This is a genomic window from Halopolyspora algeriensis, from assembly GCF_003337235.1.
Taxonomy (GTDB): domain Bacteria; phylum Actinomycetota; class Actinomycetes; order Mycobacteriales; family Pseudonocardiaceae; genus Haloactinomyces; species Haloactinomyces algeriensis.
Genome location: NZ_QPJC01000011.1, coordinates 115,344 through 171,347 on the forward strand (window position 1 = coordinate 115,344; position 56,004 = coordinate 171,347).

A 56,004-nucleotide genomic window follows, 5' to 3' on the forward strand; every position below is an offset into this window, starting at 1 on the left:
CCGGTCACCCGTCCGGACGCATCGTAGACCGCCACCTGCTCCTCGTCTCCGCCCACCACGAGAGTGTCCCACCCGCTGCCCGTCTTCCCCGTGCCGTGTGCCCACGCCACGCACGACCGCGGCCGGAACCCGTAGGCTGAGCGGTATGCGGCGGATCATGGGAACCGAGGTGGAGTACGGAATCGTCGTACCGGGGGATTCGGCGGCGAACCCGGTGCTGACCTCCACCCACATCGTGCTCGCCTACGCGGCGGCTGCGGACATCCCCCGGGCGCGGCGCGCCCGGTGGGACTACGAGGTCGAATCACCTCTGCGCGACGCCCGTGGTTTCGACCTGGGAGCCACGTCCAACCAGACCAACGGTTCGGAGGGTGACGACCTGGGGGCGGCCAACGTCATACTGACCAACGGAGCACGGCTCTACGTCGACCACGCCCATCCCGAGTACTCGGCGCCCGAGGTGACGAACCCGCGGGATGTCGTGATCTGGGACAAGGCCGGTGAGCGGATCATGGAGGAGGCCGCCATGCGGGCGGCCAGTGTGCCCGGAACGGCTCCGATGCAGCTCTACAAGAACAATGTCGACGGCAAGGGGGCCAGCTACGGCAGCCACGAGAACTACCTCTGCTCGCGGGACACCCCGTTCACGGCGGTCATTTCCGGGCTGACGCCGTTCTTCGCCTCTCGCCAGGTCGTCTGCGGATCCGGCCGGGTGGGCATCGGTCAGGCGGGCGAGAAAGCGGGCTTCCAGCTGTCCCAGCGTTCCGACTACATCGAGGTCGAGGTCGGCCTGGAAACCACCCTCAAGCGCGGCATCATCAACACCCGGGACGAACCGCACGCCGATGCCGACAAGTATCGCAGGCTGCACGTCATCCTCGGTGACGCCAATCTGGCCGAGACCTCCACGTACCTGAAGGCGGGAACCGCCGGCCTGGTGCTGGACATGATCGAGGCCGGCCGGCGTTTCGACGACCTGAAACTCGCCGATCCGGTGCAGGCGGTGCACGAGCTCAGCCACGATCCGACCCTGCGCCAGACGGTGGAACTCGCCGACGGTCGCCGATTCACCGGACTCGACCTGCAGCGTGCTTACCACGAGCGAGCCGCACGCCACGTCGAGCAGCACGGTGGTGATGAGACCACCCGCGATGTGCTCGACACCTGGGGTGAGGTGCTCGATCTGCTCGGCGGTGATCCGATGGACTGCGCGGATCGGCTGGACTGGCCGGCCAAGCTGCAGTTGCTGGAGAGCTATCGCAGCAGGGACAACCTGGGGTGGGCCTCACCGCGGCTGCACATGATCGACCTGCAGTACTCCGATGTCCGGATGGGCAAGGGGCTGTACAACCGTCTGGTCACGCGGGGCTCGATGCGGCGACTGGTCAGCGAGGAGGAGGTGCGTGCGGCGGTGACGGAGCCGCCGGAGGACACCCGTGCCTACTTCCGGGGCCGGTGCCTGGAGCGCTACCCGTCCGCCGTGGCCGCCGCTTCCTGGGACTCGGTCATCTTCGACCTCGGCCGGGATTCGCTGGTGCGGATCCCGACGCTGGAACCGCTGCGGGGAACCCGGGCCCACGTGGGCGAGCTGCTGGAGGCGGCGACCAGCGCCGAGGAGCTGGTCGACTCGCTCACCAACGGATGAGTGAGGAGTGCGGCATGCCGGACGTTCCAATGTCTGAAAAGATCACGACAGACGCCCACTTGGATGTGGGCGGATGTAGGGTTCGCTAGGTAGTGTTCACGGCAGGATGCCCTGCGTTCCGGTGCACCGGTTGCGGTGGGACGTGGAAGGTATCCGCGAGGACAACCACCGGGAGGGCGAGATGTCCCAGGATAAGGCTCAGCGGCACGACAACGGCGATGGCGGCGACGACGAAGCCACGGGTGCGGAAGCCGCTGGTCAGGAGCGTCGCGAGAAACTCGGTGAGGACGTGGACACCATCCTGGACGAGATCGACGACGTTCTGGAGGAGAACGCCGAGGACTTCGTCCGTGCCTATGTCCAGAAGGGCGGTCAGTGATCGATATGCGCGCGCCGGTCGGTCCGTGCCTGTGGGCCGACCGGCGCACGTGTGCCCGGTTGCCACGTGTCCGGCAGCACAACCTCGTCACCCGGCACGAGTGCCCGTGACGTTGCTGCACCAGTTACTTCGAGCAGGAGACGATGTCGCTGATGGAACCCAGCTCGCCTCGGAACTTTCCGGGACAGGCCCTGCCTCCCGCGTACCTCACGCCGGGATCCTCGTCGTTCACGGATTTCCTCCGCAGTGCGGCACCCGAGCTGATGCCCGGGTATTCCGAGCACTCCGAGGGTCGGGTCGAAGCCCCGCACGGCACGACCATCGTCGCCCTGACGTTCCGCGGCGGGGTGCTGCTGGCCGGCGATCGACGAGCCACGATGGGCAACCTGATCGCGCAGCGGGACATGGAAAAGGTCTATGTCACCGATGACTATTCCGCGGTGGGCATCGCCGGTACCGCGGGAATCGCGCTGGAGATGGTGCGCCTGTACTCCATCGAGCTCGAACACTACGAAAAGCTCGAAGGTGTGCGGCTGTCGCTCGACGGCAAGGCGAACAAGCTCGCCACGATGCTGCGCGGGAACCTGCAGGGGGCGATCGCGGGACTGGCGGTGCTGCCGTTGTTCGCCGGATACGACACCGAGGCCGACGACCCCGAGCGGGCGGGCCGGATCGTCACCTACGACATCACCGGCGGGCGGTACAACGAGACCGGCGGGTACCACGCGGTCGGCTCCGGATCGGTGTTCGCGAAGTCGGCGCTGAAGAAGCGGCACGACCCCGACGCCGACCTCGATTCCGCGATCCGCAACGCCGTGGAGGCGCTCTACGACGCCGCCGACGACGACACGGCCACCGGTGGCCCCGATCTGTCCCGCCGGATCTATCCGTCGGTGGTCACGATCACCGGGCCCGAAGGCGCGGTTCGGTTGTCGGAGGAACAGGCGGCCTCGGTGGCCGAGGACGTCGTCAACCGGCGCCGGGAAATCCCGGGCGGCTGATTCACCCGGCCTCAACATCTTTCGTTTCGAACCCGACCCATCCACCCGTCAGGCCAGCGCCGAACGATTCGAGCCAGGAGTCCACAGCCGTGACGATGCCGTTCTACACCTCGCCCGAGCAGTTGATGCGAGAGCGCTCCGAGCTCGCCCGGAAGGGCATCGCCCGGGGACGCAGCGTGGTGGTGCTCAAGTACGCCGGGGGCGTGCTGTTCGTGGCCGAGAACCCCTCGACCACCCTGCACAAAATCTCCGAGATCTACGACCGGATCGGCTTCGCCGCGGTGGGTCGCTACAGCGAGTTCGAGAACCTGCGGATGGCGGGCATCCGCATGGCCGACGTGAAGGGTTATTCCTACGACCGCCGGGATGTCACCGGCCGGGCGCTGGCCAATGCCTACGCGCAGACACTCGGTGCGATCTTCACCGAGCAGGTCAAGCCGTTCGAGGTGGAGATCTGCGTCGGTGAAGTGGGATCGACGGCCGAGTTCGACCAGCTCTACCGCCTGACCTATGACGGCTCGATCGTGGACGAGCCGCAGTACGTGGTGATGGGTGGCCAGGCCGAGACGATCACCACGGCGCTGAAGCAGTCCTTCACCGAGGGGCTCGAACTGCGGGACGCCATCGCCACTGCCATCCGCGCGCTGTCCTCGGACGGGGAGAGCTCCCGCGAGCTGGGTGTCGGCCAGCTCGAGGTGGCGGTTCTGGAACGGTCCAGGCCCCATCGCACCTTCCGCCGGATCTCCGGCGCGGCGCTGCGGGAGTTGCTGCCCGGTTCCGGAGAGTCGGGCTCGGGCGAGCAATCGGCGTCGGCTCCGGGCGGGGACGAGTCCGGTGCAGGCGGCGATGTTGCACAGGGTGACCGGTGACGCGGTCGCGAACTGATTTTTTTCCGCGGTGATCCGGCGGGAAAACGGTCCCGCCGGCTGCGCTTCAACCGCAGCAAAAGCGCTATGAGCTGCAAAAACAGGTCCGTTTCTCGGTGTGGGCTCCGGATTTGACCACTGTCGGCGAGCATCTCGGGGCTTGCCGGGGGCCGTCGGCCCTCGAACGGCGGACCGCCGAGGTCGGCCAAGACGCCTAGTGTGGAGACATGCAACGGAGGATCTTCGGCATCGAAACCGAGTTCGGGGTCACCTGCACCTTCCACGGGCAGCGCAGGCTCTCTCCGGACGAGGTGGCCCGATACCTGTTCCGGCGGGTCGTGTCCTGGGGGCGTTCGTCGAACGTGTTCCTGCGCAACGGGGCCCGGCTCTATCTCGACGTGGGCTCACACCCCGAATACGCCACCGCAGAGTGCGATGATCTCACCCAACTCGTCACCCATGACAAGGCAGGTGAGCGGATCCTGGAGGATCTGCTCATCGATGCCGAACGCCGGTTGGCCGACGAGGGGATCGGCGGCGACATCTTTCTGTTCAAAAACAACACCGACTCGGCGGGGAACTCCTACGGCTGCCACGAGAACTACCTGGTCGGGCGTTCGGGGGAGTTCTCCCGCATCGCCGACGTGCTGCTGCCGTTCCTGGTGACTCGTCAGCTCATCTGTGGTGCCGGCAAGGTGCTGCAGACCCCGCGTGGAGCGGTGTACTGCCTGTCCCAGCGCGCCGAGCACATCTGGGAAGGGGTCTCCAGCGCCACGACCCGGTCCCGTCCGATCATCAACACCCGTGACGAGCCCCATGCCGATGCCGAGCGGTATCGCAGGTTGCACGTGATCGTCGGGGACTCGAACATGTCCGAGGTCACCACCCTGCTCAAGGTCGGCACCGCGAACCTGGTGCTGGAGATGGTCGAGCAGGGTGTGCAGTTCCGGGACTTCAGCCTCGACAACCCGATCCGGGCGATCCGCGAGATCAGCCACGACATGACCGGCCGCCGCCCCGTGCGCTTGGCGGGGGGACGGGAGGCCTCGGCGCTGGAGATTCAGCGCGAGTACTACGAGCGGGCGGTCGCGCACGTGGCCAAGCGTGGTTCCGATCCGATGACCGATCGGATCATGGATCTGTGGGGGCGGGCGCTGGATGCGGTGGAGACACAGGACTATTCGCTGATCGACCGGGAAGTGGACTGGGCGATCAAGTACCGCCTGCTGGAGCGCTACCGCAACAAGCACGGGTTGGAGCTGTCCAGCCCCCGCATCGCGCAGCTGGATCTCAGCTATCACGATCTGCGGCGCGGCCGTGGGCTTTTCGACATGCTGCAGCGCAAGGATCTGGTGGACCGCGCCACCGAGGACGGCGAGATCGAGGCGGCCAAGGACACCCCGCCGCAGAGCACCCGGGCGAAGCTGCGCGGCGACTTCATCGCCGCCGCACAGGAGGCGGGCCGGGACTTCACGGTCGACTGGGTCCATCTCAAGCTCAACGACCAGGCTCAGCGCACGGTGCTGTGCAAGGACCCGTTCCGCGCCGTCGACGAGCGTGTCGAACGCCTGATCGGTTCGTTGTAGACAACGATCGAGCAGGTGCTGCTTTCGGTGGATGATGCGATGATTATTCTAACACATATGTGTTAGTATGGTGATGTGTTCGGAGAGATCAAGGAAAGTGCCTGGTCGATTGAGCACCTGGCCCGGCACGGAGTCTCTCTGGACGAGGTTCGTGAGGCTGTCCTGGAACGGCCGGTCTACCAGCACAGTGGCCGCAACAATACGGTCAATGTCTACGGCCGTACGTTCGCGGGCCGTTACCTGTTCGTCGTGCTTGCCGATCAGGGAAACGGTCTGGCTTTCGTGGTCACCGCACGCACGATGCAAGCCAAGGAGCGTCGACTGTTCCACCGAAAGGCCCGGTAATCATGAACAACAAGGATCAGGATGAGCAGCTGCCCATGCCCGAGGAGCAGCTCGAAGCGCTTGCCGAGTACTACGACACGCACTCCGGCGCGGACGAGCCCCACGCCGAAGAGGGCGAGTGGGTCGAACCGCCCACCATGGTAACGGTCTCGATCCGGGTCACCGAGCGCACCCGTGATGCTCTTGATCGTCAGGCTGCTGAGCACGGCATGCGTCGGACCGCCTACATCCGTCAAGCATTGGAAGACCTCACTTCTTCGAAGCGGGACCACGATGAGTCCCTGGAAAAGCGAGTCGAACGGCTGGAAGCTGCTCTGTACCGGAACAGAGCTGCATGAGTGGGATCGCGATTTCACGGTCGACTGGGTCCCTCTCAAGCTCAACGATCAGGCTCAGCGCACGGTGCTGTGCAAGGACCCGTTCCGCGCCGTCGACGAGCGTGTCGAACGCCTGATCGGTTCGTTGTAGCAAGGAGGATGCCCGTCCGGACGTCACGAGACGTTCAGGTGCCGCAACCGTTCCGGCCACCGCGCACACCGCCTGCGGCGACGGGTCTGTGCTGTTCGAGAGGGGCCTTTTCCATGCTGCCCCCTCGGCTTGTTCGTGCGGGCTGATGTGGGTGATCGGTTCCCGCGGCTCAGGGGGTCGCGCGGCGGAGCATGAGCAGGCTGGCCGCGGCCAGCACGAGCGTCAGCAGAGCGGGCCAGCCGGCCAGCAGGCTCAGTGACGACTGGTCGACGAACCATGCGCCGACCTCTCCCCACCAGCGCCGCCACGACACCAGCACGGCCAGGCCGCCGAGGACGACCAGGGCAGTGATGGCCAATATGTACATGCCGGTCACGCCCCAGCGCTTGAAGATCACGCCGAAGAACATCCCGAGGAAGGAGACCAGCAGTATCGGTACCGCGTAGGCGAGCAGCTGCAGCAGGACATTGCTCTGCTGGAGGAATTCGACGCCGAAGAACGGCAGCGAGACTCCCCAGCCGCCGGTGGCGCTCTCGACGAGTTCGAGCATGGTCAGCGCGGCGCCGTAGCACAGGGACTGGGCCAGGGCCATCAGGCAGGTGGCGAGGTAGAAGGTTCTCCGCGTCACGCTCAACCCGAGGATCATCGGGAAGTAGTGCGTCATCGTGATGATGTAGGCGACGAGCATGACGGCGTAGAACGTCGTCAGCCCACCCGTGAACGCGTCCTCCCCCGAAGTGTCGAGGAGCGCGAACACCATCAGGTTGACGAGGAAAGCGCCGCCGAGGACGAGCCACGGCATTCCCAGGGTGCTGGGCCACGCGGCGAGCTGGACCCGTGCGGTGGAGAGGACGCGGTTCATCGGGAGGACTCCTTCGAGGAGGTGTTGCGGGTGGTGGTGTGCACGACGAGCTGCTGCAGCGACACCGGCTCGAGTTCCACGCCGTGGCTGTGGGCGCGCGTGCGCTCGGTGGAGTCGCCCGTGCTGCGCACGGTCACCCGGGCGAAGCCGCCCATCTGCTCGCGGTGCAGCTCGTCGCGCCCGGCGGTGAACTCGTCGACCGCCGCCGTCGGGCCGGTCACCGTGACCGCCTGCTCCCGCAGCGTCTCGGCGTCCTGGTCCAGCAGCATTCGACCGCCGTCGATGAGCAGCACGTGCTCGATGAGATCGCTGACCTCGTCGATGAGGTGGGTGGACAGCACCACCGTGCGCGGGTTCTCGGCGTAGTCGGCCAGCAGCCGGTCGTAGAACAGCTGCCGGGCCACCGCGTCCAGCCCGAGATACGGCTCGTCGAACAGGGTCAGCGGGGCGCGGGAGGCGAGGCCGAGGACGATGCCGACCGCCGAGAACATGCCTCGCGAGAGCCTGTTCATGCGCCGGTTCAGGGGCAGCCGGAAGTCCTCCATCAGGGAGTCGGCGAAGTCCTGATCCCAGTTCGGGTACAGCGTCCGTGCGGCGCGCAGGACGTGTCGCACCTTGAAGTTGTCGGGATAGCGCTGGTTCTCCTTGATGAAGCTGACCTGCGACAGCACCGCCTCGTTCTCGTAGGGGCGGGCCCCGAAGATCTCGGTCCGGCCGGAACCGGCGAGGTCCTGACCGGTCAGCAGCCGCATCAGGGTGCTCTTGCCCGCGCCGTTGCGGCCGAGCAGGCCGGTGATCGTGTTTTCCCGGACGGCGAAGCTGACGCCGTCCAGTGCGGTGACGTCGCCGTAGCGCTTCGTCACATTCGAGAGAGCGACGACGGAGTTCACGGCTGGTCCTCCCAGTGTTCGATCATGTCCTTGATTTCCTCGGCGCTCAGGCCGAGTTTGCGAGCCTCGATGACCAGCGGATACACGTACTCGTGGGCGAAGCGTTCCCGGCGTCGTGCGCGGATCTTGGCTTGTGCGCCCGCGGAGACGAACATTCCGATACCTCGTCTCTTGTAGAGGATTCCGTCGGCCGCCAGCTGGTTGATGCCCTTGGCCGCGGTCGCGGGATTGATGCGGTGGAACGCGGCCAGCTCGTTGGTCGACGGCGCCCGGGTTTCCTCGGCCAGCGAGCCGTCGATGATCGAGCTTTCGATCTGGTCCGTGATCTGGCGAAAGATCGGCCGCCCCTCGTCCATCACGGCGTCCCGTATCCCTGCGACTCGTCGGAAACCGGCAACCGGTCTTCGGCACCCGAGTTCATTGGTTCATTAGTCATGTAGGTAACCATGTAACCAAATGACCCGCGTGTCAAGAAGATTGGCCAAAAAGTCGGCAGCCGGCGTCCTGTGGCATCGTCGGACCTTCGGGCTGTCAACAGTGCTTTGTATTCGTAATTACTTCAGTAATCAGCGAAACAATATCGGCAATGGCCATTCTCGAAGGGTGAACTGGCGACTCGCGCCGGATCCGGCAGGATCGGGCACGGACCGGCGATCGGGAAGGGGACGGCGTGGAGTATTCGGAATATCGCAAGCACGACGGTGTGGCTCTGGCGGAGCGGATCCGCAGCGGAGAGGTATCGGCGGGTGAGGTGCTGGAGGCGGCCATCGCGCGGGCGGAGGTGGTCAACGACCGGATCAACGCCCTGACGCGCACCTGCTACGACGAGGCCCGCAAGCAGGCAGCCGAGGAGCTGTCCGGGCCGCTGGCAGGGGTGCCGTTCCTGCTCAAGGACCTGCACCAGGAGTACGCGGGGGCGTTTTCCACCGCAGGCTCACAGGCGCTGCAAGGAGTCCCCGCTCCGGAAACAGCCGAGGTGGTCCGCCGCTGGACGGAGGCGGGTCTGGTCGTTTTCGGCCGGACGAACACCCCGGAGTTCGGTGCCAAACCGATCACCGAGCCGCTCGTGTCCGGAGCGGCCCGCAACCCGTGGAACCTCGCCCACACTCCCGGTGGATCCTCCGGTGGCGCGGCAGCGGCGGTGGCCTCGGGGATCGTTCCGGTGGCCGGAGCCAGCGACGGTGGTGGCTCGATCCGGATCCCGGCGGCCTGCTGCGGCCTGTTCGGACTCAAACCCGGTCGAGGGCTCGTCCCGGCCGGACCCGAGCGAGCCGAGAACTTCCACGGAGCTTCCCTCGATGGGGTCATCTCCCGCAGCGTGCGCGACAGCGCGGCAGCCCTGGATGTGCTGATCGGACCCGACCCGGAAGGGCCGTACCAGGCGGGTGTTCCGGAACGCGAGTTCACGCAGGAGCTGAGCCGCGAACCGGGCACGCTGCGCATCGGTTTCAGCGCCGAGTCGGCGCTCGGTGATCCGCATCCGCACGCGGTCGCCGCGCTCACCGATGCGGCCGAACTCCTGGAGTCACTGGGGCACGAGGTCGAAGAGGTGTCCTCACCCGTGGATCTCGCCGCTTTGGCGGTCGACTTCCTCGAGGCGTGGTCGGTGAAGCTGGCTTCGGCGATGAACGAAGCCATCCGGCGTACGGGGGCTTCCGAGAGCTCCTTCGAGCTCGACACGCGGCTGCTCGCGGCGGTCGGGCGTACCTTCAGCGGCCCGGAGTACTCCGCGGTGCTGGATCGTTGGCACGGCCACACCAGGCGGCTGGCCGAATTCCACCGGCAGTACGACCTGCTGCTGACCCCGAGTCTGGCAGGTCCACCGGTGCGGATCGGAGAGCTGGAGACTCCGGGACTGTTGCAGGAAGCGGGCAAGCTCGCACTGAGGCTGCGACTGGCTCCCGTCCTTCGCGCGACCGGTGTGGTGGACCGTGTCGCGCGGGACAACCTGCGTCATGTTCCGTACACGCAGTTGGCGAACATCACCGGCCGTCCGGCGATGTCGGTGCCGCTGTACTGGGACCCGGAGGGGCTGCCGCTGGGCGTGCAGTTCGTGGCGCCGCTCGGCGGGGAGGGCATGCTGTTCCGGCTCGCCGCGCAACTCGAGCAGGCGCGGGCCTGGGCCGATCACGAGCCGCCGCTGTGAGGTGTGCGGGTGTGGTCTGCTGTGGCGCTGCCACCCGACCGGTTTTGCGTGCGGGGAGCACCGTGCCCGATGGCACGGCCGGCAAGGTCTCGGTCGCCCGGCCCCCGAGCGGGGTCGCGGGAGATGGCGCTAAGGTTTCGCAGTGGCCACTGTGCGCGCCGAACGCTTGGTGAACCTCGTGCTGTGCCTGCTGTCGACCCGCCAGTATCTTCCGGCGGAGCGGCTCCGGGAGATCATCCCCGGTTACGCTGATGCGCCCAGCGACGAGGCGTTCTACCGGACCTTCGAGCGGGACAAGGCCGAGCTGCGCGATCTGGGGATTCCGCTGGAGACCGGGCGCAACTCGGTCTTCGATCCCGCTGACGGCTACCGCATCGCCCGGCGGGATTACGAACTCGGCGACATCGCCCTGGAGTCCGACGAGGCGGCCGCGGTCGCGCTGGCAGCCAGGCTGTGGGAATCCCCCGAATTCACCGCTGCCGCGCGGGGAGCATTGCGCAAGCTCCGTGCGGCAGGGGTGAATGTGGACGAGCACGCCCCGGCGGCGATCGAGCCGAAGGTGCGCACGAGCGAAGCGGCGTTCGCGCCGCTGCTGGCGGCCGTGCAGGCGGGTCGGGCGGTGGTTTTCGACTACCGGCGTCCCGGCAGCACCGAGGCGCACCGGCGCACGGTGGAACCGTGGGGCGTGGTCGCGTGGCGAGGCCGCTGGTACGTGGTGGGTCACGATCGTGATCGTGGCGCGAGGCGCTGCTTCCGCCTGTCCCGCATCAGCGGGAAACCCGAGGCGATCGGCGCGGTGGGGCAGGTGCACCGGCCGGACAACGTCGATCTGCTGCAGGTCGTGTCCGGGCAGCAGCACGGGGCCCCTCCGAGTACCGTCGCTCGTGTCTGGGCCGCGCGCGGCCGGGCACACGGGTTGCGGCGGACGGCGACGGTGCTGGGGGATCGCGTGCAGGGCGGTGTGGACGGCGAGGTGCTGGAGCTCGATCTGCACTATCCGGATTCGGCGGCCGGGTGGATCGCCGGCTACGGACCCGATGTCGTCGTCCTGGAGCCCGATACCTTGCGCAAGGCGGTGTACGAGACACATCTCGGAGTTGTCCGGTCGGCGGGTGCCGACAGTGGGGGCGAGGTATGACCGGTGCGGCCGAACGCCTGCCGCGGCTGCTGGCTCTGATTCCCTACCTGGTGAGCCGGCCGGGAATCGCCGTTGCGCAGGCGGCGGAGGATTTCGGGGTCGCCGAGCGGCAGTTGCGGCGAGACCTGGAGCTGCTGTGGATGTGCGGGCTTCCCGGCTACGGCCCGGGCGACCTCATCGATCTCTCCTTCGGCAGCGACACCGTCACGGTCACCTATGACGCCGGAATGCGGCGCCCGCTGCGGCTGACCACATCCGAGGCGACGTCGCTGCTGGTGGCGCTGCGTGCGCTGGCGGACTCGCCCGGAATCACCGATACCGCTGCGGTGCGCCGAGCCCTGGCCAAGGTGGAGGACGCCGTCGGGCAAACCCGCTCGACCGGAGTGGTCGTCGGTCTGGCCGGGCGGGAGCACGCGGTGCGTCCCGGTGTGCACGACGCGGTTCGGGAAGCGACCACGCACCGCAAGGCGGTGCGGATGCGCTACTACACGGCCTCGCGGGACGAGGTCACCGACCGGACGGTGGATCCGATGCGGCTCGTGCTGCTCGAGGGCCACAGCTACCTGGAGGCGTGGTGCCGCCGCGCCGAGGGGGTCCGGTTGTTCCGGCTGGACCGCATCGATGCGATCGAGGTGGTGGACGAACCCGCGGCGCCACCGCCGGATGTCGAGCCCACCGATTTCTCCGCGGGCCTGTTCCGGCCGATGCCCGACCAGCCCAGCGCCGAGCTCGAGCTGGAACCGGACGCGCACTGGGTCGCCGAGTACTACCCGGTCGACGAGTTCACCGAACTGCCGCAGGGCAGGGTGCGGGTGAGGATGCGGTACTCCGACCGCTCCTGGATGGTGCGGCTCGTGCTCGGGCTGGGCGGGCAGGCGCGGGTGTGCCGGCCGCCGGAGTTGGCCGACGAGGTGCGTCGGCGCGCGCTGGAGGCGATGACACGCGCGGATAACCTGCTGTCAACCTGAGCGGGTTACCGTGGTGCGGTGTCATACGTGCTGAGTATCGGGCTGCCGGTGTTGGGGCTGGTCCTGCTGATCGGGGCCTTGTCGGTCCCTTACCGGGCGCTGCGCCGCTTCCGGACCGTCCGGGCGCAGGCGCTGGAGGATGTCGGCGAGCGCAGCGGGTTGCTGAAGGCGCGGATGGCGGGCCTTCGTGTGGCGCTCGACGAACGCCGTCACCGCCCTATTCACTAGTACCGCTTCCGCGTACTATCACCAGTGCCGAAGCAAAGGGGAGGAACCACCGTGCCGTTCAACATGGGGCCCACCGAGCTGCTGATCATCGCAGGCATCATCATCCTGCTGTTCGGTGCCACAAAGCTACCGCAGATGGCGCGTTCGCTCGGCCAGTCCGCGCGGGTGTTCAAGGCCGAGGCGCGTGGCATGCGAGAGGACGAGGAAGCCGCCAAACAGGACAAGGAGACCTCGGGCGAGGCTTCTCGGAGCGAACCGCACCAGCTCACCTCCGGTGAGCAGGGCAGTTCCCGGATTTCCTCTTCGCACGAGGACACGCAGCGCGACAACGCCAAGAACTGATCGGGGGCGGGATTCACGGTGGAAGGTAGTCCACTTCGCCGCCTGAACCCGTTCCGTCGTGATCGTCGCCGGTGGGGCCGTCGACACAATCCCGACGGCACGATGGCGCTGATCGATCATCTTTACGAGCTGCGCTATCGGCTCGGAGTGGCGGTGCTGGCCATTGTTCTGGGCGGCATCCTCGGTTTCTGGTGGTTTTCCAACTCGCTGTTCGGCCTGCCCACGTTGAGCGAGTTCGTGAAAGGGCCGTACTGCTCGCTGCCCGCGGAGGTGCGGTTCAGCCCGCAGGACGGCCAGTGTCAGCTGATGCAGACCAGGCCGTTCGAGGTCTTCATGATCCGGCTCAAGGTCGGTCTCTCCCTGGGGGCGGTCCTGCTGAGCCCGGTGTGGCTGTATCAGCTCTGGGCCTTCATCACGCCCGGTCTCTACGCCAAGGAACGCAAGTTCGCCGGGACGTTCGTCGCTTTGGCGAGTGTGCTGTTCACGGTGGGTGCGGCGCTGGCGTACTTCGTCGTGCCGGAAGGTCTGGCCTTCATGGTCGGCTTCGGCGGTGAGGCGTTCTTCACCGCCCTGACCGGGGGCGAGTACATCAACTTCGTGCTGTTGATGTTGATCCTGTTCGGCATCAGCTTCGAGTTGCCGCTGATCCTGGTCATGCTCAACCGGGCCGGTGTGGTCGGCTATGCCCAGCTCAAGGGCTGGTGGCGCGGGATCGTGTTCGCCCTGTTCGTCTTCGCCGCCCTGGCCACGCCCGGCCAGGACCCGATCTCGATGCTCGTGCTGGCCACGGCGTTGAGCATGCTGTTCGGGATCGCGCTGCTGCTGTGCCGGTCGCACGATCGCTCGAAGGCGAAGAAACTCGAACAGCAGGGGCTGGCAGGTCTCGACCCCGATGAGGCATCCGACATCGATCACCGTCCCTCCTCGCTGGATGTGACGCCTTCGGCGACTCCGGAGGCGGCGGATCACCACGACGCCACCTGAGCCGTTCGGCGTGCCGCCGTGTTCCTGCCCGCACCCCTCTGGCCAGGAGGGGTGCGATTGGGTGAGGATGCACTCTCGTGCGCAGTGTGCTGTTGGTCAACCCGGTGGCGGGAGGCGGCTCGGCGGCGAAGGTGGCCGGTGCGGTGGTCGGTCACCTGCAGGCGGTCTCCGATGTCGGTGTCGTGACCACTGCCGATCCCGCGGCGACCGCGAACGCGGCGGTGGAGGCGGTCGCCGGTGGCGCCGACGTGCTGGCCGTGCTCGGCGGTGACGGTGCCGCCCATGCCGCGGTGCAGGCGTGCGCGGGCACGAGCACGGCGCTGGCGGTGATCCCCACGGGAACGGGCAATGACCTGGCCCGAGCTCTGGGAATGCCGCTGGATCCGGTGGTCGCGGCACGTGCTGTGGCGCAGGCGATGCAGCAGGGGACTCAGGATCGGATCGATCTCGGCCGGATCGCCGGTGGCGGCTGGTTTGCCACGGTGCTGTGCGCGGGTTTCGATGCGAGCGTCAATGCGCGGGTGAACCGGATGCGGTGGCCGCGCGGCAAGCGCCGCTACGACCTTGCCGTGCTGCGGGAGTTGCTGAGCCTGCACGTGATGCCGCTGCGGATCGAGACCGACGGCGAGATGATCGACATGGAGGCCGCACTGGTGGCGGTGGGCAACACGACCAGCTACGGCGGCGGGATCCCGATCTGCCCCGACGCCGATCCCCGGGACGGGGCGTTCGATCTGACGGTGGTCGGTGAGGTCAGCCGGGGGGAGTTGCTGCGGGTGCTGCCCACGTTGCGCACCGGGCACCATGTCGACCACCCGGCCGTGCAAACGCTGCGGGCACACTCGGTGCGGCTGGGAGGTGACAACGGCTGGCTCGCCCATGCCGACGGGGAACCCCAGGCTCGGCTCCCGCTGACCGTGCGGTGTGAGCCCGAGGCGCTGCGGGTGGTCACACCCCGGCTGCCGCGCGGCGTCTGAGTGCCGCCTGCGGGAGAGCGCCGAGGGGCATGGCCCCATGTGACCCACGCCTCGCCCGAAGTCCCGGTTGCGCACTGTCTCCGGCCGCGCCTAAGACAGTCCTGGCGCCGGTATGAAAACCTGGGGGGGTGGCTGAACGCCGTGCGAATCTTTCCGAGACGACCGCTGCCGGGATGAGCCCCGCCGAATCCTACGCGGCACACCGGCAGCGCAGTGCGCACCCGCAGCTGGCCGATTTCGCGGGTGAACTGTCCTTCGCTCTCGACGCGTTCCAGCGCACCGCATGCCAGGCCCTGGAGTCCGGGCACGGCGTGCTGCTGTGCGCACCGACCGGGGCGGGCAAGACGGTGGTCGGTGAGTTCGCGGTGCATCTGGCGCTGGCCGAGGGACGCAAGTGCTTCTACACCACGCCCATCAAGGCGCTGTCCAACCAGAAGTACGCCGACCTGTGTGAACGCTACGGCAGCGATGCGGTGGGCCTGCTCACCGGGGACACGTCGATCAACGGCGAGGCCCAGGTGGTGGTCATGACCACCGAGGTGCTGCGCAACATGCTCTACGCGGGGTCGAGCAGCCTCGACCTTCTCGGCTATGTCGTCATGGACGAGGTGCACTACCTGGCCGACCGGTTCCGGGGCGCGGTCTGGGAGGAAGTGATCCTGCACCTGCCGGACTACGTGCAGCTGGCGAGCCTGTCGGCGACGGTGAGCAACGCCGAGGAGTTCGGCGAGTGGCTGGTGGAGGTGCGCGGGGACACCACGGTGGTGGTGGACGAGCACCGGCCGGTGCCGCTGTGGCAGCACATGCTCGTCGGGACGCGGATGTTCGACCTCTTCGGCGGCGAGACCGGCGACCGCGAGCTGCAGATCAATCCCAAGCTGCTGCGCCACACACAGGAACTCTCCCGTGTGCACAATCCTGTTGGGCGAGGCCGGGGCGGCCCCCGGGACAAGCGCGGCAAGCCGCGCCCGCCGAAGTTCTTCGCGCCGTCGCGGGTGGAGATGCTCCACGGTCTGAATTCCTCGGGGCTGCTGCCCGCCATCGTGTTCATCTTCAGCCGCGCGGGCTGTGATGCGGCTGTCGCCCAGTGCGTGCGCTCGGGCCTGCGACTGACCACGGAAGAGGAACTCCACGAGATCCGTGAGGTGGTCGAGGAGTACACCAGTACCCTGCCGGAGAACGACCTGGAGGTGCTGGGCTACTGGGAGTGGCGGGAGGCGCTGGAACGCGGGGTGGCGGCACACCACGCGGGGCTGCTGCCCGCCTTCAAGGAGGCCGTGGAAGTACTGTTCGTCCGTGGTCTGGTCAAAGCCGTCTTCGCCACCGAGACGCTCGCCCTGGGCATCAACATGCCCGCCCGCACCGTCGTGCTGGAGCGGCTGGTCAAGTTCAACGGTGAAGCCCATGTCGACCTCAGCCCGGGTGAGTACACGCAACTGACCGGCCGGGCGGGCAGGCGCGGTATCGATGTCGAGGGCCATGCAGTGGTCGTGTGGCGGCCCGGTATGGACCCCAAGCAGGTCGCGGGCCTGGCCTCCACCCGGACCTACCCGCTGCGCTCCTCGTTCAGGCCCGGCTACAACATGGCGGTCAACCTGGTGAACCGGGTGGGAACGCAGCAGGCGCGGGAGTTGCTGGAGCAGTCGTTCGCCCAGTTCCAGGCGGACCGCTCGGTGGTGGGGCTGTCCCGCCGGGTGGAGCGCAACACCGAGGCCCTGGAGGGCTACGCCGAGTCGATGCACTGCCACCTCGGTGACTTCGAGGAGTACTTCCGGTTGCGGCGCCGGATCTCGGACCGGGAGAAGCAGCTGGCCAAGCAGAACAAGGCCGCTCGCCGCGCCGAGGCGGCCAAATCCCTGGAAAAGCTGCGCAAGGGCGATGTGATCGCGATCCCGTCGGGTCGGCGAGCCGGACTCGCGGTGGTCATCGATCCGGGCGTGGAGCCGATGAGTGAACCGCGCCCGCTGGTGGTGACCGAGGATCGGTGGTCCGGGCGGGTCTCGGTCGCCGACTTCACCTCGCCGGTCGAGGCGCTGGACAGGATCAAGCTGCCCAAGCATGTCGATGTGCGGTCTCCGAAGTCCCGCCGTGATCTCGCTTCCTCGGTACGCAACACCGGTGTGAAGCCCCCAAGCGGCCGGGGGAAGCGGCGCTCGGCGGATCCCGGCGACGACGAGGAACTGGCGAGTCTGCGACGAGCCCTGCGCGCGCACCCGTGCCACGGGTGCCACGAGCGCGAGAGCCACGCCCGCTGGGCCGAGCGCTACGAGCGGCTGCACGGCGAGACCGAGAAACTGCGGCGCAGGGTCGCGGCGACGACGCATTCCCTGGCGCGCTCGTTCGACCGGATCATCGCCCTGCTGGCCGAGCGGCAGTACCTGTCCCCGGACGACACCGAGGATCCGGTCACCCAGCACGGGAGGCGACTGTCACGGTTGTACAGCGAGTCGGACCTGCTGGCCGCGGAGTGCCTGCGCACCGGGACCTGGGAGGAGTTGAAGCCCCCCGAACTCGCGGCCGTGGTCTCGTCGCTGGTGTACGAGTCGCGCCGGGAGGGGCCGTTGGCCCCGCACGTGCCGTCGGGTCCGGTCAGCGATGCCTTGACGGCGACGTGGCGGCTGTGGGGTGAGCTGGAGGACGACGAGCGCAGACACAAGCTGGAGCGGACCCGGGAACCGGATCCGGGGTTCGCGTGGCCGGTGTTCCGGTGGGCGCGCGGCGACTCCCTGGAGAAGGTGCTCACCGCCGCCGAGTCGACCGGTCACGAGCTCTCCGCCGGGGACTTCGTCCGCTGGTGCCGCCAAGTGGTGGATCTGCTGGATCAGATCCGGGACGTGGTCGGCCGGAACGATCCCGTGGGCAGCGCGGCCACCAAGGCCGTCACCGCGATTCGCCGCGGGGTTGTCGCGGCGGGCACTGCCTGATCGGTCGGGGCAGCGCGCCCGGCCTGCTGCCTGCGCGGGACGCTGTGGTTGGATCGGGCGCCTGAGCCCGGCCTTCGTCCCGCAGCGCCCGGAGGCGTCCATGAGCGATCCCCACGGCCCACCCGCCGGCCCGCCTCCACGAGGGAGCCCGCCTCCGCAGTGGGGACGGTATTCGTCCCCGCCGGATGCGGCGCCCTACGCGTGGCCCGGCGCACCGCCGTGGACGCAGCCGCAGCCGCCTTACGGGGAGTCGCCCGCCGCCCGGGGGCATCCGGTGCTGCCGCATTCCGCGCTGCCGGGACAGCCGGAGCATGCCGGCTGTGGTCCCCGGCCACCCGGGAGTGCCGAGACGCCGCAGGGCTTTCCGGATCCCGCACGCGAGGGCGGACGCACGAGACGAGGGCCGTGGCTGTTCGGCGGGATCGGCGTCGCCGTCGCCGCTGTGGTGGCGTTTCTCGGGTTCGTGACACCGGGATGGTTTCACCGCAGCGTGTTCGATGCCGCCGCGGTGCAGAAGGGGGTGCAGCGGATCCTGGAGGACGCCTACGGGGTGCGGGGCATCGAGTCGGTCGGCTGTCCCTCGGGGCAGCCGGTGAAGATCGCCCACACGTTCGCCTGCCGGGTGACCGTCGGCGGGCGAGACGAGACGGTCACGATCACGGTCCTCGACGCCGAAGGCACCTATGAGGTCGGTCATCTCCGGTGAGCGGGAGCCGGAAAACGTTCGACCGGCACGATGCCGAACCGGCATCATGTCCCGTTGTGAGCGAGTACAACGTGCGGCCGCTGGCCGAGTCGGAGTTTCGGGACGCCAGCCGTGTCTTTCTCGCCAGCCTGCACCACCCTGCGCCGACCGACGAGCAGTGGCAGCGATCGTCGAGCCGGTACGAGCCCGGGCGGGTCTTCGGCGCCTTCCGCGGCGGCGAGCTGGTGGGTACCACGATGGCGTTGAGCAGTTCGATCGCCGTCCCCGGCGGGGAGGTGTTGCCCGCTTCGGCCGTCACCGGAGTGGGGGTCCGGGCCGACCACACGCGGCGCGGTGTGCTCCGCTCGCTGATGCGCACCCAGCTCGACGACGTGCGCGCCCGGGGTGAGCCGGTGGCGATGCTGCACGCCTCCGAGGCGGTCATCTACGGGCGTTTCGGGTACGGCGAAGGCACACGCACGCGCACGGTGTCGCTGGACACCCACCGCGCGGTGCTGCATGCGCAGGCACCGAGCGGTGGTTCGATCCGGTTGGTCGGCAAGGACGAGGCAGGCAAGCTCCTTCCCGACCTCTACCGGCGGATCGCCTCCTCGCGGCCGGGAACGATCAGCCGCAGCGAGGGGTGGTGGGATTCCCGGCTCGGGGTCCTCAGTGGAGCGCAGATGGTCGTGGCGGTGCACACCGGCGACGACGGGGAGGATGACGGCTTCGCGCTGTACGAGGTCAGCAAGAACGACCACCGCTTCGACGACGGAGTCTGCACGCTGCAGGTCAGTGACCTTCAGAGCGCCGATGCGGTGGCGACCGCGAGTTTGTGGCGGTTCCTGCTCGGCGTGGATCTGGTGGACCGGGTCGTGGCCATCGACAGGCCGGTCGATGAACCGCTGGAATGGTTGCTCACGGACCGCCGCACGTGCCGGGTGAGCAGCATCCAGGACGACTTGTGGCTGCGTCTGGTCGACGTGCCCGCAGCGCTGGCCGCGCGCCGTTACGGCGCGGCCGAACCGGTCGTGATCGAGGTTCGGGACGATTTCCTCCCGGAAAACTCCGGAATCTACCGGATCGGTCCCGAGGGCATGCGTCGCTCGGATGCGCGACCGCAGCTGGGGCTCGGTGTCGACGTGCTCGCCTCACTGTATCTCGGTGATGCCGGTGTCTCCGCGCTCGCCGCGGCCAACCGACTCGAGGTGCACGACCGCTCTGCGGTGGCCGAAGCCGACCGCTTGTTCGCCACGGCCGAAACACCCTGGTGTGGCACGGGTTTCTGAGGCCGCAGGTGACGGCCCTGTCAGCCTGCCAGGGCGGCGAGGAGCCGGTCGACCGATCCGCCCAGGTTCCAGCGCTGCTGCAGCCGTGAGACCCGCTCTGTGTCGGTGGGAGTACGGGGTCGCTCGTCGCCGGCACGGTCCATGGTGACCGGTGCGTCACGGACGACCCGGACGACGGCGGGCGCGGCGGCGAGGTAGTCCCGTGTCTCGACGAGCTTGGCCCGGTTGCGCGGGGTGAGTCGCGTGTCGGCGTTGTCGGCCGCCGCCAGCAGCGCGTCGAGGGAGCCGAACTCGGTGACGAGTTTCGCGGCCGTCTTCTCCCCGATCCCGGCCACGCCGGGAAGGCCGTCGGAAGGGTCGCCGCGCAGCACGGCCATCTCGGCGTAGTCCTCGCCCGCCCGTTCGGGGGAGAGGCCGTAGCGCTCGGCGAGCTCACCCGGGCCGTAATCCTGTGCCTTGGACAGCCCGGCGCCGATGTAGATCACCCGGACCGGAGCGGGCTCGTCACGAACCAGCTGGAACAGGTCCCGGTCTCCGGTGATGACCTCGACGGGGTCGTGCTGCTCCCGTGTGGCGAGGGTGCCGATGACGTCGTCGGCCTCGAATCCCTCCGCCTCGGCGGTGGTGATCCCGAACGCCTCCAGTACTTCCAGGATGATCGGGATCTGCGGGCTCAGCGTGTCCGGGACCTCCTCGGCTTCAGGCTCCTCGACGGCGACCCGATGGGTCTTGTACGAGGGCAGCGCATCGACCCGGAACTGCGGGCGCCAGTCGTTGTCGAGGCAGGCCACGAGCCGATCCGGATGCCGCTCGCCGACGAGTTTGGCGAGCATGTCGCAGAATCCGCGCACCGCGTTGACCGGCGTGCCGTCCGGCGCGGTCAGTGACTCCGGCAGGGCGTAGTACGAGCGGAACCAGAGTCCGGCGGCGTCGATCAGCATGAGGCGGCCTGTCACGATCATCCACCTTGCCACGGCCGGGCCGGCACCGCCGCAGCGGTGCCGAGAACGCTCAGCCGAGCATTTCGCGCGCACGCTGCCGGGCTTGGTCCGGTCCCGCGGCGGGAAGGGCCGCCTGCGCGGCTTCCCGGTACTTCGCCAGGGGGTGTGCTGCCAAGGTACCTCCGACCGCGGGCAGCGCACTCGTGGACACGGAAAGGCTGGTGGCGCCGAGGCCGAGCAGTACTCCCGCGAGGAGCGGATCCGCCGCGGCCTCGCCGCAGACACCGACGGGCTTGCCGTGCTCCCGGCCCGCGCGCCCGAGGACGTCGACGAGTCGGAGCAGGGCGGGCTGCCACGGGTCGTTGAGTCCGGCGGTCGCTCCGAGCATACGGTCGGCGGCGAAAGCGTATTGGGCCAGGTCGTTGGTACCGATGCTGACGAAGTCGACTGCATCGAGAATCTCGTGTGCGCACAGAGCCGCTGCGGGAATCTCGATCATGGCCCCTGCTTGGCGAATCCCCGCGGCTCGGGCACGTGCGGCGAACCACGATGCTTCCTCGGCCGTGGCGACCATGGGAGCCATGACCGACACCGCGGTTCCCGTGTCCGCGGCCGCTGCGGCGACGGCCTCGAGTTGGCGATCCACGATCCCGGGCCGGTCGAAGGCGACGCGGAGCCCGCGCACGCCGAGAGCGGGATTCGGTTCGGCTGCTGCATCCAGGAACGGCAGGGGTTTGTCCGCTCCGGCGTCGAGGGTGCGCACGACCACGGGTTTTCCGGCGAAGGGGGACATCACTTCGGCGTAGGCGCTGCGTTGGTCTGCCACATCGGGTTCCTCGTTGGCGGCGAGGTAGCAGAACTCCGTTCGGAAAAGACCCACTCCCGGCGCTCCGGACCGTTGTGCGGCCCGCGCCTCCGCTCCGGAACCGATATTGGCCAGGATGGTGACGGGATGACCGTCGGCCGTGTGGCAGGCACCGTCCCACTCGTGGTCATCGGTGGTCACGGCCGTTTCGATGCGTATCGGGTGTTCGGTGAGTTCCACGGTGCCGGTGTCACCGTCCACGGTGATCCCCCCGGCCTGGTGAGCGAGCACGTCACGCACCGCCACGACCGCCGGAATCCCCAGGGATCGGGCGAGGATGGCGGTGTGGCTGGTCGGTCCGCCCTCCTCGGTGACCAGAGCGAGGACCAGTGCGGGGTCGAGTCCCGCGGTATCGGCCGGGGAGAGATCCCGTGCCACCAGCACTCCGGGGCAGGTCATCTCCGGTAGCCCCGGTGGTTCGACACCGAGCAGTGCGGCGACGATCCGATCTCGGACGTCCTGGATATCACGTGCCCGCGCGGCCAGGTATTCCCCGGCGCCTGCGAGCATCCCCGCGAACTCGTCGGCCGTCTCGTACACGGCTCGTTCCGCAGGCAGCAGCCGCTCGGTCACCAATTTCTCGGCCCTGGACAGCAGTGCCGGGTCTGCTGCCATGGCCGCTGTCGCTTCGAGCACCGACCGGGCGGAATCTTCCGCCGCGGTCGCACGTGACGCCAACCGGTCGGCCACCAGCTGTGCGGCGGGCCGGATGCGCTCGGCTTCCGCACGCGGATCCGGTGGTGTCGGATGCGACCCGGGTTCCTCCAGCGATTCGGCGACCCGGACGACCGGTCCGGATGCGCGGCCGGAACTGACGCCGACACCGCGCAGCCCCGTTTCGTTCGCAGCCGTTCCACTTGCCGGGGACAGGTCGCGCAGGCACATGTGTTTCTCCTCGGGGGTTCTCGCATTGCCGAAGCCTTGACAATATGGCAACAGGAGACAGAATCAGGCAACACCAAACACAGACCGGAGGAAAACGGGCATGTATGGGGCGGAGCGCCGACAGCTGCTGGCGCAGCGGGCGCGGTCCGACGGGCGCATCGATGTCATGGCCGCGTCGGCGGAATTCGAGGTGGCGCCGGAGACGATCCGCCGCGATCTCGGCGCGCTGGAGCGCCGGGGTCTGGTGCGCCGCGTCTACGGTGGGGCCATTCCGGTCGATCGGCTCGATTTCGAGCCCGGTGTGTCCCAGCGGGACAGGACCAGTGCCTCGGAGAAGGAACGGATCGCCCGGGCAGCGTTCGGCCTGTTGCCGAGCCGGGGGACGGTGCTGCTGGACGCGGGCACGACCACGGCCCGGCTGGCAGGCCTGTTCCACGGTGATCATGAGCTGACGGTCGTGACGAACGCCTTGTCGGTGGCCAACCAGCTCGCTCCTCGCGGGAACTGCAACCTGCACATGCTCGGAGGGCGCATCCGGGCAACGACGTTGGCCTCGGTCGAGTCGTGGGCACTGGACGTGCTGGCCGGGCTGACGATCGATGTGGGTTTCTTCGGAACCAACGGATTCTCGGTGACCGGTGGATGTACGACCCCGGACACCGCGGAAGCGGCGGTCAAGGCCGCCATGGTCCGCGCCTGCCGTCGCCGGGTGCTGCTGGCCGACCACCGGAAGTACGGCGATGACCGGTTCAGCAGGTTCGCGAAGCTCTCCGAGATCGATGTGGTGGTGACCGACAGTGATCTGGACGAGGTGGCAGTGGCCGAGCTGAACGAGGCCGAGATCGAAGTGGTGCTCGCATGATCGTCACAGTGACCCCGAACCCGAGTCTGGACCGCACCGTGTTGATCGGAGAGCTGAGGCGAGGCGCAGTACACCGCGCCGAGGAGGTACGTCTCGATCCGGGAGGAAAGGGTGTGAACGTGGCGCGGACGCTGGTGGCAGCGGACCGGCCGACCACATGCGTCCTGCCCACCGGTGGGACCGAGGGGACCTGCTTGGCCGAGTTGCTGGCGCCCGAGGCCGTACCGGTGGTGGAGGTGCCCGTCGGCACGGCCACCCGCAGCAATGTGACGCTGGTCGAATCCGACGGGACGACCACCAAGCTCAACGAGCCGGGCAACGCGCTCTCCGGTGCGGAGATCGCAGCGCTCGAAGAGCGGACCGCCGAGCTTGCGACACGGGCCGACTGGGTGGTGGCGTGCGGGAGCCTTCCGGCGGGATGCCCCGAGGACCTGTACGGCCGTCTCGTGCGCGCCGCGTGCGCAGCGGGAGCCCGGGTCGCCGTGGACACCTCGGGGCCGCCCCTGAGGGAGGCGTGCCGAGCGCGGGCGGACCTCGTCACGCCCAATCTGGCGGAACTGTCCGAACTGGCCGAACGCCCCCTGGATCGGCTCGGTGATGTCGTCGACGTCGCTGGCTCGGTGCAGCGCGAGGGCGTATCCACGGTCCTGGTCAGCCTCGGTGCGGACGGGGCCCTGCTGGTGGAGGGCGACAGCGCGTGGCACGCCACCGGTGCGACTGCGCTGGTACGCAGCACGGTCGGTGCCGGTGATGCCCTGCTCGCGGGATTCCTGATCGCGGGTGCCCGGGGGCCCGCGGCGCTGCGCCACGCCGTCGCCTACGGCTCCGCCGCAGTCCAGCTGCCGGGCAGCCGGATGCCCACCCCGGATGACCTGAATTTCGAGCCGGTACGTGTCGTCGACGTCGACGAGTCCCTGACCCTGAACGGAACCGCAGCATGAACATTGAACTGACCCACTCCGACCTCATCGACCTGGATCTTCGGGCCACCGACCGGCGCACGGCGGTGCGCTCCCTGGCGCAGCGTCTCGTGGCGAGCGGGCGCGTCACCGATCTGGAGCAGTTCCTCACCGACGTGGAATCCCGCGAGCAACAGATGGCCACCGGGATGGCAGGCGGCATCGGCATCCCGCACTGCCGGTCGTCGGCGGTGACCACGCCGACGCTGGCGTTCGGGCGCAGCGCCGTGGGCATCGACTTCGGCGCCGACGACGGCCCGGCCACCCTGATCTTTCTCATCGCCGCTCCCGAGGGTGGCGACTCCGATCACATGGCGGTGCTCGCCGCGCTGGCGCGACGTCTGGTCCGCGCCGAGTTCAAGCGAACACTGCTGGAAGCGGCCGATCCTGCGGCGGTTGCCGAATACGTGCGCGAGGAGGTCAAGCCGTGAAGTTCGTCGCCGTCACCGCATGCCCCACGGGCATCGCACACACCTACATGGCCGCCGAGGCACTCGAACAGGCCGCGACAGCCGCGGGTGACGAGATCGTGGTGGAGACGCAGGGGTCGGCGGGCTCTACCACGCTGTCCACAGCGGACATCGAGGAGGCTGATGCCGTGGTACTGGCCGCCGATGTCGGAGTGCAGGACCGCGGCCGGTTCGCGAACAAGCCCGTCGTGGAAGCCACCGTCAAGCAGGCCGTCAACGATGCTGCCGGACTGATCGAACAGGCCAGGGGCGCCGCGGGCAGCGAGCCGGAGGCCACTGCCGCGGCGCAGCCGGTACCCCCCGAGCCGGCAGGCAGGACCGCTGCGGGCTCCGGGATGGCGGGCAGGTTGCGGCAATGGTTGATGACCGGTGTCAGCTACGTGATCCCGTTCGTCGCAGCGGGTGGCCTGCTCATCGCTCTGAGTTTCGCACTCGGCGGTTATCGGATCACCGAAGCCCCCGATGTCACCGAGTACTTCGACCCCGCGAGTCTGCTGAGCTGGGCGGCACTGGCCAACCAGATTGGCTCGGCCGCGTTCGAGTTCCTCGTGCCGGTCCTCGCGGGTTTCATCGCCTTCGCGATGGCCGACCGGCCCGCGCTCGCTCCGGGGTTCGTGGGCGGTGCGGCCGCCGTGGCCGTCGAAGCCGGGTTCCTCGGCGGGCTCGTCGCCGGTCTGCTGGCGGGCGCTGTCGTGGCGGCTCTGCAGCGGATCAGGGTCCCGCGTGCGGTCGCGGGAATCATGCCCGTGGTCGTTCTGCCTCTTCTCGGGTCGCTCGTTGTCGGTGCACTGATGTTCGTCCTGCTGGGCAAACCGATCGCCGCTGCCATGTCGACCCTGACGGGCTGGCTCAACGGGCTTACCGGAGCCGGTGCCCTGCTGCTCGGCGCGTTGCTCGGCGGCATGATCGCCTTCGACATGGGCGGTCCCGTGAACAAGGTCGCCTACACCTTCGCCGTGGGCGGGTTGAGCACGGGAAGCGAGACCGCGCTGGAGATCATGGCCGCCGTGATGGGGGCGGGCATGGTGCCGCCCCTGGCTCTGGCCCTGGCCGCCACCGTGCGCAGCAAGCTGTTCGGTCCGGCCGAGCAGGAAAGTGCCCGGCCGGCATGGCTGCTCGGTGCCTCGTTCATCACCGAAGGCGCGATCCCGTTCGCCGCTGCCGACCCGTTGCGGGTCATCCCCGCCATGGTCACCGGCTCGGCCACCACTGGCGCCCTGTCGATGATGTTCGGGGCCACACTCCGTGCGCCGCACGGGGGCCTGTTCGTGCTGCCACTGGTGGGGCAGCCGCTGCTGTACATGCTCGCCATCGCGGTGGGTGTCGTGGTCGCTGCTGTGGCCGTGATGCTCGCCAAGCAGATCGGCCGCGCACCAGCCACAGCCGAGTCGGCGCCGTCCGAGGCCGCAGTCGCCGCTTGAGACCGTACTCGTCGTATCAGGAGGAGATCGCCATGCCGTGCCGCCGCGTCACCGTCGCCGCCCGCGTCGGTATCCATGCCCGGCCTGCCACGTTGCTGTCGCAGTTCGCGGGTGCGCAGGAAGCCCGCGTCAGCATCGCCAAGGTCGAGAACGGGGTTGCGGGTGAGCCCGTCGACGCCGCCAGCGTTCTCGGTCTGATGACTCTCGGTGCCGAGCACGGCGACGAGGTGGAGGTCTGCGCCGACGGACCGGGTGAGCAGGACGCTCTGGAACAGCTCGCAGGGCTGCTGGAGCGCGATGTGGACAGCGACCCCGCGGCCTGAGCGCCCGCTGTCCCGAACCGGTGTCCGAGCCCTGGCGGGCAGGGAGGAGTAGACATGCAGCACTCGCGGGAGCCAGAACCGGCGGAGTACCACCCGAGGCCGCACGGCGGCCCAGCGCCGGTCGGGCGCCGGAGCTTCCTGGCGGGCACCGGCGCCCTTTTCGGACTCGGATGGGGACTGCGGCCGGGTCCGGCCGTTTCGCGGGCTTCCGCGGCCGCCTCGGCGACACCGCAATGGCGACCCTCGGTGCATTTCACACCCCACCAGAACTGGATGAACGACCCGAACGGGCTGGTGTACCACGAGGGTGAGTACCACCTGTTCTTCCAGCACAACCCGAAGGGAATCGAGCACGCCAACCTGAGCTGGGGCCACGCTGTCAGCACCGACCTGGTCGAGTGGCGAGAGCTCGCGGTGGCGCTCGAACCCGACGAGCTCGGCGAGATCTACTCCGGCAGCGCTGTGGTGGATCACGACGACACCAGCGGATTCTTCGGAGGTGGCTCCGGGATCGTCGCGTTCTACACCAGCGCCGGCGAGGCCCAGCAGCAGAGCATCGCCTACAGCCGCGACAACGGTCGTACCTGGACCAAGCACGCGGGCAATCCGGTGATCGCCAACCCCGGCATCGAGGATTTCCGTGACCCCAAGGTCATCCGGCACGCTGCGAGTGGCACGTGGGTGCTGATGCTGGCCGCAGGCGATCACATCCGCTTCTACAGCTCGACCGATCTGGTGAACTGGCGCCACGTCAGCAACTTCGGCGCCGAGCGTGGCGCGCACGGCGGCGTCTGGGAGTGCCCCGACCTGTTCGAGCTGCCCGTCGACGGCGACTCCGACCGCACCCGGTGGGTGCTCATCGTCAGCATCAACCCCGGTGGCCCGGCGGGCGGCTCGGGAACCCAGTACTTCCCGGGGGACTTCGACGGCACGACGTTCACCGCGGACAACGCCGCCGACGAGGTCCTGTGGGTCGATCGCGGTGCGGACTTCTACGCCGTGCAGTCGTGGTCGAACATCCCCGATGCGGACGGTCGCCGGCTTTGGGTGGGTTGGATGAGCAACTGGAACTACGCCAAGAAGGTCCCCACCCACCCGTGGCGCGGTGCCATGACCACACCGCGCCAGGTCGGTCTGACAGCCACCGGGTCCGGTGTCCGGCTAGCCCAGCACCCCGTCGACGAGCTTGACGGGGTGCGCACCCGGCCGCGGCGGTGGAGCGGTGTGGTCTCCGGTCGTGGCAGCGCCCCGGAATACTTCGGAACCGCGCTCGACATCGTGGCCGAATTCCTGCTGGATCCGGCGGCGCCGGAGCAGGCCGCGACCTTCGGGTTCGACGTGTTCGCCGGGGACCGGCAGCGCACCCGCATCGGGTACGACGCCGTGTCCGGGGAGCTGTTCGTCGACCGGGTGCGTTCCGGCAGCACACCGGTCAGTGCCGACTTCCCGGCCCGGCACACCGCCTCCCTGGGCCCGGACGGCAACGCGGTGCGGATGCGGGTCCTGCTCGACCGCTGCTGTGTCGAGGTGTTCGGCGGAAGCGGTCACACGGTGCTGAGTGACCTGGTCTTTCCGGATGCTGAAGGCGATCGCGTACGTCCTTTCGCCGTCGGTGGTCGGGTGCGGCTGGAGTCGCTGGAGGTCTACGACCTCGACGGCCGGTGAGTCGGCCGGCGGAAACCACCAAGGAGTCTTGGCCAAGATTTCTTGGTGGTTTATCGTGCTCGCATGGTGCGACACCGGGAACACGAACTCGACGCGCGGAGCCTGCGCGGCTTGGCGCACCCGCTGCGGGTACGCCTGCTGGGGCTGCTGCGCAGCGATGGCCCGGCCACGGCCACCCGGCTCGCCGAGCGGGTGGGTGAGCGCTCGGGCACCACGAGCTGGCACCTGCGGCAGCTGGCCGAGCACGGCTTCATCGAGCAGGACACCGAGCGCGGCAACCGGCGCGAGCGCTGGTGGCGGGCGGTGCAGGACAGCACGAGGGTGCGGACCGAGAAGTTCACCGGCGACCCGGACACGCAGGAACCGCTCACCGTCCTGCTGCACGAGTTCGTCACCCAGCACTACCGCCAGAGCGCCGAATTCGTCGCCAGTGTGGGGGAGTGGTCGCCGGAGTGGGTCAAGGCCTCCGACGTCTCCGACTGGTTGTTGTCGTTGAGCGCCGCCGAGCTGGAGCGGCTCACCGCGGAGGTCGCCGAGCTGGTCGAACGCTACCGGCGCGAGCCCTCCGAGGGTGACGAGCAGATCTCCGTGCAGCTCCAGGCGTTCCCCCGGCGCGGGCTGAGCGCATGAGCGGGCGACGGCGCACACCTCTGGTGTTGCTGTGGGTCTCGCACGGCTGTGCGGCCACCGCGAGCACGGCCACGTTCGTCGCCATCCCCTGGTTCGTGCTGATGACCACGGGCAGCGCCACGCGGGTCGGGGTGGTCACCGCCGCCGAACTCGTGGGACTCGTCGCCGTGTCCCTGGTGACCGGTCCGCTCGTGGATCGGGTCGGCGCGCGCCGGACGGTGCTCGTCTCCGACGTGGCGGGGGCGGCCTCCGTGGTGAGCATCCCGATGTTGCACATCACGGCCGGATTGGCCTTCTGGCAGCTCATCGCCCTGTCCGCCGTCCTGGGAGCGAGTCGCGAACCGGGACACACTGCCCGGCGCATGATGGTCCCCGAGCTGATCGCCCACAGTGGCGTGCCGATGGAGCGCGGCGCGGGAGGGATGGATGCCGCCAAGCGGGCAGGGGAGATGCTCGGGGCGCCGCTGGCCGGGGTCGCTCTGGCGCTGGTCGACGCGCCCGGGGTGCTCGTCGGCAACGCGGGACTGTTCCTGCTCGCAGCCGGCCTGACTCTCCTCGGGGTGCCGCGCACGGCCGTCAGGAGCCCCGAGAGCTCCACCCGGACGTCGCAGTACTTCTGTGAGATCGCCGAAGGGCTGCGGTACCTGCGCCGGGACCGGCTGATCGCGGCGATTCTGGCGATGCTGCTGATCACGAACATGCTGGACGTGGCGGCCTTCGCGGTGCTGTTCCCGTCCTACGCCGATCAGGTTCTGCACAGCCCGGTGGCACTCGGCGCGATCGTCGGCGTCTTCGGCGGATCCGCCCTGGTCGGAAACATCGTCTTCACCTGGGTCGGACACCGCGCGGGATCGCGGCGCCACCTGTTCACGGCCTCGATGGTGATCGGAACGACGTCACCACATGTGGCCATGGCGCTCGAATCCGGACTGGTGACCGTGCTGATCGTCGTCGCGATCGCGGGATTGGCGGCGAGCACGGTCAACCCGGTGCTCGCGGTGGTCACCTACGAGCGGATTCCCGCGGAGCTGCGCGGCCGGGTGCTGAGCATGACCACGGTGGTGGCGCAGGGCGGTACACCACTGGGCGTGCTGATCGGCGGGATTCTCGTCGACGGGGTGGGCCTGCTCCCCACACTGTGGATGGTCGTGGCGAGCTACCTGACGGCTCTCTCGGCTCCGCTGCTGTTCCCCGTCTGGGCTCAGATGGACGATCCGGGTACCACCCGGCCTCGAGATGCGGCTGTGGAAAGCGCTGCATGACCGCTTTCGACCGCCACTGCCACCGCCACCACCACGGGATCACGGCCCGCATTTAGGCTTGGCCCATGTCCACCGACGCAACCAAGCAGGACCCCACCGTGCTGTCGGCCCGTCTACAGCGAGCTGCCGACACCGCGGCCCGAGCGAACCTCGACGCGCTGCTGATCTCCCCCGGATCCGACCTGGAATACCTCATCGGCGCCGGGGGCGAGTCCTTCGAGCGGCTGAGCTGCCTGGTGCTCCCCGCGGCCGGGCACGGTCCCGGACCGGTGCTGGTGGTGCCGAAGCTGGAGGAGTTGGGCTACGCCGAGGTGCCCGCGAACGAGCTCGGCATCGAGATCGTGACCTGGGTGGACGGGCAGGACCCGCACGGCATCGTCGCCGACCTGCTGCGCCGCGACGGAACGGAGCCGTCTCGCGTCGGTGTCGCCGACGTCATGCCCGCCCTGCACACGCTGCCGCTGCGGACGGCTCTGCCCGGCGTCGAGCAGGTACTCGCCGGGTCGGTGCTGCGGGAGCTGCGGATGCGCAAGGACACCGCCGAGATCGAGGCGCTGCGCAAGGCGGGAGCGGCCATCGACCGGGTGCACGCGCGCATGGGCGAGTTCCTCAAGGTCGGGCGTACCGAGGCCGAGGTGGGCGCGGACATCACCGAGGCGATCGTGGCCGAGGGGCACCTCGAGGCGGCGTTCGTCATCGTGGGCTCGGGCCCCAACGGCGCCAGCCCCCACCACGCCCTGTCCGATCGCGTCATCGAGCGGGGCGACGTCGTGGTCGTCGACATCGGCGGGCCGATCCCCGGCGGGTACAACTCCGACTGCACCCGCACCTACGTTCTCGGTGAGCCCGCGCAGTCCGACGTGCGCGAAACCTATGCGGTCCTGCAGGCCGCGCAGCGAGCCGCCGTCGAGTCCGTGCGTCCCGGTGTCACCGCCGCCTCCATCGACGCTGCGGCCCGTGAACCGATCGCAGCGGCCGGGTTCGGCGAGCACTTCGTGCACCGCACCGGCCACGGTATCGGGCTGGACGTGCACGAGGAGCCCTACATCATGGGGGGCAACGACCTGCTCCTGGAGCCGGGGATGGCCTTCAGCGTCGAGCCCGGTATCTACCAGGAGGAGCACTGGGGTGCCCGGATCGAGGACATCGTCGTGGTCACCGACGACGGTGTCGAAAGCCTGAACAACCAGTCGCACGAGTTGGTGGTGCTGCCGGCGTGAGTGACAGGACCGGCGGGCAGAGCGGCGACCTGGAAGCCACCGATCGAGCCATCCTGCGGGAGCTCGCCCAGGACGGCCGGTGCAGCTTCACCGACCTGGGCGAGCGGGTCGGGCTGAGCGTCTCCGCGGTGCACCAGCGGGTGCGCCGCCTGGAGCAGCGTGGCGCACTGCGCGGCTATACGGCCCACATCGACGGCGAACAGATCGGTTTGCCGCTGACCGCGTTCATTTCCCTGACCCCGACCGACCCGGCCGCGCCGGACGATTACCCGCAGCGCCTGCAACACCTGCCGGAAATCGAGTCGTGCTACTCGGTGGCCGGTGACGAGTCCTACATCCTGCAGGTACGGGTGGCTTCGCCGCTCGGGTTGGAGGAGTTGCTGCGTCAGATCCGGGAAGCCGCGAAGGTCTCGACACGCACCACGGTGGTGCTGTCCACCCCGTTCGAGAACCGGCCCCCCGAGATCTGAAGCCGGGGCGTCGCCTGCCGCGGCGTGCTCACCGGCTCGCCCGTTCGGCGGCGACGTCCGGCGGTACGGCCGTCAGGGACCCCTGTGGCCCCGGCAGGCAGACCGCCTGTCGCCGGGAGTTCTGCAGGAAATCGCTCAGGCAGCGGGCGAACTGGTCGTGCCCGGTGGCGTTGGCGTGGAAGGAGGCCTGCATCGCGTGCGGCGCACGCTTCTCGTGCTTGAGGGCCTCCCAATCCACTGTCAGCCGGGTGAACCACTCGGTCTCCGGGGCCGCCTTGCCGCCGGTGCAGGCCTCGTGCCCGTAACCGGCGCGGGACAGGTCGAGGAAGCGGGCACCGACCTGCTCGGCGACCTCCCGCAAACCCGCGGACAGCTGTGGCACCGCCGTGCTGCGCACCCATTTGACGTCGCTGGTGAGCAGCGGGCAACCGGAGAGATCCTGCAGCTCGGGGGGGATGCCGGGACCGACCGGGGAGGCGTAGGACTGCAGTACGAGCGAGTAGTCGCCGCGCTCGTAGCCCGCGCGGTCCATGACGGTGCGGATGTCCTGCAGCGCGGCCAGCACCTTGGGTTGCATCCGCTGCACCCGCTTCGGCCACTCCTGCCGCAGTTGTTCGGCGCACCCTCCCGGGGTGCGGGCGACCCAGGCACCGACGCACTTGTTGAGGACACCGACGAAGTTCGGATCGTCGTTGGCGCCGACCTGGACCACGATGTCGGTGATCCGGTAGCGCTCGGCGAGATCGGCGAGCCGGCGTGCCTGTGAGCCCTCGGGATGGTTCGGATGCGGTTCCAGGCCCACGAGGCCGGCTTTGGCTCCCGAGCAAGCCAGATTGAAGCGCTTCACCGAGCCCGGCAGTTGCAACTGGTGCACGGCAGCGGCGGGTGAGCGGTGACACCAGTTGCCGTTGGCGCCGTCCGTGCCGGGGGTGTAGTTGCCGGCACCTTCGCCGGACAGAGTGCTGTCGCCCATGGTCACCACCGCAGGAGGAGGGGGCGGCGGTGGTGGCGGAGCCTCGGGTGTGGGGCGGTCGCTGACCAGGAAAACGAGGGCGAGCACACTGCTCACGACGAACAGCGCCAGCAATCTCCTCAGGTGTGCCCGCATCCTCTGCAGTCTATGGGTACCGTTCGGCGGGGACGGAAGCCACCGGCCGGTGTCGTCGATAACGGTTCGGCAGCGCCCTACCGCGGTCCGCGCGGGGCGTGCCAAGCTCGGAACCGAAGACATCCGGAAGCATTTCGGGCCCGCCGAACGTTGACCAGGTGACTGCCATCGAGCGGAGGTATCACCGTACTGTGCCCGTCTTCGTCGTATTGCTGATAGCCGGTGTCGTCGAGATCAGCGTGCTGGTTGTCGTCGGCCAGGCCATCGGAGTGCTGCCCACCATCGGATTGCTCGCCGCGAGCGCGGTGCTCGGTGCCTGGTTGTTGCGCCGGGAGGGTCGCCGCACCCTGCAGGAGTTCAGCGAAGCAGCCCGCCTGCGCAGGCCCCCCGAGCGGGAACTGTCCGACGGCGTGCTCATCGTCCTGGGCGGCCTGCTGATCCTGCTGCCCGGCCTGGTCGGTGACGTGGTGGGCCTGCTGTTCCTGCTCCCCCCGACTCGTGCCGTGCTGCGCCGCCGCCTGCAACGCACCGCCGAACGACGGTCCCGGGCCATGCACGAGAGGCTGCGGGCCCAGGCCCGGGCGGCCTCGGCGGGGACATACCGTGGCCGGCAGGCAGGTACGGGCACCGACGACGTCATCGACGGTGAAGTCGTCTCCGTCACCGAGGACGACGAGGCGGACGGGAAATCCGGCGGGGCAACGCACCTGCCACCACCGCGGTCTTCCGGTTCCGAGGAGCCGCCGCGAGGGTGAGACCCGCACTGATCCGGTGATGAATCGAGGTCACGTCAGCCACTCAGGGTCTGCGGGTAGGCTGCTGAGAACGATCGTGGCCGATCGCGGCGAGCGGTGCGCGGGCGTCACGCGGCTGGGGGCACGCCGACGACCACGGTCCGGCAGATGGCGCAGTTGAACAGCGACCGGGAACACAGGGACAAGGCCAACAGATGTCCGAGACGACGTTGCTGCTCGGGGGCAGGATTCACTCCCCGGGCAACCCTGACGCCACGGCGATGGCCGTGACCGGTGGGACCATCGCATGGGTCGGTGCCGACCACGTCGGCCGCGCCCTGCACCCCGACGCTCATGTCGTCGACCTCGGCGGCGCGTTCGTCGCGCCTGCCTTCGTCGACTCGCACGTGCACGCGACGTCGGCCGGCCTGTTACTCAACGGTCTCGACCTCACGGGCTGCGCCTCGCTGACGGAGTTCCTGCACGCACTGCGCGACCACGTTGCCGAACATCCCGGCACGCTCGTGTGGGGCCACGGGTGGGACGAGACGTGGTGGCCGGAACAGCGTCCCCCCACCCGCTCTGAGGTCGATGCCGCCTCGGGGGGTGCTCCGGTGTACCTGTCCCGCATCGATGTGCATTCCGCGCTGGTGTCCAGCGCCCTGATCGAGCGCGCGCCGCTGGCCCGCGGTGCCGAAGGGTGGGACGAGCACGGCCCGCTGACCCGGGTGGCGCACCATCACGCGCGCAGCGCGGCCCGGGAATCGCTGGGGGCCGCCCAACGCCGGGAGGCTCAGCTGGCGTTTCTGCGCCACGCCGCTTCGCAGGGAGTGGCGAGCGTGCACGAGTGCGGGGGCCCCGACATCTCCGACCCCGACGACCTGGCCGATCTGCTCGCACTGGCCGAGCAGGGCGGTGTGCCCGAAGTCGTGGGCTACTGGGGCGAGCTCGGGGCACTGGACACGGCCCGCGAGCTCGGTGTCCGCGGCCTCGCCGGGGACCTGTTCGTCGACGGGGCGGTGGGTTCGCGCACCGCGGCCCTGCAGGAACCGTATGCCGACGACCCGAGCACCTCCGGGGTGCTGTATCTGGATGCCGACGCGGTCGCCGAGCACCTCGTGGAGTGCACCCGCCACGGTTTGCAGGCGGGTTTTCACGTCATCGGCGATGCCGGGGTCGCCGAGGTCACCGAGGGGTTCCGCCGCGCGGCGCGGACCGTGGGAGTGCCCACACTGGCCGGGATGCGGCACCGGCTGGAACATCTGGAGATGGTCGACGCCGAGCAGGCCGAGGAACTGGGCCGGTTCGGCGTGGCCGCCTCCGTGCAACCGCTCTTCGACGCGGCGTGGGGCGGTCCCGCGGACATGTACGCGCGTCGCCTCGGCCCGCAGCGCGGGAGCCGGTTGAACCCGTTCTCGCGGCTGGCGGCCAGCGGCCTGGTGCTGGCATTCGGCTCGGATGCGCCGGTGACCTCGGTCGGTCCGTGGGCGTCGGTGCGTGCTGCGGTGCATCACCGCACGGAGGGGTTCGGGGTCTCCCCGCGAGCGGCGTTCACGGCCCACACCCGGGGCGGCTGGCGCGCGGGCGGCGCCGACGACGGCGTGACCGGCACTCTGGTGCCCGGCGCCCCGGCGACCTATGCCGTGTGGGAGACCGGTGAGCTGGTGACCGGCACGCCGGACTCCCGCGTCCAGCGCTGGTCGACGGATCCGCGGTCGGGAGTGCCGGGCCTGCCGGACCTCACGCCGGGGACACGACTACCGCGCTGCCTGCGCACGGTGCTGCGGGGGGAGACGATCTACACCCGGGACTCGAGTGACGAGGAGCACTGACTGTACCGATCGAACGAATGCGGGCGTTCTAAACTGATCGGTATGAGTGCATCCGGGGGTTCCGATGATCCGTCGATCCGAGCGTCCGACGCCGAACGTGAGCGGGTGAACCATCAGCTCAACGAGGCTGTCGGGGAGGGGCGCCTGACCCTGGACGAGTTCACTCAACGGCTGAACCAGGTCTACGAGTCCAGCACCCGAGGGGAACTGCAACGGATCACCGCGGACCTGCCTGCCTCGGACTCCGGGAGCGCGGCGTTGCCCGCGGAGACCGGTGGGGATACCGGCAAGCGTCGGTGGACGCTGGCGATCCTGGGCGGGTCGGACTACAAGGGCCGGCGGCGAGTACCGCCCAGGATCGGGTTCTTCGCGTTCATGGGCGGTTCGACGATCGATCTGTGCGAGGCCCAGCTCCCGGGCGATGCGGTCGAGATCACACTGGTGTCGATCATGGGAGGTACCGACGTGATCGTGCCCAAGGGGATCCGGGTGGAACTCGACTCGACCGACTTCCTCGGCGGTGATGACCTCAAGATCGACGAGAGTGCCGAGGTGGCGAATTCGCCGGTGGTGCGCATCCGCAGCTATTCGCTCCTGGGCGGCAGCAACATTTGTCACCCCAAGAAGCGCAAGCCCCGGTGGTGGCAGTGACCGTGTGATGGCGGTGACCATGCAGCAGCGGCTCGGAAGTGCCGACCTTCGGCGTACATTGGTCGGGTGCGTGTGACGGCCACCGAGAAGGCCGACAGACGCACATGAGCATGGACGTCCGTCCCGGGCGAGGGCCGGGACCGTATCGCCGAGAAGGTTGATCGGGTGGTTGTTCCCACGGTGAATACGCGGCACCGCGAGCAGCCCGACGGCAGTGTGACCGGACGGCGGCGGGTACGCGTTCCGGCAGCGGCGGTGTGGCTGCGCATGGCGGTGGCCATCGCCGCCGGGGTGACGGTGTACTGGGCCTCCCCACCGCGCAACCTGTGGTGGCTGGTGCCCCTGGCCTTCGCCGGGTTCGCCGCAGTGGTGCACGGCCGCCGGGCCCGGAGCGGGGCCGGCTACGGGCTGCTGTTCGGGCTGGCCTACCTGCTGCCGCTGCTGGGGTGGCTGCTGGACTTCCTGGGGACGCAGTTCGGCCCCTGGCCGTGGCTGGGGGTGGCCACGGCCGAGGCGCTGTTCTTCGGCCTGGCCGGGGCCGGCATGGCCCGCGTGAGCCGCCTGCCCGCGGCCCCGGTGTGGATGGCGGCCGTGTTCGTCGGTGCGGAACTGCTGCGCAGCACTGTTCCCTTCGGGGGTTTTCCGTGGGGCCGGCTGGCCTTCACGCAGGCCGGGGGAGCGTTGCTACCGATCGCGGCGCTGGGCGGCGCGGGCATGGTGACCTTCGCGGTGGCGCTGCTCGGTGCCGCCCTCGCCGAGTTCGGTCGGCGGGTGCCGCACGTCCGGCGCACACCGCGCACGCTGCTCGCGCCGACCATGGCGGCCGTGGTGCCGATTGTGGCCGCCCTCGCGGCGACGCCGCTGGTCACCGCCGAGGCCAACGCCGGCACGGCCCGGGTGGCGGTGATCCAGGGCGATGCGCCCAATATCGGGTTGGGTCTGCTGCACGAGGACGAGGTGCTGTACCGCAACCACATCCGGGCCGCCGAGAAGCTCGTGGCCGATGTGCGGTCCGGTCGCCTTCCACGTCCGGACCTCGTCATCCTGCCGGAGCAGGTCGGCTCCTGGGGACCGGCCCGGAACGATCCCGCGCTGGACCGGATCGCCTCCCGGCTCGGCGTGCCGCTGGTGGTGGGCGGCCTCGCGCGCAGTGCCGACGGGGAACTGAGCAACCGGATCCTGCAGTGGGACCCGCAGGAGGGTGCCACCGACGAGTACGTCAAGCAGCATCTCGTACCGTTCGCCGAGAAGATCCCGATGCGATCGGTGGCCGGGGTGGTGAGCCCGTTCGTGCAGCGATTCCCGCAGGACATGGTCCCCGGCGACGACCCCGGCGTGTTCGAGACGGGACCGGCGAGACTGGGTGTCGGGCTGTGCTACGACGTGGCCTTCGGCGATGTGTTCCGCGGTGCCACCCGCGCCGGGGCCACCCTGCTGGCCGTCCCGACGAACAACGCCTGGTACGGCCGTTCGGAAATGAGCTACCAGCAGCTGGCGATGACACGGTTGCGGACCGTCGAACACAGCCGCGCGGCAGTGGTGGCCGCCACCAGCGGGGTCAGCGCCATCGTGCAACCGGACGGCACGGTCACCCGGCAAACCCGGCAGTTCACCGCGCAGACCCTGATGGCCGAGGTGCCGCTGCGCAGCACACTGACCCCGGCGACCCGGCTCGGCCCGATCCCGACGTGGACGGTTTCGGCGCTGGGAGCCGCGGCGGTGGGGGTCGCGCTGTGGCGGCACCGGCGCAGAGCTGCCGGTGCGCCGCCCGGTGCCACCTGCGAGGGCGTCGGGCAGTGATGACGAACCAGCAGCACCCGGTCGGCCGGGACCAGCCGGGCTCGGTCCTGGTGGTGATTCCGACGTTCAACGAGCGGGACAACCTGCGCCCGATCGTGCTTCGTCTGCGGCAGGCGGTTCCCGCAGCGCATGTGCTGATCGTCGACGACGGTAGCCCGGACGGCACGGGGGCGCTGGCCGAGCAGCTGGCCGCCCGGGACGGTCACGTGCACGTGCTGCACCGCCGTGAAAAGGCCGGGCTCGGAGCGGCGTATGTGGCCGGTTTCGACTGGGGCCGCCGGCGGGACTACGACGTCTTCGTCGAGATGGACGCGGACGGGTCACACGCGCCGGAGGAACTGCCGCGCATGCTGAGCGAGCTCGCACGACCGGAAGCGGACGTGGATGTCGTCCTGGGCTCGCGGTACGTGCGCGGGGGTCGGGTCGTCAACTGGCCCCGGCACCGGTCGTGGCTTTCCCGCGGCGGGAACCTCTACGTCAAGCTGGCGTTGGGAGCCGCCGTCCACGACATCACCGGGGGTTTTCGTGCTTACCGCCGTGCGGTGCTGGACCGGGTGAAGCTGCACAGCGTGGCTTCCCAGGGATACTGCTTCCAGGTGGACCTGGCGTGGCGGGCCATCGAGGCCGGATTCACCGTGGTGGAGGTGCCCATCACCTTCGTCGAGCGGGAAAACGGCGAGTCCAAGATGAGTGGCTCGATCGTGCAGGAAGCCCTGGTGCGGGTCACCAAATGGGGCCTGCGGCGCCGTGCGAACCAGCTGCGCGCCCTGCTGGCCGCACGCGACCGATAGCGCGGCCACCCGCGGACGAATCGAGCGCCTGGTCTCCGGAGACCAGGCGCTCGACGAGAAGAGGGACCGCTCGCTCAGGCGGAACGGCTGCGACGGTTGCGCAGCTCCTCCAGGCGCTCGTTGAGCAGCTCTTCCAGTTCGGGAACGCTACGGCGTTCCAGCAGCATGTCCCAGTGGGTGCGCGGCGGCTTGGCCTTCTTCTGCTCCGGCTCGTTGCCGTCGATGATCTTCGACTCGGTGCCGTGCAGCCGGCATTCCCAAGTCGGGGGGACCTCGGCGTCGTCGGAGAAGGGCACCTCGAACTCGTGCCCCTTGGAGCAGGCATAACGCACCGTCCGGCGCGGTGCGAGGTCGTGGTTGCGGTCGGTCTCGTAGCTGACAGCCCCGAGCCGGCTGCCACGCAGAACGCGGTCGGCCATGACGGTTCCTTTCACGTCGGCCCGGGTGGTGCCCAGGCGGTTGTGCTCACCGAGTGCAACGAGGTGGGGCTCGTCGTATGTTCCCGGTGCAGGGCTTGTGGTTGCCGTCGATGGCGCCGCTCCCGCGCCGGTGGGCTCCTCCCCGCAGGAGAACAGCCCCGGCTCGCGGGACACGGTGCTTCTCGGGCATCCACAGGTACATCCGAACGGGTGATAGTGCCAGACGATTCGTCACTGAAGTCAAACGAGTCGGTGATCACCGGCCCGAGTGGGATCGAGATCACGGCCTTGTTCGGAATCGACCAAGAAAACTTGTTACCCGTCGTGATGACGAGCTGTACTGTCTCGTTCAACGACACAGCGTACCGGCATATTCCGATCATACCGGCGACCCGTCCCGGCATGTCCGCGCTTCGCGTGCCGACCCGGCCGTGGTGAGCAGTGCCACGCGGTGGAGGCGGGGCTTGCGCAGGCGGTGGGTGACGTCACAGGACCTGGGGAGGCCGGTTGCCCGCAGCCTCGATCGCCCGGCGCACCGGTACGAAGGAGACGAGGACGAGGCCGACGACGAAGAAGACCACCAGCGACAGGATCGCCGGCCGCAGCGATCCGGTGGCCTGACCGACCACGGCGAAAACCAGCGGGCCCAGCCAGGAGGTCGAGCGCTCCCCGATCTCGTACAGGGAGAAGTACTCGGCTTCCTTGCCCGCGGGCACCATCTGGCTGAACACCGACCGTGACAACGCGTTCGTACCGCCGAGGACCAGCCCGATCCCCACGGCCAGCCCGTAGAACTGCAGGGTCTGCCCGGCCTGGACGAAGTAGGCGCAACCGAGCACGAGAATCCACACGCCCAGACTGACCATGATCGTCCTCTTGGCGCCGAGGCGATGCGCGAGAGCCCCGTGCAACACGCCCCCGACGAAGGCGATGAACTGCACGATCAGGATGGTCACGATCAGCACGTCCTGCGGCAGGCGCAGCTCCACATCGCCGTACTGCGCCGCGACCTTGGTGACGGTGTTGATCCCGTCGGTGAAAATCATGTAGGCGCCGAGAAAACCCAGCGTCAGGGGAAGGTGGCGGGCCTGGCGCACCGTGGACAGCAACTGGCGGAAACCGGCGGTGGCCACCGAGCCCTCATACCCGGTGCTCTCCGTGGCGCGGTTGCTGCCGCCCAGCCCGATCAGCGGGAACACGGTGAAGGCCGCCCACCACACCCCGGAGGAGGCGAACACCAGCCGCACCGCGGTATCGGTCTCGATGCCGAGCGCGTCGTGGCCGAGATAGATGAGCAGATGCAGCGCCAAGGCGACCCCGCCGCCGAGGTAGCCGAACGCCCACCCGCGGGAGGAAAGCCGGTCCCGCTCGTCGGGATCGGCGATCTCGGGCAGGAACGAGTAGTAGACCACCACCGCCGCGCCGAAGCAGAGGTTCGCGGCGATGAACAGTACGACGCCGAGTTGCCAGTTCCGCCCACCGACCAGGGCCAGCAGCGAGGTCGTGGCAGCACCGGTGAAGGCGAACACCGCCAGCATCGCCCGCTTGTTGCGGGTGCGGTCGGCGACGGCACCGGTGATCGGCAGCACGAGGACCTGCAGCACCGTCGCGGCCGACAGCAGATACCCCCACAACGATCCGGCCGGAAAGGCCCATCCGAACAGGGACACATCGCACTGCCGCAGCGCGTTCCCGCCGGGACACGCGTCGACGCCGTTGCGCGCGACATCGGCCTCGGCGGCACGAGTGGCCACAGTGGTCAGATACAGCGAGAGGAAGACGGTGGTCACCGAGGTGGGAAACACCGAATTGGCCCAGTCGTACCAGCACCAGCCGCGATGCTGCCTGCGCCGCTGCGCGGCATCCGGCGGAACCTCGCCACCCAGCACGCTCATCCGAACCGCCCTCCCCAGTTGCTTACCGCTGCCGGCAGGCCCCCGTGCACCCTTCCGGGGTGCTCACCCGGCGGCAATAGGTAGTTGTACTCACTCGGTGGTGAGGTGATCGTCCGAACCGGCCCACTGCCCCCGCCGCCGCAGCACCTCGCGCAACACGTCGGGACGGTCGGTCATCAGACCGTCGAGTCCGAGATCGAGCAGATACTCCATCTCGTCGGCGGCATCGATGGTCCACGCGTGCACCTCCCGGCCCCACCGGTGGGCCAGAGCGACGAACCGGGAATCGATCACGCGCACCCGCCCGTGCAGAGCGGGCACCTGGGCCGCGCAGCCGTGTACCCACGGGCGCAGCGGCCCTCCACCCAGGCGTGCCCCGGCCCACAGGGTGGCCGCCGAGCGTTTGCTCATCGAGGTCAGCACCCGCGGCCCGCCGCCGCGCCGCAAGGCCCGCAGCCTGCCGTGGTCGAACGAGGCCAGGCACACGCGGTCCCAAGCATTGTGCCGCTCGAGGGCATCGAGCACGGGACGCACCGCCGAATCGACCTTGACGTCGATGTTGAGCAGCGCCTCGGGCAGCTCCTCCAGCACGTCGTCGAGGCGGCACACCGCCTCGCGCCCACCGATCAGCGCCGCCCGCACCGACGACCACGGCAGCTCGCGGATGATGCCGTGCCGGTCGGTGGTGCGATCGAGATCCGGATCGTGATGGAGCACGGCAACACCATCGGAGGTGGCATGAGCATCGGTTTCCAGATACCGGTAGCCCTCGGCCACGGCGCGCCGCAAGGCACTCAGCGAATTCTCCATGCCGGACAGATCACCGGTGTGCCAACCGCGGTGGGCGAAGGCGCGCGGCCACGGGCCATACAGGAACGGGTGCGTCACCCCGTCCACTCTGCCCGATCGGCGTGGCGGTGAAGACGGGCAGGTCCCTCCCGGTTAGCGTGCTCGTCCGTGGAAACCCTGCCCGATCCGGAACCGATCCCGACCCGGCGACGATCCGTGCGGCACTGCGCCTGGTGCGGGCGCCGCATTCCCGACGCGGGTCGAGTCGGGAGGCCACGTCTGTACTGTGCGCAGTCCTGCAGGCAGCGCGCCTACGAGCGCCGCGCCGCGGTGCAGCGCACCGGGCTTCCCGAGGATGCCGTGGTGCTCTCGGCCGTCGAACTCGACGACCTGCAGGACCGCCTGTTCCAACTGCGCTGCGCGGCCGAGGACGTGGCCACCGCGGCCCGGGACGGCGCCGGTCCCGCCGAACTGGCGAACATGGCAGCACGACTCACCGAAGCCGCAGGCGAGCTGGAACGGATCCGCTGACCACCCGGGCACGCCCGGGCCGGCGTCCCCGCCCACCGCGGAACCACCCTGTAGCCCGAATGGAGCATTGCCCGGTCCTGCCGTGGCAGTCAGGATGTAGCACCGAACTGCGCCCACCCCACAGTGACCGGTGCAGGGCGGACAGCATGTACTGACGAGCCGGTCACTCCAGGTCTGCTAGGGGAAACAACACGTGCCCTCACAGAAGGCGGTGCGCGGCCTGCGCCGCACCGAACTGATCACCTCGGATCCCGAGACCTCGCTGCGATTCCACCGGGCCCTGCTCGACTGGAAGGTGCTCTCCACCGAGGAGGGATTCAGCTGCTGGGTCGGCGACAGGCAGATCGCGCTCGTGCACACCCCCCGAGCCGACGAGCAGGCAGGGTGGCGGCCCGTCTTCGCGGGAGCGGGTCAGGGCAGCGTGCTGACGGGCCCGGACGACACCAGCGCGGTGCTGGCCACAGGACGGGCTCAACACGGGCCGTGGGCACCCCACCCCCGCCGGGGCGAGCTGTGCTGGATCGAATTGTTCACCGAGGACGCCGCGCGCTCGGACACGTTCTGGACGGAAACACTGAGCTGGACGAGCGAGGAAGCCGACGACGGCGCCGCCTACACGGCCGAGGAAAAGCCGATCGCCCGCCGTTCCTCGAGCGGCCGGATCGGCGACCGGTGCTGCTGGCTGTGCTACTTCACCGTGGACAGCCTCGAGCGAGCCGCCGAGCAGGTGCACGAACTGGGCGGGACACTCCTGGAGCGACTCGAACACCCGGGGATGGGCGAAACCCTCATCATCGCCGACACCGGTGGTGCCGTCTCCGCGTTGACCGGCAAGACCGAAACCTGGGGCGGGTAGGACTGCTTGCAGGAGATGCTCGGATTGGCTTGGGTGACGGTGCGGGTGGCGGAACCTCCGGCGGCGCCTCGCTGCGCCGAGCCCCGACATCAGGTAGGTCACTACATCACGTTGGGACTGTCCTCGCGAGGCTGTGCCGGAGAACCCGCAGCGGTGCCGGCTGCGTGCGTGGCTGGAAGACTGACGTCACTTGCCGGATGACCGCAAACAGCCGGTCAACCACCCCCAATCCGCGCGGTCATTTAACGCCTCAACCGGCCGGGTCCTGCGAGCTCAGCTCACCCAGTACCTGGTGGGTCCGGTTGGCGCGCACCGACAGCCGCTGTTCCCGCGCGGTGACGTCGATGTAGGTCTGGCTGGAATTGATCGAGGCGTGCCCGAGCAGCTTGGCGATCTCGGCGGCACTGGCCCCGTCCTCGGCCAGCCTCGTGGCGAACGTGTGCCGCAGGGCATGCACCATCGCGCCGCTGTGCACCCGGTCGGAGATCCCGGCCGCCCGCAGCGATTGCCGCACCAGGTACTGCAGCCCGCCCCGGCGCAGCGGATCACCCCGGTGATCGACGAACAGTGCCTCCCCGCCCGGCAGGCGCCGCCCGAACCGCTGCTTGCGGGTGCGCAGGTAGGAGGCGATCACCTCGTCGAGTGTCTGCTCGATCGGGATCGAGCGGTTGTTGCCGCCCTTACCGCGCACGTGCAACCGGCGTTCCCCGGCCCTGCCCGCCAGCGACGAGACCGTGAGATCCAGCAGCTCGGCCGACCGCAGACCGGTGCACAACAAGGTGGACAGCACCGCGAGATCGCGCTCCGGCCACGGGTTGCGCGTGCGGCGCGCACCCTGGGCCACCAGCCGCAGCAGCCGCTCGGGCGTGTCCTCGCCCTGCAGGGGTTTCGGTGTCGGTTCGGCCGTGCGGGGTTTGGGCACGACCGGCATCGGATTGCCCGCCACCGCCCCCTCGACCACGAGGAAGCGGAACAGGCCGTTCCAGGTCGACCACGCCCGGGTCACCGAGGCGGCCGATCGGGTGGCGGCATGCCGGGCGAACGCCGAACGCAGCACCGAAGCTGTCACCGCGGTCATGGGCAGGGCCTGGGCGGCAGTGCCGGTGGCTTCGGCGAGTTCCCCGGCCACCGACTCCAGGTCGCGTTGGTAGGCCCGCAGCGAGTTCGCGGCGAGCTTGCGCGCCTGCAGATGCTCCAGATACGCCGCGATCCAGTGCGCGACCGATGACTCACCGGCCTCGCCGGAGATGTCGCTGCCACCGCCCTGCCGGGGCCCGCTCTGTCGGGTCACCTGTGCCACCTCCCGCGCTCCCACGCACACACAACCTTGCCGATGATCATCTCAAGGCGCGCAAACCGGGCAACCCGGCAGAGCGCGTGCGAACGCGGTCGCGGATCAGCTGCTGCGCAGGAAACGGTCCAGCACCCGCGTGCCGAACCGCAGCGCTTCGGTCGGCACCCGCTCGTCCACGCCGTGGAACAGCGCGGTGAAATCCAGATCGGCGGGCAGCTTCAGCGGGGCGAAGCCGTAGCAGTTCATGCCGAGCCTGCTGAACGACTTGGCGTCGGTGCCGCCGGACATCATGTACGGCAGGGTCCTGGCCGCCGGGTCCTCGGCGCGCAGGGATTCGGCCATCACGTCCACGATGCGCCCCTCGAACGGGGTTTCCACCGGCGGCAGGCCCACCCACTCGCGTTCCACGTCGGGACCGAGGACCTCAGCGAGTTCGCGGTCGAAGACCTCCTCCCGCCCGGGCAGGATCCGGCAGTCGACGGCGGCTTCGGCGACCGAGGGGATGACGTTGTGCTTGTATCCGGCGTTGAGCATGGTGGGGTTGGCGATGTCGCGCAGCGTGGCTCCGACGATGCGGGAGAGGTTGCCGAGCTTGGCCACCGAGCCGTCGAGGTCGTCGGCGGGGAAGTCCCAGCCGGTCAGTTCGGACACGCCGTCGAGGAACTCGCGGACCGAGTCGGTCAGCACCACCGGGAAGCGGTGCTCGCCGAGCCGGGCCACGGCGGCGGCGAGCCGGGTGACGGCGTTGTCCTCGTGCACCATCGAGCCGTGGCCCGCGCGGGCGCGCACCCGCAGGGTCAGCCACCGGATGCCCTTCTCCGCGGTCTGCACGAGGTAGGCGCGCACGTCGTCCTGCAGGGTGACCGAGTAGCCACCGACCTCGCTGATCGCCTCGGTGCAGCCTGCGAACAGCTCGGGCCGGTGATCGGCCAGCCACTGCGCACCGTGGAAGCTCCCCGCCTCCTCGTCGGCCAGGAAGGCGAACACGATGTCGCGGGGTGGGGTGATGCCGTCGCGCTTGAACCGCCGGGCCACGGCCAGGCTCATCGCGAGCATGTCCTTCATGTCGACCGCGCCGCGGCCCCACACGTAGCCGTCCTGCACCACGCCGGAGAAAGGATGCACCGACCATTCGGCCGGGTCGGCGGGCACCACGTCGAGGTGACCGTGCACGAGCAGGCCGCCGCGCCGGCTGTCGGCTCCGGGCAGGCGGGCGATGACGTTGGCACGGCCGGGATGGTCGCCGGATTCGACGTAGGTGACCTCGTAGCCGGCCTCACCGAGCTTGCTCGCCACGAACTCGGCGGCCGCGCGTTCCCCGGCCACCGTGGCGGGGTCTCCGGTGTTGGTCGTGTCGTACCGGATGAGTTCACTCGTCAGGGCGACGGCTTCCTCTTCCGCGTGCTGCAGGCCGGGGTCGGAAGCGGTGTCGGGTGCCGACTCGGAGGAGGGATCGGGATAGGCAGTCACCTGGCTTTTCTATCACCTCGTGCCACGGGAGGGGGGTGGTTGTGAGGCCGGTGAGTCGATCGGTTAATCTATGACTACAACACAGCGGGGCCGACCGGGAAGGCCGGAGCGGTGCCGAGGCGTCGGAGTGGCGGAAAGGCAGACGCGCTAGCTTGAGGTGCTAGTGCCCTATATTGGGCGTGGGGGTTCAAGTCCCCCCTCCGACACCCTTACTATTCACCCGGCCCACGGGCTCGATGGTGACATCGACCGCGTGATCCTCGGGTTGGTAGCGTATCTGGAGCGCAATGGCGGTGTAGAGGTTCGCGAGGTTCTCCGGGCTGGCGTGGGCCAGTACTGGGCCGATCTCTCCGAGCGAGTCGATCCGCGCGTGAGTCTCGACCTCGCTCAGAGCGCTGCTCGTGGGTGTGGCGTCGAGCTCGGCCTTGGCCGCTGCCCGCTCCGTCTGCGCTTCGTTGATCTTTTCGGTCAGTGCTGCCGGATCAACACCCGCTTCGATGGCCTCCTGGAACCGGCGGATCCGCGTCTCGGCGTCGGTGACGCGTTTCTTGGCGGCCTCGCGGCTGCTGGACGCGCCGGACTGGTCCTGGGAGGCAGCCAGGGGCGCCACGGTCTGATCGATGTTGTCTCGGTGGAACAGCCCGGCCAGCCACCCGTTGATCTCCTTCCGGATCGCGTCCTCGCGGAGATAGACCGCCGAGGGGTGGGACTCCAGGGCCGGGGAGCTCGGGGCGAGCGTGCGGGCCGGGCACCGGTAGTACATCGCGTGCTTGCGGGGACTGGCCTCCATCTTGCGGCCGCACAGCGCGCACCGGACCCGGCCGCGGAACAGATACGTCCGCTTCGTGAGGCGCCCGCTGCGCTCCGCTTTCCGAGCGGTCCGCAGCCCTCCGGCCGCCTTCGACCGGCGGAGCAACTGTGCCTGGGTGAAGTCCTCCACGGTGATGATGGCCGGGTGGGCAGGCTGGCGGGAACGGACCACCCGATCCGGGCTGGAGCGACGGAAGTGGGTCACGTGTCCGGCGGGGGGCAGGCAAGCGGATCTTCAGCGACACCGACAAAGACAAGCAGATGCTGACCCTGGCCGAGAACGAGTCGTACCGCAACGGCATCCAGAAACTGGTGTACGACGTCGTTCGGTGACATGGAGGGTATCTAGCCTGCGGCCGTGAGGTGGTGTCGGAACCAGGTGGTCAGGCCGGCGTCGACCTCGCGGGCCAGTGGCAGCTGTGGCGCGGGCTCGATGCCGGGCTCGTCGGCGAGCGGATGCGCCAACTCCGGGATCGACAGCAGGTCGGAACTTTCCCCTAATGCCTCGACGAGGTGGAACGCGTCGGCACGCAGCGCCGGGTGATCCCGCTCGCCACTGACGACCAGCAACGGCGAGCGACCAGCGATGGTGCCAGCCTTGGCAACGAAGTCCAGGCTGTCGACGGCCTTTGCGGACTCGGTGTCATACGGGTAGTCGCCGAACAGGTCGACGACGGACCGCATCCGGATGGCGGCGTTCACGACGGCTCCGGCGAAGACCGGAATCTCGGTCTCGGCGAGGACCCGCAACGCGACGGCTCCGCCCAGTGAGCCGCCGAGCACGCCGATCGGACCGTCATCGACCGGCAGCTGCGCACGGATCGACGCCAGCGCGGCCGGGAACTCCTCGGTCGCCTGCCGGACGAACGGGTACAGAGCAGACATCAGGACATCGGTGCGCAGCAGCTCCAAACCGGCGTCCATGCTGCCGTCGACCATGCGCGCCCCGCACATCGGCATGCCGAGGTGCACCCGCCACGCGGGCAGGCCGATCATCGGCAACGCGGCAGCGAACGCAGCGTCCGACCTCGGCGCGTCCAGCATGTGCCAGGTGACGATCAGCGGTGCGGGGCCGTCGTCGGCCGGTGGCAGGGCGGTGAAAGGCACTCCGGCGGCCGTGCCCGTGATCGGTGAGTCCATGTGCCCACGGTAGGTCTGTGACCGCGTGCCGGGAATCGGTTGCGCTACCGGCGAAATCAGCGCGGCGGGCCGAGCATTGCTCCGCAGGTCAGCCCGCACGTCACGCCATTTTGAACGCCGCCGGCACGACCGGCCTTCAACCACTGCCGTGTGCGTCAAGATCTCGGTGTGCTCACGATGAGCAGGTGTGCTCCCGGGTATTGCGTTTGACACCTCGCTGCGCGCAAAATGCGCGTCAATTGCATGTCCGAGTGAGTGAAATGAGCAGGGCGTGATGATGCGGGACCGGCAGGCAGAGATCCTGCGCAGCGTCGAGGACGGGGTGCGCCGGGTCGAGGACCTGGCTGCGGCGCTGCGGATCAGCCCGTCGACCGTGCGCCGCGACCTCACCGACCTCGAGCGCGCCGGGCGGGTGGTGCGCACTCACGGTGGTGCGGTTCCCGCCGGAGGGGAGCAGTCCTGGCAGCAGAAGAGCCGCCGGCATGCCCCGGCCAAACGTGCCATCGCCGCGCGCGCCGCCGACCTCGTCACCGACGGCGACACGGTGCTGCTCGGGGCGGGCAGCACCAGCACGCTCATCGCCGAGAACCTCGTTGACCGCAGCGGCGTGTCCGTCTACACCAACGGCATCGGCGCCCTGCTGGCGCTGCGCGAGGCCGAGGGCATCGAGGTGTGCGTGCTGGGCGGGTCGGTGCGCCGGCGCACCGGCGCGATCATCGGCGCCGCCGCCCGTCACGCGCTGCAGCGGATCAGCGTGGACCTGGCATTTCTCGGCGCCGACGGTTTCGTGCCCGGGCGCGGCATCAACACCCTCACCGAGGAGCTCGCCGAACTCAAGGAAGTCAAGCTGCGCAGCGCGCGCCACTCGGTGGTCACCGCCGACTCCAGCAAGATCGGCTGCGAGCCGCATCGCTTCTGGGCACCGGTCAGCGGGCCCTACACCGTGATCACCGACGACGGGCTTTCCGACACCGCCGCCGCGGCACTGCGCGGCGACGGCGACTGCACCCTGATCGTGGTGCCCGACCCCGTGGCCGGGCGGACCGAGGGAGAGGCGTAAGTGGATCTACAGCTGCTCGCCGCGCTACTGGCCGGCGTGACCACGGTCATCGTGGTCATCACCAAGTCCCGCCTGGATGCCTTCGCCGGGCTGCTACTCGGTGCCCTGGTGACCGGGCTGGTCGCCGGGGTTCCGGTGGCCGAGCTCGTCACCCAGATCACCGAGGGGTTCGGCAGCACCCTCGGTGAGATCGGCATCGTCATCGCCCTGGGCGTGATGATCGGCAAGGTGTTGGAGGAGACCGGGGCGGCCGCCAAGCTCGCCGGGCTGTTCGTGCGGATGGCCGGTCGGGGCCGGGAGGACATCGCACTGGCCACCACCGGGGCGGTGGTGTCGGTGCCGGTGTACTGCGATTCCGGTTTCGTCATCCTGCACCCGCTGGCCCGGTCGCTGGCCCGTACCGCGCGGCGCCCGGTGGTGCTGCTGTGCCTGGCCCTGGCCGGTGGCCTATCGGTCACCCACCATCTCGTTCCGCCGACGCCGGGTCCGTTGGCCGCGGCAGGCCTGCTCGGGGTGAACCTGGGGAAGATGATCCTAGCCGGGCTGCTGTTCGCGGTGGTCCTGCTGGTGGTGGTCGTCGTCTACGCCCGGACCATGGGCCCGCGTCTGGAATCGCAGCTGGACCCCACGGCCGTGGCCGCCGGCAGCGAGGACACCGACGAGCCCACCGATCGGGACGATGAGCGCGCGTCCGGGCCCGGCACGCAAGCCCGTCCCGAAAGCCGGGCGGGTGTCATGCGAGGGATCACCCCACTGCTGGTTCCGCTGCTGCTGATCGTGTGCAACACCGCCAGCGAGGCGATCGCGCCCGACAGCGCGTTCACCGGCTTCACCAAGTTCATCGGCAACCCGTCGATCGCGCTGCTCATCGGCCTGATCATCGCCGTGTACCTGCTGCCGGCGCGGGATACCTCCCGCGAGACCGTGACCGGCTGGCTGGGGCAGGCCGCCGCCGCGGCCGGCAGCATCGTGTTCATCACCGGCGCCGGCGGCGCCTTCGGCAATGTGCTCAACGAGTCCGGTGTCGGTCAGGCGCTGGCCGAGGTGGTCGCCGGCTGGCCGCTGCCGCTGTTTCTGGTGCCGTTCCTGATCGCCACGTTCGTGCGCCTGGCGCAGGGTTCGGGCACCGTCGCGATCATCACCGCTGCGACACTGAGCGTGCCGCTGGTCGCCTCCGGGTTGAACCCGCTGCTCGGCGCGCTGGCCGCCTGCTCTGGCTCGCTGGTCTTCTCGTACTACAACGATTCGTACTTCTGGGTGGTCACGAAGTTCACCGGCCTGTCCGGGGGTGCGGCGCTGAAGATGTGGAGCGGCATGACCACCGCGCTGTGGGCGGCGTGCCTGCCGCTGCTCGGTGTGGCCGCGCTGGTCCTGGCCTGAAGGGGTGGACATGGCACGGATCCTGGTCATCGGCGACGACCTCACCGGTGTCAACGGCACCGGCGCGCGCTTCGCCCGGGCCGGGTTGAGTGTGGCCACAGTGGACCCGGAGCGCGCCGCGAGCGTCGCGCAGCGCTACAACGTCGTCGTGGTCAACACCGACAGCCGCCACCTCGACCCGGCGGCGGCCGCGGCCCGCGTCGCCGAGGCCGTGCGCGAGGCCGGCCCGGTGGAACTGGTCGTCAAACGCACCGACAGCACCCTGCGCGGCAACGTCGGCGCCGAGGTCGAGGCCGCCCTCACCGCCGTGCGCGCCGGCACCGACCGCCCGGTGCGCGGGTTGATGGTGCCGGCGTTTCCCGACGCCGCCCGCGTGACCGTCGACGGGGTGCAACTGCTCGACGGGGTGCCGCTGGAGCGCACCGAACTGGCCGGCGACCCGCTGAACCCGATGCGCACCAGCGTGGTGGCCGACATCGTTGCCGACCAAACCACCCTCGCCCTGCGGCATGTGCCGCTGCGCCGCGTCACCGCCGACGGCCCGGCACTGACCGAGGCGCTGGCCGCCGGTACCGAACCGCTGGTGCTCTGCGATGCCTTCGCCGACGACCACATCGACGCGATCACCCATGCCGCCGCCGAGGTCAGCCGCCGCGACGGCACCGTGTGGGTGTCGGTGGACCCCGGCCCGGCCGGGGCGAGCCTGGCGCGGGCCCTGTCGATCCAGGCACGTACCTGCACCGCCGGGCCGCTTTTGGCCGTGGTCGGCAGCGCCACCGAACTGACCCGCCGCCAACTCGACGTCGTTCAGCGCCACGAGCAGGCCCTGTTCCTCGACCTCAACGTGCACACCCTCGTGCGCGGCGCGACCGGCGGCTTCGAACAGGACCTCGTCGCCGCCCTGCGTGAACGGTCCTTCCCGGAAATCGTCGTGCTGCGCACCGCCGCGTCCGCAGCCGGCGTCATCGACCTCGACGCCACCGACCGCCAGCGGGTGCCCCGCATGCTCGCCGAACTAGTCGAGCGCACCGTGCGCGCCGCCCCCGTCAGCGGCGTCTACACCACCGGTGGCGACGTCACCGCCGCGGTGCTCACCGCCAGCGGTTCGCAGGCCTTCGAGGTCACCGACGAGGTCGTGCCCCTGGCTGTGCGCGGATCGGTGGTCGGCGGTGCCCTCGACGGACTGCCGGCGGCGACCAAGGGCGGCCTGGTCGGCGACGAGAACACCGCGCAGCAGTGCCTGCGGCAATTGCGGTCGATGGTGGAGCAGCAGCTGCGCCGTATCCGCTCCGACGTGCCCGGCTTCGACCACGAGTCGGGAGACCCGATGTGGGGCAATCAGGAGGAACGACATGAGTGACCGTCCCGTGCTGGCCGTGACGCTGGGGGACCCGGCCGGGATCGGCCCGGAGATCACCGCCCGCACCCTCGCCGAAGCCGGCCCCGAGGTCCCGGCCCGCGGCATCGCGGTCGGTGACCCGGCGGTGCTGCGCCGCGCCGCCCGCGCCTGTGGCCTGGATGTGCAGGTCCGCGCCGTGGACACCTGGGATCCCGAACCCGCGGGCGAGGGCGTCATCGACTGCTTCGACACCGGCGTCGTCGGCGACACCGAACTCGCCTGGGGCGAGGTCTACGAGCTCGCCGGGCGCGCCGCGATCGCCGCGATCGAGGTCGCCACCCACGCCGCCCTGGACGGACGGGTCGCCGGGGTGGTGACCTCGCCGATCCACAAGGAAGCCATCTGGGCCGCCGGAGCCGAACACCTCGGCCACACCGAGATGCTCGGCGCCCTGACCGGTAGCACCCGCAACAACACCATGTTCGTGGTGCGCGATAAGAAGATCTTCTTCGCCACCCGCCACGTCTCGCTGCGCAAGGCGCTGGATCAGATCACCGAACAACGGGTGTATCACGGCATCCAGGAAGCACTGACCGCGCTGCGCGTGTTCAGTACCGACGAGCCCACCCTGGCGGTCGCCGCGATCAACCCGCACGGCGGGGAGAACGGCAACTTCGGTGACGAGGAGATCGTGCACATCGAACCCGCAGTACGCCGCGCCCGCGATGAGGGTGCCCAAGTCGTCGGGCCGGTGCCGGCGGACTCGGTGTTCCACCAGCTGCTGCAGGGCCGCTTCGACGGCGTGCTCTCGCAGTACCACGACCAGGGCCACATCGCCGCCAAGACCGTGGACTTCGACGGCACCATCTCGGTGACCGTGGGCCTGCCGATCCTGCGGACCTCCGTCGACCACGGCACGGCCTTCGACATCGCAGGCAAGGGCATCGCCGACCACGCCACCATGCGCTCGGCGTTCCTCGCCGGCGCCAACCTCGCCCGCTTCGCCGATCGCATCCGCGCCGAGTACGGCAGCTGAGGTACTCAGGTCGCGGCGACGACCGCTGCCGAGCACGGCACGGTCGCCGCCGCGAGCGCCCCACCGCTGCCGACGGTGGGCAAATTCATCGGAGCGGCGGGAGTGTGCGGCCAGTGCCGAGCACCCCGGGCGTCGTCACGAGTTACACGGACGGCGTTCTCGTGAACAACAACGACACGGATCAGTCGTACATGGCAGACGCCCAGCTGCAGCAGGAAATGGACGGTGGCACTGTCAATTCATCACGCGACGTCACAGGAGGTTATGCGGAAAGCCTCACTATCCACCGGGCGAATACGTCGTCCTCGGCGGCGTAGTGCCGCCCGGATTCGGTGCTTACTCGGCTAGTGATCACCGGATCGGGTGGAGGTGGCCGGACCGGCCGGATGCTGTGCCGCATTCGGAATGCGTCAACGCCCCCGTGGTGGATCACCCCTCGGCAGGCTAAGCACCCTCCACTCGCGTCACGGGCGAGGCCATAGCCGAAACAGCCAGGCTAGGGCCTCGCCCGTGGTGTTGTTGGAGCCAGGGGCCGTGTCTGCAGCGGCCACACCGAGCACACGATGGTTTGCGTGGATCAGGTCCGTGTGAGGGCGCAATCGAACAACGGCAGCGCTTGATCACCGTCAGGCTCTGGCGTGTGTGGCTGCGGTGTAGACGCAGGTGTGTTCGGGGTCGGTGTTGTGGGAGTCGGGGTGCCAGTGTTGGGCGAACACGATGCCGGGGTCGATCAGGAGAGCGTCTGCGAAGAGGGCCGCGAATTCGTCGCGAGTGCGGGCGTAGGTGGGATTGTCGGTGTTCTGGCTGAGTCGGGTGGCTTCGGCGACTGGCATCGCGGGATCGTCGCCTGTGACGTGGGAGAGCACCACCACGCTGCCGGCGGGCAGAGCCTGGCGGTACTGTCTTATTAGGGTGGTGACTTCGTCGGTGTCGGGGAAGTACTGCAACACCAGCAGGGCCAGTAACGCGATCGGTGTGTCGAAGTCCAGCAGTCCGGCCACGCCGGGCGAGGTGAGTACCTCGTTGTGTTGCGCGTCAGACTTTGTGGCTCAGGGGGTTATGTAGGGTCCTGAGCAGGAGGTTTTGACGATGTCACGTCCACCGGAGATCGCTGCGGAGGACAAGCAGCGGATTGTGCTGAGCGTGCTGTCCGGGGAGATGACCATTGCGGAGGCGGCTCGGCGCAACAAGGTCTCCGAGCAGTCGGTGTCGCGGTGGAAGTCTCAGTTCCTGGAGGCGGGCCGGGCCAGTCTGGCCGAGGGCGGCAAGGCGGGTCCGTCGTCGCGGGAGCAGCAGCTGCAGGCTGAGGTCGATGAGTTGACCACTGCGTTGGGTGAGGCCCATGTCGAGGTGCGGGCCTGGAAGAAGTCCGCGGAGCATCGGCTGGGCCCTACGAGGACCTCGAGATGATCCGACAAGACGCGGGGATGCCGGTCTCGAGGTTCGCGCGTCTGCTGGGCATTCCCCGAGGCTCGTATACCCGCTGGCTGTCCCAGTCTCGCACCGGCGATCCGCCGGCGAAAGGCCCATGGCCGGCACCGGTGGTCTCCGCGGCGGAACCGATCGTGGAGAAATACGCCCAATCCTGGCCGGCATGGGGGCACCGCAAGATCTACGGGCTGCTGATCGCGGACGGCTATGACTTCTCAGTCTCCACAGTTGAGCGGGCGATGCGGCGGCGGAACCTGCTGCAACCGGTGACGTATCAGCGGCAACGTCGCCAGCTGGCTGCCGCCCGCAAGGCGGCCTTCGCCGAGCAGCCCACAGCTCCGCATCAGGTCTGGCAGCTGGATTTCTCCGAGTACGAGACCACCAGAGGTGGCCTGTGGCGGCTGGCCGGATGCGCCGACTATTACTCGAAGTATGAGTTCGGCTGGTATCTCTCGACCACGAGCACGGCCGCCGATGCCATCGCCGCGGTCGAGCTGGCCATCGCCGAGGCCGAACGGCTGGCCCAGCGATCGTTACTGGAGCAGCAAACCGATCCGGACACCGGCGAGGTCCGGCCGATCACGTTGGTCACCGACAATGGTGCCGCGTTCAAATCCGCTCGGTTTGAACGCTTCCTGCGTTCGCGTCCGGAGCTATCCCACATCCGCACGCGAGCGAACAACCCTGGGCAAAACGGCGTGCGCGAGCGAGCGTTCGGCTCACTGAAGTACGAACACCTCTACCGCATGGACATCGACGACGGCCAGACCCTGGCCACTGAGGCCGAGCAATACCGGCAGGTGTTCAACCACACCCGCCCCCACGAGGCCCTCGGGCTTCGTCGACCCACCGATGTCCATCAACAAGATCAATAGACACAAGCATCAACCGAGCCAAACTGAGCCACTTCCTTGACGCGGGACATCGTTCGATCAGCTCCGCGGTGGTTTCGGGGTCTTCGTGCTCCCACACGCGCACGACGAGCCAGCCTGCTGTGGTGAGCTCGGCATCCGTGTCCCGGTCGCGTCGCACCACACCTTCGAGCTTGCGCCGCCACCACTCCCGGTTGCTCTTCGGGAGAAGACCGTGCTCCGGGCACGAGTGCCAGAAGCAGCCGTCCACGAAGACCGCGATGCGCGGGCCGCGGAGCAGGATGTCGACCCGTCTGCGCTTGTTCCCTCCCGGGAATGGCGCGTCGACCAGGAAGCGGAGTCCCCGGCGGTGCAGCGTCTTCCGCAACCGCAGTTCCGGGCCGGTATCGCGGCGCCCCGTTCTGCGCATCACTTTTGCCGTCGCAGCGGACGAAGCCGGTGGTGTCGGACCTGGATCAACGTACCGGTACGCGTCCATTCACGATCCCCGAAGTCAGAGCTGGCAGGAGCAGGCAGCCGCACGCTGCGGCCGGCACCGGACTTGAATAGCAGATCGACCGTCGCGCTCGTGCGAAATGGCTTCCGACTCGCCGACTTGTCATCGATCTGAATCAGCGGCTCGCGCGGTGGGGGAGGCGGTCAGGAGCAGGGGATCTTGGTCGAGATACTCCTGATCCACGGCCGTTCGATGACTGCTGCTCCGCGCGGGCTTCTCTGGGAGCTGCGTGTGCGTCGGGGCGAGTTTCGGTGACACGTCGCCGTGGCAGCCACAGTTGCGCGTGAGTGGCACGAGTGTAGGCTAATAGCCTACGGAGGTGACGGTAATGACGCCTACAACACCGCGCGTGCCTCCCGTGCTGTTGCGAGGCTCCTCCAGGGTGTTGCGGCCCCGCGACGCTGGCACCGTGTACGCGAACCCGCGTGGCGAGTTCGCGCGGCTGGCCCGTGCCGGGGCGTTGCACCGGTTGGCAACGGGGTATTACGCCGCGGTTCCCGATGACCAGCTCGACCGGGGCTGGCTTCCCGAGCTGGAGGCGGCCGCGTTGGGCATCGCGGCCGCTGACGAGGGC

The 56,004-nt window shown here is 69.1% G+C and carries 56 protein-coding genes, 1 tRNA gene and 3 pseudogenes (2 of these 60 running past the window's edge); 44 read left to right on the forward strand and 16 right to left on the reverse strand.

From position 1 onward, the window contains the following. Positions 1-56, reverse strand: partial view of an NUDIX hydrolase gene (locus tag DFQ14_RS16340; RefSeq protein ID WP_246195609.1) — the 5' portion only. 460 nt of this gene lie to the left of the window's left edge; the window shows 56 of its 516 coding nt (coding positions 1-56); it begins with the start codon at positions 54-56; the stop codon falls past the left edge of the window. A gap of 89 nt (positions 57-145) precedes the next feature. Here DFQ14_RS16340 and dop point away from each other — a divergent pair, with 89 nt between their 5' ends. From dop to DFQ14_RS22670, 8 genes and pseudogenes are all read left to right on the forward strand, one after another. Beyond that, entirely contained in the window at positions 146-1,645 is a 1,500-nt protein-coding gene (gene dop / locus DFQ14_RS16345; protein ID WP_114454159.1) for a depupylase/deamidase Dop, read from the forward strand. A 181-nt stretch (positions 1,646-1,826) separates the two neighbouring features. After that, entirely contained in the window at positions 1,827-2,024 is a 198-nt protein-coding gene (locus DFQ14_RS16350; protein WP_114454229.1) for a ubiquitin-like protein Pup, read from the forward strand. Between the two features lie 152 nt (positions 2,025-2,176). Next, positions 2,177-3,025 carry a proteasome subunit beta gene (gene prcB / locus DFQ14_RS16355; protein WP_114454230.1) on the forward strand — a complete coding sequence of 283 codons (849 nt, stop codon included), beginning with the start codon at positions 2,177-2,179 and terminating at the stop codon, positions 3,023-3,025. A gap of 89 nt (positions 3,026-3,114) precedes the next feature. Further along, complete coding sequence (gene prcA / locus DFQ14_RS16360; RefSeq protein WP_114454160.1) at positions 3,115-3,894, forward strand: proteasome subunit alpha; 780 nt, start codon at positions 3,115-3,117, stop codon at positions 3,892-3,894. Between the two features lie 224 nt (positions 3,895-4,118). Then, positions 4,119-5,477, forward strand: coding sequence for a Pup--protein ligase (pafA, locus tag DFQ14_RS16365; RefSeq protein ID WP_114454161.1), 1,359 nt, complete (start codon positions 4,119-4,121; stop codon positions 5,475-5,477). Positions 5,478-5,552: 75 nt separating this feature from the next. After that, positions 5,553-5,822, forward strand: coding sequence for a BrnT family toxin (locus DFQ14_RS16370; protein ID WP_114454162.1), 270 nt, complete (start codon positions 5,553-5,555; stop codon positions 5,820-5,822). Positions 5,823-5,824: 2 nt separating this feature from the next. Beyond that, complete coding sequence (locus DFQ14_RS22075) at positions 5,825-6,160, forward strand: hypothetical protein (protein ID WP_179951594.1); 336 nt, start codon at positions 5,825-5,827, stop codon at positions 6,158-6,160. Continuing rightward, positions 6,159-6,290 (forward strand): annotated as a pseudogene (locus DFQ14_RS22670) (hypothetical protein); the annotation flags it as partial. The gene DFQ14_RS22075 and the pseudogene DFQ14_RS22670, both read left to right, overlap by 2 nt. A gap of 169 nt (positions 6,291-6,459) precedes the next feature. Here the strand turns inward: DFQ14_RS22670 and DFQ14_RS16380 are convergent. Genes DFQ14_RS16380 through DFQ14_RS16390 form a run of 3 tightly spaced genes read right to left on the reverse strand, consistent with a single transcriptional unit; the run spans position 6,460 to position 8,398 of the window. Next, entirely contained in the window at positions 6,460-7,152 is a 693-nt protein-coding gene (locus DFQ14_RS16380) for a hypothetical protein (protein ID WP_114454164.1), read from the reverse strand. Next, entirely contained in the window at positions 7,149-8,042 is an 894-nt protein-coding gene (locus DFQ14_RS16385; protein WP_114454165.1) for an ABC transporter ATP-binding protein, read from the reverse strand. The genes DFQ14_RS16380 and DFQ14_RS16385 overlap by 4 nt, the downstream gene beginning before the upstream one ends. Continuing rightward, positions 8,039-8,398: a GntR family transcriptional regulator gene (locus tag DFQ14_RS16390; protein WP_114454166.1), complete on the reverse strand. Its 360-nt coding sequence runs from the start codon at positions 8,396-8,398 to the stop codon at positions 8,039-8,041. Before DFQ14_RS16390 ends, DFQ14_RS16385 begins: the two co-directional genes overlap by 4 nt. A 314-nt stretch (positions 8,399-8,712) precedes the next feature. Here DFQ14_RS16390 and DFQ14_RS16395 point away from each other — a divergent pair, with 314 nt between their 5' ends. The 10 genes from DFQ14_RS16395 to DFQ14_RS16440 all read left to right on the forward strand — a co-directional run bounded on the left by DFQ14_RS16395 (position 8,713) and on the right by DFQ14_RS16440 (position 19,723). Next, positions 8,713-10,188, forward strand: coding sequence for an amidase (locus DFQ14_RS16395; RefSeq protein ID WP_114454167.1), 1,476 nt, complete (start codon positions 8,713-8,715; stop codon positions 10,186-10,188). Between the two features lie 142 nt (positions 10,189-10,330). Next, positions 10,331-11,326: a helix-turn-helix transcriptional regulator gene (locus DFQ14_RS16400; protein WP_114454168.1), complete on the forward strand. Its 996-nt coding sequence runs from the start codon at positions 10,331-10,333 to the stop codon at positions 11,324-11,326. Continuing rightward, on the forward strand, positions 11,323-12,294 hold the full coding sequence (locus tag DFQ14_RS16405; protein WP_114454169.1) for a helix-turn-helix transcriptional regulator: 972 nt from the start codon (positions 11,323-11,325) through the stop codon (positions 12,292-12,294). Before DFQ14_RS16400 ends, DFQ14_RS16405 begins: the two co-directional genes overlap by 4 nt. An 18-nt stretch (positions 12,295-12,312) precedes the next feature. Then, a complete protein-coding gene (locus tag DFQ14_RS16410) occupies positions 12,313-12,522 on the forward strand; it encodes a bacteriophage holin (RefSeq protein WP_114454170.1) in 210 nt (69 codons plus the stop codon). A gap of 63 nt (positions 12,523-12,585) precedes the next feature. Further along, complete coding sequence (tatA, locus tag DFQ14_RS16415; RefSeq protein ID WP_114454231.1) at positions 12,586-12,864, forward strand: Sec-independent protein translocase subunit TatA; 279 nt, start codon at positions 12,586-12,588, stop codon at positions 12,862-12,864. Between the two features lie 102 nt (positions 12,865-12,966). Beyond that, positions 12,967-13,848: a twin-arginine translocase subunit TatC gene (gene tatC, locus DFQ14_RS16420; RefSeq protein WP_114454171.1), complete on the forward strand. Its 882-nt coding sequence runs from the start codon at positions 12,967-12,969 to the stop codon at positions 13,846-13,848. Positions 13,849-13,925: 77 nt separating this feature from the next. Continuing rightward, positions 13,926-14,825, forward strand: coding sequence for a diacylglycerol/lipid kinase family protein (locus tag DFQ14_RS16425; RefSeq protein ID WP_114454172.1), 900 nt, complete (start codon positions 13,926-13,928; stop codon positions 14,823-14,825). Between the two features lie 173 nt (positions 14,826-14,998). Then, entirely contained in the window at positions 14,999-17,749 is a 2,751-nt protein-coding gene (locus tag DFQ14_RS16430; protein ID WP_114454173.1) for a DEAD/DEAH box helicase, read from the forward strand. A 100-nt stretch (positions 17,750-17,849) separates the two neighbouring features. Then, a complete protein-coding gene (locus DFQ14_RS16435) occupies positions 17,850-18,455 on the forward strand; it encodes a DUF4333 domain-containing protein (RefSeq protein ID WP_114454174.1) in 606 nt (201 codons plus the stop codon). 56 nt (positions 18,456-18,511) lie between these two features. Beyond that, on the forward strand, positions 18,512-19,723 hold the full coding sequence (locus DFQ14_RS16440; protein ID WP_114454175.1) for a GNAT family N-acetyltransferase: 1,212 nt from the start codon (positions 18,512-18,514) through the stop codon (positions 19,721-19,723). Positions 19,724-19,743: 20 nt separating this feature from the next. On the opposite strand, the gene DFQ14_RS16445 is transcribed toward DFQ14_RS16440, so the two are convergent. Then, positions 19,744-20,685, reverse strand: a complete 942-nt coding sequence (locus DFQ14_RS16445) for a 5'-3' exonuclease (protein WP_420810184.1) — start codon at positions 20,683-20,685, stop codon at positions 19,744-19,746. Positions 20,686-20,734: 49 nt separating this feature from the next. After that, positions 20,735-22,414: a putative PEP-binding protein gene (locus DFQ14_RS16450; protein ID WP_114454176.1), complete on the reverse strand. Its 1,680-nt coding sequence runs from the start codon at positions 22,412-22,414 to the stop codon at positions 20,735-20,737. A gap of 100 nt (positions 22,415-22,514) precedes the next feature. Between DFQ14_RS16450 and DFQ14_RS16455 the strand changes: the two genes are divergently transcribed. From DFQ14_RS16455 to DFQ14_RS16500, 10 genes are all read left to right on the forward strand, one after another. After that, positions 22,515-23,276, forward strand: a complete 762-nt coding sequence (locus tag DFQ14_RS16455; RefSeq protein ID WP_114454177.1) for a DeoR/GlpR family DNA-binding transcription regulator — start codon at positions 22,515-22,517, stop codon at positions 23,274-23,276. Next, a complete protein-coding gene (pfkB, locus tag DFQ14_RS16460; protein WP_114454178.1) occupies positions 23,273-24,217 on the forward strand; it encodes a 1-phosphofructokinase in 945 nt (314 codons plus the stop codon). The genes DFQ14_RS16455 and pfkB overlap by 4 nt, the downstream gene beginning before the upstream one ends. Then, positions 24,214-24,666: a PTS sugar transporter subunit IIA gene (locus DFQ14_RS16465; protein ID WP_114454179.1), complete on the forward strand. Its 453-nt coding sequence runs from the start codon at positions 24,214-24,216 to the stop codon at positions 24,664-24,666. The genes pfkB and DFQ14_RS16465 overlap by 4 nt, the downstream gene beginning before the upstream one ends. After that, positions 24,663-26,126: a PTS fructose transporter subunit IIC gene (locus DFQ14_RS16470; RefSeq protein WP_114454180.1), complete on the forward strand. Its 1,464-nt coding sequence runs from the start codon at positions 24,663-24,665 to the stop codon at positions 26,124-26,126. The genes DFQ14_RS16465 and DFQ14_RS16470 overlap by 4 nt, the downstream gene beginning before the upstream one ends. A gap of 32 nt (positions 26,127-26,158) precedes the next feature. Next, entirely contained in the window at positions 26,159-26,449 is a 291-nt protein-coding gene (locus DFQ14_RS16475) for an HPr family phosphocarrier protein (RefSeq protein WP_114454181.1), read from the forward strand. Between the two features lie 54 nt (positions 26,450-26,503). Continuing rightward, a complete protein-coding gene (locus DFQ14_RS16480; RefSeq protein WP_114454182.1) occupies positions 26,504-28,114 on the forward strand; it encodes a glycoside hydrolase family 32 protein in 1,611 nt (536 codons plus the stop codon). A 63-nt stretch (positions 28,115-28,177) separates the two neighbouring features. After that, on the forward strand, positions 28,178-28,744 hold the full coding sequence (locus tag DFQ14_RS16485; RefSeq protein ID WP_114454183.1) for a winged helix-turn-helix domain-containing protein: 567 nt from the start codon (positions 28,178-28,180) through the stop codon (positions 28,742-28,744). After that, positions 28,741-30,006: an MFS transporter gene (locus tag DFQ14_RS16490; RefSeq protein ID WP_114454184.1), complete on the forward strand. Its 1,266-nt coding sequence runs from the start codon at positions 28,741-28,743 to the stop codon at positions 30,004-30,006. The genes DFQ14_RS16485 and DFQ14_RS16490 overlap by 4 nt, the downstream gene beginning before the upstream one ends. 65 nt (positions 30,007-30,071) lie before the next feature. Next, positions 30,072-31,226, forward strand: coding sequence for a M24 family metallopeptidase (locus DFQ14_RS16495; RefSeq protein WP_114454185.1), 1,155 nt, complete (start codon positions 30,072-30,074; stop codon positions 31,224-31,226). Further along, positions 31,223-31,696 carry an Lrp/AsnC family transcriptional regulator gene (locus tag DFQ14_RS16500; RefSeq protein ID WP_246195612.1) on the forward strand — a complete coding sequence of 158 codons (474 nt, stop codon included), beginning with the start codon at positions 31,223-31,225 and terminating at the stop codon, positions 31,694-31,696. Before DFQ14_RS16495 ends, DFQ14_RS16500 begins: the two co-directional genes overlap by 4 nt. A 28-nt stretch (positions 31,697-31,724) precedes the next feature. Here DFQ14_RS16500 and DFQ14_RS16505 read toward each other — a convergent pair whose 3' ends face one another. After that, positions 31,725-32,804 (reverse strand): GDSL-type esterase/lipase family protein, encoded by a 1,080-nt coding sequence (locus DFQ14_RS16505; RefSeq protein WP_114454186.1) that lies wholly within the window; start codon positions 32,802-32,804, stop codon positions 31,725-31,727. Positions 32,805-32,995: 191 nt separating this feature from the next. On the opposite strand from DFQ14_RS16505, the gene DFQ14_RS16510 reads away from it, so the two are divergent. From DFQ14_RS16510 to DFQ14_RS16530, 5 genes are all read left to right on the forward strand, one after another. Next, positions 32,996-33,559 (forward strand): FxsA family protein, encoded by a 564-nt coding sequence (locus DFQ14_RS16510; RefSeq protein WP_114454187.1) that lies wholly within the window; start codon positions 32,996-32,998, stop codon positions 33,557-33,559. A 194-nt stretch (positions 33,560-33,753) separates the two neighbouring features. After that, entirely contained in the window at positions 33,754-35,370 is a 1,617-nt protein-coding gene (locus tag DFQ14_RS16515; protein ID WP_114454188.1) for an amidohydrolase, read from the forward strand. A 42-nt stretch (positions 35,371-35,412) separates the two neighbouring features. Continuing rightward, positions 35,413-36,021, forward strand: a complete 609-nt coding sequence (locus tag DFQ14_RS16520; protein ID WP_114454189.1) for a DUF1707 SHOCT-like domain-containing protein — start codon at positions 35,413-35,415, stop codon at positions 36,019-36,021. Positions 36,022-36,186: 165 nt separating this feature from the next. Then, the gene (lnt, locus tag DFQ14_RS16525; RefSeq protein ID WP_246195613.1) at positions 36,187-37,821 is read left to right on the forward strand and encodes an apolipoprotein N-acyltransferase; all 1,635 of its coding nucleotides are present in this window, start codon (positions 36,187-36,189) and stop codon (positions 37,819-37,821) included. Further along, the gene (locus tag DFQ14_RS16530) at positions 37,821-38,612 is read left to right on the forward strand and encodes a polyprenol monophosphomannose synthase (RefSeq protein ID WP_114454190.1); all 792 of its coding nucleotides are present in this window, start codon (positions 37,821-37,823) and stop codon (positions 38,610-38,612) included. The genes lnt and DFQ14_RS16530 overlap by 1 nt, the downstream gene beginning before the upstream one ends. A 74-nt stretch (positions 38,613-38,686) precedes the next feature. Here the strand turns inward: DFQ14_RS16530 and DFQ14_RS16535 are convergent, their stop codons facing one another. The 3 genes from DFQ14_RS16535 to DFQ14_RS16550 all read right to left on the reverse strand — a co-directional run bounded on the left by DFQ14_RS16535 (position 38,687) and on the right by DFQ14_RS16550 (position 41,814). After that, positions 38,687-39,031 carry an RNA polymerase-binding protein RbpA gene (locus tag DFQ14_RS16535; protein WP_114454191.1) on the reverse strand — a complete coding sequence of 115 codons (345 nt, stop codon included), beginning with the start codon at positions 39,029-39,031 and terminating at the stop codon, positions 38,687-38,689. A gap of 485 nt (positions 39,032-39,516) precedes the next feature. Further along, the gene (locus DFQ14_RS16545) at positions 39,517-40,926 is read right to left on the reverse strand and encodes an MFS transporter (protein WP_114454193.1); all 1,410 of its coding nucleotides are present in this window, start codon (positions 40,924-40,926) and stop codon (positions 39,517-39,519) included. A 90-nt stretch (positions 40,927-41,016) separates the two neighbouring features. Then, a complete protein-coding gene (locus DFQ14_RS16550; RefSeq protein WP_114454235.1) occupies positions 41,017-41,814 on the reverse strand; it encodes a glycerophosphodiester phosphodiesterase family protein in 798 nt (265 codons plus the stop codon). A 69-nt stretch (positions 41,815-41,883) separates the two neighbouring features. On the opposite strand from DFQ14_RS16550, the gene DFQ14_RS16555 reads away from it, so the two are divergent. Together DFQ14_RS16555 and DFQ14_RS16560 are read left to right on the forward strand one after the other, a co-directional pair. Next, positions 41,884-42,246 carry a hypothetical protein gene (locus DFQ14_RS16555; RefSeq protein WP_170206346.1) on the forward strand — a complete coding sequence of 121 codons (363 nt, stop codon included), beginning with the start codon at positions 41,884-41,886 and terminating at the stop codon, positions 42,244-42,246. Between the two features lie 193 nt (positions 42,247-42,439). Beyond that, positions 42,440-43,102: a VOC family protein gene (locus tag DFQ14_RS16560; RefSeq protein WP_114454194.1), complete on the forward strand. Its 663-nt coding sequence runs from the start codon at positions 42,440-42,442 to the stop codon at positions 43,100-43,102. A 250-nt stretch (positions 43,103-43,352) separates the two neighbouring features. On the opposite strand, the gene DFQ14_RS16565 is transcribed toward DFQ14_RS16560, so the two are convergent. After that, positions 43,353-44,351 carry a tyrosine-type recombinase/integrase gene (locus DFQ14_RS16565; protein ID WP_114454237.1) on the reverse strand — a complete coding sequence of 333 codons (999 nt, stop codon included), beginning with the start codon at positions 44,349-44,351 and terminating at the stop codon, positions 43,353-43,355. A 147-nt stretch (positions 44,352-44,498) separates the two neighbouring features. Continuing rightward, positions 44,499-45,806, reverse strand: a complete 1,308-nt coding sequence (locus DFQ14_RS16570) for a M20/M25/M40 family metallo-hydrolase (RefSeq protein ID WP_420810185.1) — start codon at positions 45,804-45,806, stop codon at positions 44,499-44,501. 181 nt (positions 45,807-45,987) lie between these two features. On the opposite strand from DFQ14_RS16570, the gene DFQ14_RS16575 reads away from it, so the two are divergent. Continuing rightward, positions 45,988-46,072: transfer RNA gene (locus DFQ14_RS16575), tRNA-Leu, on the forward strand. Here the strand turns inward: DFQ14_RS16575 and DFQ14_RS16580 are convergent. Next, positions 46,054-46,881, reverse strand: coding sequence for a recombinase zinc ribbon domain-containing protein (locus tag DFQ14_RS16580; RefSeq protein ID WP_141921328.1), 828 nt, complete (start codon positions 46,879-46,881; stop codon positions 46,054-46,056). The two genes, DFQ14_RS16575 and DFQ14_RS16580, sit on opposite strands and share 19 nt — an antisense overlap. Positions 46,882-46,892: 11 nt before the next feature. On the opposite strand from DFQ14_RS16580, the pseudogene DFQ14_RS22415 reads away from it, so the two are divergent. Continuing rightward, a pseudogene (locus tag DFQ14_RS22415) lies at positions 46,893-47,009 on the forward strand (dihydrofolate reductase family protein); the annotation flags it as partial. A 12-nt stretch (positions 47,010-47,021) separates the two neighbouring features. Here the strand turns inward: DFQ14_RS22415 and DFQ14_RS16590 are convergent. Next, positions 47,022-47,816, reverse strand: a complete 795-nt coding sequence (locus tag DFQ14_RS16590; RefSeq protein ID WP_114454197.1) for an alpha/beta hydrolase family protein — start codon at positions 47,814-47,816, stop codon at positions 47,022-47,024. A 274-nt stretch (positions 47,817-48,090) separates the two neighbouring features. Between DFQ14_RS16590 and DFQ14_RS16595 the strand changes: the two genes are divergently transcribed. The 4 genes from DFQ14_RS16595 to pdxA are packed head-to-tail and all read left to right on the forward strand — an operon-like array spanning position 48,091 to position 52,631. Further along, positions 48,091-48,876, forward strand: a complete 786-nt coding sequence (locus DFQ14_RS16595; RefSeq protein WP_246195668.1) for a DeoR/GlpR family DNA-binding transcription regulator — start codon at positions 48,091-48,093, stop codon at positions 48,874-48,876. After that, a complete protein-coding gene (locus DFQ14_RS16600) occupies positions 48,877-50,256 on the forward strand; it encodes a GntP family permease (RefSeq protein ID WP_114454198.1) in 1,380 nt (459 codons plus the stop codon). Positions 50,257-50,266: 10 nt separating this feature from the next. After that, positions 50,267-51,616: a four-carbon acid sugar kinase family protein gene (locus tag DFQ14_RS16605; protein WP_114454199.1), complete on the forward strand. Its 1,350-nt coding sequence runs from the start codon at positions 50,267-50,269 to the stop codon at positions 51,614-51,616. Then, positions 51,609-52,631, forward strand: a complete 1,023-nt coding sequence (gene pdxA, locus DFQ14_RS16610) for a 4-hydroxythreonine-4-phosphate dehydrogenase PdxA (protein ID WP_179951599.1) — start codon at positions 51,609-51,611, stop codon at positions 52,629-52,631. Before DFQ14_RS16605 ends, pdxA begins: the two co-directional genes overlap by 8 nt. Positions 52,632-53,257: 626 nt before the next feature. Here pdxA and DFQ14_RS16620 read toward each other — a convergent pair. Then, positions 53,258-53,647, reverse strand: a pseudogene (locus DFQ14_RS16620) (SAM-dependent methyltransferase); the annotation flags it as partial. A 73-nt stretch (positions 53,648-53,720) separates the two neighbouring features. Here DFQ14_RS16620 and DFQ14_RS16625 point away from each other — a divergent pair. Then, on the forward strand, positions 53,721-54,041 hold the full coding sequence (locus DFQ14_RS16625) for a helix-turn-helix domain-containing protein (RefSeq protein ID WP_114454202.1): 321 nt from the start codon (positions 53,721-53,723) through the stop codon (positions 54,039-54,041). Between the two features lie 155 nt (positions 54,042-54,196). Continuing rightward, entirely contained in the window at positions 54,197-54,937 is a 741-nt protein-coding gene (locus DFQ14_RS16630) for a DDE-type integrase/transposase/recombinase (protein WP_246195614.1), read from the forward strand. On the opposite strand, the gene DFQ14_RS16635 is transcribed toward DFQ14_RS16630, so the two are convergent. Further along, positions 54,867-55,412, reverse strand: a complete 546-nt coding sequence (locus DFQ14_RS16635; RefSeq protein WP_114454204.1) for a very short patch repair endonuclease — start codon at positions 55,410-55,412, stop codon at positions 54,867-54,869. The two genes, DFQ14_RS16630 and DFQ14_RS16635, sit on opposite strands and share 71 nt — an antisense overlap. A 427-nt stretch (positions 55,413-55,839) precedes the next feature. Between DFQ14_RS16635 and DFQ14_RS16640 the strand changes: the two genes are divergently transcribed. Further along, a protein-coding gene (locus tag DFQ14_RS16640; RefSeq protein ID WP_338072621.1) for a type IV toxin-antitoxin system AbiEi family antitoxin crosses the window boundary here: on the forward strand, positions 55,840-56,004 show its 5' end (the start). It continues 387 nt past the right edge of the window; only the first 165 of its 552 coding nucleotides appear in the window; it begins with the start codon at positions 55,840-55,842; its stop codon lies beyond the right edge, outside the window.

Excerpts from the sequence above, each read along its gene's own strand:
- DFQ14_RS16605 (WP_114454199.1), top strand. The coding sequence starts at position 50,267 with ATGGCACGGATCCTGGTCATCGGCGACGACCTCACCGGTGTCAACGGC.
- dop (WP_114454159.1), top strand. The coding sequence starts at position 146 with ATGCGGCGGATCATGGGAACCGAGGTGGAGTACGGAATCGTCGTACCG.
- DFQ14_RS16545 (WP_114454193.1), bottom strand. The coding sequence starts at position 40,926 with ATGAGCGTGCTGGGTGGCGAGGTTCCGCCGGATGCCGCGCAGCGGCGC.
- DFQ14_RS16635 (WP_114454204.1), bottom strand. The coding sequence starts at position 55,412 with ATGGACGCGTACCGGTACGTTGATCCAGGTCCGACACCACCGGCTTCG.
- pfkB (WP_114454178.1), top strand. The coding sequence starts at position 23,273 with ATGATCGTCACAGTGACCCCGAACCCGAGTCTGGACCGCACCGTGTTG.
- DFQ14_RS16625 (WP_114454202.1), top strand. The coding sequence starts at position 53,721 with ATGTCACGTCCACCGGAGATCGCTGCGGAGGACAAGCAGCGGATTGTG.
- DFQ14_RS22075 (WP_179951594.1), top strand. The coding sequence starts at position 5,825 with ATGAACAACAAGGATCAGGATGAGCAGCTGCCCATGCCCGAGGAGCAG.
- DFQ14_RS16515 (WP_114454188.1), top strand. The coding sequence starts at position 33,754 with ATGTCCGAGACGACGTTGCTGCTCGGGGGCAGGATTCACTCCCCGGGC.
- DFQ14_RS16390 (WP_114454166.1), bottom strand. The coding sequence starts at position 8,398 with ATGGACGAGGGGCGGCCGATCTTTCGCCAGATCACGGACCAGATCGAA.
- prcB (WP_114454230.1), top strand. The coding sequence starts at position 2,177 with ATGGAACCCAGCTCGCCTCGGAACTTTCCGGGACAGGCCCTGCCTCCC.
- pdxA (WP_179951599.1), top strand. The coding sequence starts at position 51,609 with ATGAGTGACCGTCCCGTGCTGGCCGTGACGCTGGGGGACCCGGCCGGG.
- DFQ14_RS16405 (WP_114454169.1), top strand. The coding sequence starts at position 11,323 with ATGACCGGTGCGGCCGAACGCCTGCCGCGGCTGCTGGCTCTGATTCCC.
- DFQ14_RS16535 (WP_114454191.1), bottom strand. The coding sequence starts at position 39,031 with ATGGCCGACCGCGTTCTGCGTGGCAGCCGGCTCGGGGCTGTCAGCTAC.
- DFQ14_RS16380 (WP_114454164.1), bottom strand. The coding sequence starts at position 7,152 with ATGAACCGCGTCCTCTCCACCGCACGGGTCCAGCTCGCCGCGTGGCCC.
- pafA (WP_114454161.1), top strand. The coding sequence starts at position 4,119 with ATGCAACGGAGGATCTTCGGCATCGAAACCGAGTTCGGGGTCACCTGC.
- DFQ14_RS16530 (WP_114454190.1), top strand. The coding sequence starts at position 37,821 with ATGACGAACCAGCAGCACCCGGTCGGCCGGGACCAGCCGGGCTCGGTC.
- DFQ14_RS16520 (WP_114454189.1), top strand. The coding sequence starts at position 35,413 with ATGAGTGCATCCGGGGGTTCCGATGATCCGTCGATCCGAGCGTCCGAC.
- DFQ14_RS16480 (WP_114454182.1), top strand. The coding sequence starts at position 26,504 with ATGCAGCACTCGCGGGAGCCAGAACCGGCGGAGTACCACCCGAGGCCG.
- DFQ14_RS16495 (WP_114454185.1), top strand. The coding sequence starts at position 30,072 with ATGTCCACCGACGCAACCAAGCAGGACCCCACCGTGCTGTCGGCCCGT.
- tatC (WP_114454171.1), top strand. The coding sequence starts at position 12,967 with ATGGCGCTGATCGATCATCTTTACGAGCTGCGCTATCGGCTCGGAGTG.
- DFQ14_RS16505 (WP_114454186.1), bottom strand. The coding sequence starts at position 32,804 with ATGCGGGCACACCTGAGGAGATTGCTGGCGCTGTTCGTCGTGAGCAGT.
- DFQ14_RS16455 (WP_114454177.1), top strand. The coding sequence starts at position 22,515 with ATGTATGGGGCGGAGCGCCGACAGCTGCTGGCGCAGCGGGCGCGGTCC.
- DFQ14_RS16590 (WP_114454197.1), bottom strand. The coding sequence starts at position 47,816 with ATGGACTCACCGATCACGGGCACGGCCGCCGGAGTGCCTTTCACCGCC.
- DFQ14_RS16490 (WP_114454184.1), top strand. The coding sequence starts at position 28,741 with ATGAGCGGGCGACGGCGCACACCTCTGGTGTTGCTGTGGGTCTCGCAC.
- tatA (WP_114454231.1), top strand. The coding sequence starts at position 12,586 with ATGGGGCCCACCGAGCTGCTGATCATCGCAGGCATCATCATCCTGCTG.
- DFQ14_RS16485 (WP_114454183.1), top strand. The coding sequence starts at position 28,178 with ATGGTGCGACACCGGGAACACGAACTCGACGCGCGGAGCCTGCGCGGC.
- DFQ14_RS16435 (WP_114454174.1), top strand. The coding sequence starts at position 17,850 with ATGAGCGATCCCCACGGCCCACCCGCCGGCCCGCCTCCACGAGGGAGC.
- DFQ14_RS16350 (WP_114454229.1), top strand. The coding sequence starts at position 1,827 with ATGTCCCAGGATAAGGCTCAGCGGCACGACAACGGCGATGGCGGCGAC.
- DFQ14_RS16475 (WP_114454181.1), top strand. The coding sequence starts at position 26,159 with ATGCCGTGCCGCCGCGTCACCGTCGCCGCCCGCGTCGGTATCCATGCC.
- DFQ14_RS16445 (WP_420810184.1), bottom strand. The coding sequence starts at position 20,685 with ATGATCGTGACAGGCCGCCTCATGCTGATCGACGCCGCCGGACTCTGG.
- DFQ14_RS16430 (WP_114454173.1), top strand. The coding sequence starts at position 14,999 with ATGAGCCCCGCCGAATCCTACGCGGCACACCGGCAGCGCAGTGCGCAC.
- DFQ14_RS16465 (WP_114454179.1), top strand. The coding sequence starts at position 24,214 with ATGAACATTGAACTGACCCACTCCGACCTCATCGACCTGGATCTTCGG.
- DFQ14_RS16450 (WP_114454176.1), bottom strand. The coding sequence starts at position 22,414 with ATGTGCCTGCGCGACCTGTCCCCGGCAAGTGGAACGGCTGCGAACGAA.
- DFQ14_RS16595 (WP_246195668.1), top strand. The coding sequence starts at position 48,091 with ATGATGCGGGACCGGCAGGCAGAGATCCTGCGCAGCGTCGAGGACGGG.